This window comes from Pantoea leporis, assembly GCF_028048155.1.
GTDB classification, from domain to species: domain Bacteria; phylum Pseudomonadota; class Gammaproteobacteria; order Enterobacterales; family Enterobacteriaceae; genus Pantoea; species Pantoea leporis.
The window spans coordinates 1-56799 of record NZ_JALMEU010000010.1; the positions used below are offsets into that span (position 1 = coordinate 1).

Here is a 56799-nt window from a genome sequence, read left to right on the forward strand (position 1 = left end):
ATCTGCATATAGCGAATTAAAACTAGTAGATGGCTGAATTTGCATGAAAATCAGTAATAAATTGCACTAAAAACTTCGCGGCAATCACATTTTGTAATCCAGGAACAGAGACAATTCCCGCAACCAGTTAATAGATGCTTTACTCAATCCTTTGGCGCTAATTATTCGCAAGGAAAAGAGGTAAGCATGACTGACTCACAACACCAGAAAGTGGCTATATCTGAAACGGCAGCCGACAGTAAAAAGCGTATCTGGGCGATTGTCGGCGCATCATCCGGCAACTTAGTTGAATGGTTCGATTTCTACGTCTACTCCTTCTTCTCACTCTATTTTGCCCATGTATTCTTTCCAAGCGGTGATACCACCACCCAGTTGCTGCAAACAGCAGGCGTCTTCGCAGCTGGTTTTCTGATGCGCCCGATCGGCGGATGGTTATTTGGCTATATTGCCGATCGTCACGGTCGCAAAGCCTCAATGCTGATCTCAGTGTGCATGATGTGTCTGGGATCATTAGTGATCGCCTGTCTACCGGGCTACGGAGAAATTGGCCTTGCCGCGCCTGTCATTCTTCTGCTGGCACGTATGTTTCAGGGATTATCGGTTGGTGGGGAATACGGTACCAGCGCCACTTATATGAGCGAAGTAGCACTGGAAGGACGAAAAGGATTTTATGCCTCTTTCCAATATGTGACGCTCATCGGCGGCCAACTGTTAGCGGTGCTTACCGTTGTAGTCTTACAGCAAATTCTCAGCGATGAAGAACTTCGCAGCTGGGGCTGGCGTATTCCGTTCTTCCTCGGGGCGGCGCTTGCTGTGGTGGCATTGTGGTTGCGTCGTTCTCTCAACGAAACTTCAGAGAAAAAACACCGAGAACATCGTGACGCCGGCAGCATTACGGGATTACTGCGCAATCACACCCGTGCATTTCTGATGGTGCTGGGCTTTACCGCAGGCGGTTCGCTAAGCTTCTATACCTTCACCACCTACATGCAAAAATATCTGGTAAATACTGCCGGGATGGATGCGCGCAGTGCCAGTGGATTAATGACCGGTTGCTTATTGGTATTCATGTTGATTCAGCCGATAGTTGGCGCGCTGTCAGACAAGATTGGTCGTCGTGCCTCAATGATGATTTTTGGTGCCGGGGCAGCTATCTGTACGGTTCCGATTCTGCTGCTGCTGCAAAATGTGCAAAGCAGTTGGCTGGCATTTGCCTTGATCATGCTGGCGCTAATCATCACCAGTTTCTACACCGCTATCAGTGGCATTTTGAAAGCAGAGATGTTCCCGCCGGAAGTCCGCGCGCTGGGCGTTGGGCTTTCCTATGCGGTGGCGAATGCTATTTTTGGTGGTTCGGCAGAGTACGTAGCCTTACTGCTGAAAAGAGAAGGTATTGAAACCAGCTTCTTCTGGTATGTTTCGGCAATGGGCGCTTTAGCATTCCTGGTATCGCTGATGCTGCATCGCAAAGGGAAGGGGATTGCGCTGTAGTTACTGACTGAGATTCCACAGTGCGATACCGCTGGCGGCGCCGGCGACATCCCAGCTAAGATCTTTCCAACTCCAGCCGCTCCCCGCTGAGCGGCTGTCATATAACTCTTTCCCCACACCAAAACTTAACGAAAACAGAAAGCCGAAACGCAAATTCTGCCCGCGGCTGTGATTTTGATGCTGAGAAATCTCGCTTCCTGCAGCAGCCAGAACAGCAGAAGAGAAGTAGTGTTGCGCTTTGTCTTTGCCGGTCCAGTTATCCTGAGCGACATGCGCACATCCACTACACAGCAAAACCACGCAGAGAATAGGCGCACGCATCGGCTAAAGCAGACGGCTAATCAAGCGATCGATGCGAATACGGCGCAGGCGACGAATCAGCTTGCGCACCTTTGCCGGATAATCGGAGATACTTTCCAGCTCGCGATAATGCTGCACCACGGAAGTATGCTCACGAATCAGCGCCAGCTCTTTTTCACGCTGCTCGGCCAATTGATTGAGAGGATCGTGAATCAGCACCGCATTTTCCAGATCCAGTCGCCACGCCCGAGGATTGAGGTTATTACCGGTGATCATCATCCATTCGTCATCCACCCAAATGCCTTTCAGGTGATAACTGTTTTCGCCATCTTTCCACAAGCGTACCGTCAGCTGACCATTATTCACGTAATACTGCAACCGGCTCAGGAAGCGACGCAGGTTAATCTCATAAAGATAAGGCAGCGCCCCGATAATCTTAAACGGCTGTTCTGGCGGGATGTAGAAGTCATTGGCCGTTTTGTCGCCAATGATGATTTCAACTTCTTTACCCTGACGCAGTAAATGAATCAGGTTACGCACCAGAATGGCCGGCAGGTTAAAATAGGGCGTACACAGCGTCAGCTTGCGCTCAGCGCAGGGCATCAAATGGAAAATGGTTTTGTTCAGCAGGCTACGTTTGCCCAAGCCAACCAGCGGCGTGACGGCAAGGCAATCATTATCTGCATTGCCGGTAAACTGATAGTTAAAGCTGCGCAGCTCCTGACGGAACTGACGTGTTTCGTTTTTGATTTCCGGGCTGGAAGGGCGCTCAGTTTTATCGAGGCGGTTAACCGCATCGGAATCCTTGAGATTTTCGCAGATCCACGCATACATGGTATCGGTAAGCTGTGGATTGCGGATCAGCTGATAACGGTCATAACGGTATTTATCATGCTGATGCAAATAGACATCGTTCAGGCTCGCGCCGCTGTAGAGCAGCGTATCATCAATGATAAACCCTTTCAGATGCAGCACACCGAGCGCTTCGCGGGTGTTAACCGGAATGCCATAAACCGGAATAGCGATATCCGGGTGCTGAGTCGCCATTTCGCAATACCAGTCAGCGTTGGTCACGCCGCGAGCAGCGCCAATACGACCACGCTGCGCACGATGCCAGTCAACCAGAATACAGACATCCAGCTCCGGACGTGCCTGACGCGCTGCGTACAGCGCCTGCATTATTCCGCGACCGCCGTCATCATTCTCCAGATACAGCGCGGTGATACAGATACGCTTTTCTGCTGCGGCAATTTTCGTCAGCAGGGTTTCGCGAAACTCGGCAGGCGAGTAAAGCGTCGTCAGATCCGACACGGATTGTGACAGTTTAGGCAGCTGTGCGAGGTGTTGTTGGTGTTTATTACGTTTAAATTTAGACAACATCACAGTGCACTTCTTCTCTGTTCATTGCATGGCCTTTTGCCATCAAATCATGATCCTAACGGTAAATAATACCATCAACCGGCCTGTAGAGGAGGAATTTTACCTTTCTGTACAGGTTAGCTGATGACATCACCGAGCGGCAAATTCAGGCTGACAATGCCATCATCCAGTTGAATATTCACGCGAAAATTGAGCTTTCGCGCCAGCGTGATCATGCCGCTATTGTTTGGCATGGTGATACCGTTCAATTGTTGCAGGCCATGATCGCGCGTATAGCGAATCATCTTCTCCAGTAAGCGCCTGCCCATGCCCAAGCCTTTCAGGTCAGACCGCACCAGCACGGAGAATTCAGCATCGATATTATCGGCATCGGAGATCGCACGTGTTACGCCAATGATCTCGTCGACGCCGTTGTGCTGCCGTATAGCGACAATCGCCATTTCGCGGTCGTAATCAATTTGCGTCATATTCGCCAAATCTTCATGGGTGAATTCATTGATTTCACTGAAGTAACGATAGTAGAGATCTTCTTTCGTTACCTGGGCGATAAAGGCGCGCAGCTGCGGTTCATCTTCCGGCAGGATCGGGCGGAACAGGCAATATTGCCCATTTTTCAGCTGCACCTGCTCTTCAAGATGATGCGGGTAAGGACGAATAGCCAGCCGTGTTTCGTTATCACCATTAAAAGGCGCCAGCTGCAGCGTGACATCCAGCAGCGTGAATTCGTCGGCTGATGCCAGCAGCGGATGAATATCCAGGCGCTGAATCTCCGGACAATCGACCACCAGGTTTGAAACCTGCACTAACAGCTGGCTAAGCCCGGTGATATCCAGTGGTCGCAACGCGCTACGGCTGCGGACTTTGCCGCTTTTCATCGCCTGAATCACCAGATAGCGCGCCAGCGTCATATTCAGCGGCGGCAAAGCCACGGCGGCTTGCTTGTCGGGCTGCCACTCCACGCCGCCTTCGCCCAGCAGGATGATGGGGCCAAACAGCGGATCCTGTTCGACCACCACACGCAACTCCTGTGCTCCGGCGCGATTCGCCATACTCTGCACCAGCAAACCATCAACATGCGCATGTGGATGGGTTTCACGCACGCGATCAAAAATGGCTTCAGCCGCTTGTTCCACCTCTGCGGCGCTGCGCAGATACAGCATTACGCCTTGTACCTCTGACTTATGCGGAATATCCGGCGAACGCAGCTTGAGCGCGACCGGATAGCCAATCTGATCGGCGATGCTGGCAGCCGCGGCGCTGTCGCTGGCAATCCAGGTGGGCAGCGTCGCCAGGCCATAAGCCTGCAACACTGGCTGCACTTCGTGTGTGTCCAGCGTGGTGATGCCTTTATCCAGCGCTTGCTGAATCAGCTGATGCGCCTGCGCGCTGTTCTGCGTCAAACCAATCGGCAGCGCGGGCGTCTCACGCAGTTGCTTCTGGTTGCGGCGATATTCCACCTGATGCATGAAAGCGGTAACGGTACCTTCCGGTGTGCGCCAGGTGGGAATGCCAGCCTGAGTAAACGCGCGTCGTGCGCTCTGCGAAGAGTATTCGCCGCACCAGTTCGTCAGCAAAGTGACCTGCTTGCCACGCGGATGTTTGGCAACCGCAGCGATAATCTGCTCGGCGGTCTCGCTCGAAGGTGAAACGGCGCTTGGCGCATGAATGATCATCAGTGCATCAAGTTCATGGCTATCCAGCAGCCGTTCAATGCAGGCGACATAGCGCGCTGGTGTCGCGTCATCTTTCAAATCCAGCGGATTGCCGCGGCCAACGCCTTCTGGCAGCAGTGTGGCCAGCGCCTGCAAGGTTTCGTCACTTAACGTCGCCAGCTTACCGTTGCGCGCATACAGTTCATCCAGGGCCAGCGCCGCCGGGGCCGCGCCGTTGCTGATGATCATCAGTCGATCGCCGCGTAATGGACGCATATGGCTCAGCGACTCAACCGCCGTAAACAGTTCATGTGTATCTTGTACGCGCAGTAAACCGGCGCGCTGAATCGCCGCATCCCAGGCAGCGTCCAGTCCGCTGTGAGTACCGATCATCGCCTGCGCCTGATGGCTGCGACCACTTTTTATCACCAGAATCGGTTTATTACGCGAGGCGCTGCGCGAAGCGGAAACAAAGCGACGCGCATCGCTGAGGTGTTCGAGGTAGAGCAGAATGGCGCTGGTTTTACCGTCGCGCGCGAGGAAATCCAGCAGATCATCAACGTCGATATCCAGGCTATCACCCAAGGCGATAAACCATGAGAAACCGAGGTTACGCTGCTGCGCCCAGTCGAGAATGGTGTTAGAAACCGCGGCGGATTGCGAAATAAAAGCAATGCGACCTTTAGCAATCGGCACCGGCGAGAAGCTGGCATTCAACCCTTGCCACGGCGCCAGCAAACCTAAGCTGTTGGGCCCAAGCAGGCGAATTTGCCATTGACTGGCGCAGGCTTTCAGCTCTTCCAACTGGCTGGATGGCGCCGAGAGAATAATACAGGCCTTACAACCTTTTTCGCCCAGTTGTTGCAGCAGTTCGAGATTACGTTTGGCGTGGGTACAGATGATGGCGAGATCGGGCGCGAAGGGCAGGCTGGCGATATCCGGCCAGGCCAGCACGCCGCTCACCGCTTTATACTTCGGCGTCACCGGCAATACCGGACCGCTAAATCCACCGGCCAGCAGGTTACGCATCATAAAGTAGCCGGCGCGCCCCGGTGTAATTGACGCACCGATTACCGCGATTGATTTAGGTCGTAACAGCGCTTCCAGTCCGCGTTGGCTCATCATCCGCTCCTGCTATCAAGATTGGCATGATTGTAAACGCTTTTTAGCGCGCGTGCCGATTCACCGATCGCAGGCTGAGAGCCAGCTTCAGATTCCGCTACTCAATGCTTCTTCCAGAGCATGAATCGGATGATGCGGTTTCCCCGCCAGATAAGCATGACGGAAGCGGGCGAAATAGTGCTGCAATTCTGCGGCGGCGGCGAGATCCCCGGCCTGTTCCAGCAGCGCGGCAGCAACTTCGGCGGTGCAGTGCTGGCCTTCGCCGTGGGCCTCGCGCAGCGTGTAGCGCGAGGGCGCAGACACGTTGAGCGACATCACCGGCAACGCATCCAGCCACGGACTTTTGCGGAACATCTTGCGCGCTTCCGTCCAGGTGCCGTCGAGCATAATAAATAGCGGCGGTTTGCCGGTAAGCGGCGGGCTGGTAAGCACTTCGCGATCGGCATCTGCGTAAGACGCAGGGAAAACCACCAGTGGCTGATAATGCGCGTTCTTCACCGCCGCCAGCAGCGCGGCATCCGGATCGGTGCGTGACCAGCCAAACGCCTCGGTGTCCGGCAGCACATCGGCAATTAACCTTCCGGTATTGCTCGGCTTCATCGGCTCGGTATCGAACATCACCAGACAGAAGCGACTGCGCGCTTGCTGAGGCTGGATGGTGGGACACAGACAGTTTTTCTGCGGCAGCAGGCAGCGTTGGCAACGAATGACACGATTACCGCGCGCAAGAAACGGGCGCGTGGCGCGCGCTAAACGTTGCGCACGTAAGCGCAGAACGGCATTTTCAAACATAAATTCGCAGGCAGGAGAAAAAACGCCAGTGTAATGGAATTAGCCGGGAAAGGTAATAAGGAAGGCCAGCTCGCGGCTGGCCATCAGCGGTTTACAGCGATTCGTCGAGCCACTCGTTGAAGGGCGCTTTCGGCATTGCGCCATTCAGCATGTCGACCATCTCGCCGTTCTTGAACAGCATAATCGTAGGAATGCTGCGAATGCGGAAACGCGCGCTAAGCGCGGGTTCGGCTTCGGTATTCACTTTCACGAAGCGCACCTTGCCGCGCCGCTCGTCGGCGACATCTTTAAACACCGGTGCGAAGTTAACGCACGGGCCGCACCACGGCGCCCAGAAGTCGATCACCACCGGCAGATCGTCTTGCAGATACTTATCCAGCGTGGCCGCGGTCGCGTTGGCGACTTCACCGTTGAATAGCTCGCCGCCGCAACGACCACATTTTGCTCCATCAGCCATGCGCGACTCGGGCACGCGGTTGGTTGCCTGACAGGAGGCACAAACTGTATTCATATTTACCTCAACCCGGACCTGTAAATCTGATGATTGCCGGACATTATGAAAAGGTTGAGTGCTATGCTCAATCTGGATTGCCCAATAGGTTCAATAGTTGATAGCTAAGCACCGACACATCAGGTAATCTTCGCGCTCTCAATGCTGGAGGAACAGATGAACGACGAATTTAAAGGCAAAAGCGGCAAGGTAAAAGTGATGTACGTACGTGATGAGGAGAGTGGTCAAAAGCCGAATCCCCGTACCGGCAAAGGCGGCCGTCCTGCTGCGCGCCAGGAAGATAATCGTCGTTCTGGTCCTCGCAGCGGTGCACGTAATAATGAAGAAGGTGGCCGTGGCGGCGCACGCAGCTCGGCACCGCGCGGTGCGAGCAATACCGAACGTGGCCGCAGCTTTGGACGTCGTGACGATCGTGGTGACGACAACCGCAGTTTCGGTGATTCGCCGTGGCGCACCGTTTCTCGTCCGCCGGTCGCGGATGAGAGTCAACTGGATGATGCCGCGAATAAGCCGGTCATCGATCCCGAGCAGATTCGCCGTCAGCGTCAGGAAGAGACGCGCGTCTACGGTGAAAATGCCTGTCAGGCGCTGTTCCTGAGCCGTCCGGAAAGCATCGTGCGTGCCTGGTTTATTCAGAGCGTAACACCGCGTTTCCGTGAAACCCTGCGCTGGCTGGCGGCCAACCGCAAAGCCTATCATGTGGTTGAAGATGCTGAGCTGACCAAAGCTTCAGGTACTGAACACCACGGTGGCGTGTGCTTCATCATCAAAAAACGTATGGGCATGCCGGTTACCGAGTGGCTGACCAGGGCCCCCACCAAAGATTGCGTGCTGGCGCTGGAAGATGTCAGCAACCCGCACAACCTTGGCGGCATTATGCGTAGCTGCGCGCACTTCGGTGTGAAAGGTTTGCTGGTGAATGATGCTTCGCTGCTGGAGTCAGGTGCGGCAGTGCGTACCGCCGAAGGTGGCGCTGAACACGTACAGGCAATCAGCGGCGAAAGCTTTGCCGATGGCCTGGAAGCGTTCCGTAAAGCGGGTTACACCATCGTTACCACCTCAAGCCACGAAGGCACACCGCTGGCGAAAGCTGAGCTGCCTGCCAAAATGGTGCTGGTGTTGGGGCAGGAGAGCGAAGGTCTGTCAGACAGCGCTTTCCAGCAGGGCGATCTCAGCCTGTCGATTGGTGGCACCGGCAACGTTGAAAGCCTCAACGTGTCAGTGGCGACCGGTATTCTGCTCGCCGAATGGTGGCGTCAGAACGCATAAAAAAACGGGCCGCAAGGCCCGTTTTTGTTTGTCTCGCTTAGTGAGCACCACCGCCGCCACTGCCCGCACCAAATGGTGGACGCGCAAACCACACCAGCACCAGCAAGATCAAGAACACGCCCGCCGATGCCCAGAAGATCTCATTCGCCGAAATAATCAGACCCTGATTGGTAATTTGCTGCGCGATATACGCCGAGGCCTGCTGCTGGGTCATGCCCATGCTTTGCAACTGGTCATACATCTGCTGTGAATTGACGTTGTACGGATTCACCGACTCCGACAGATAGCTATGATGCATCGATTCACGGTTACTCCACATGGTGGTAGTAATCGAAGTACCGATGGAACCTGCCAGCGTACGCACGAAGTTCGACAGGCTTGATGCCGCCGCCATACGTTCTGGCGGTAAGCCTGACAGCGTAATGGTGGTGAGCGGCATAAAGAAGCACGCCACCGCAAAGCCCTGAATAAACTGCGGCCACGCTGATGCACCAAAATCCATTCCCGGCTCAAACGTGTAGGCGCGCCAGTAGAAACAGACGGCATACATGATGAAGCTGAAGGTCACCAGCTTACGCATATCCAGCTTGTGGGCGAAGCGGCCAATGATCGGCGACAGGATCACCGGCAGAATCCCCACCGGTGCCGACGCCAATCCGGCCCAGGTGGCGGTGTAGCCATATACCTCCTGTAACAGCTGCGGCAGCAACACTATCGAGCCGAAGTAAAGCATATAGGCCAGGCTAATCGACAAACAGCCGATGGTGAAGTTGCGCATCTTGAACAACGACAAATCGACTATCGGATGGTCGTCGGTGAGCTCCCACACCAGCAACACCAGCAGCGCCACCACGGCGACCACCATCAGCACAATGATCTCGGTTGAGCTAAACCAGTCGAGCTCTTTTCCGCGATCCAGCATCACCTGCAGCGAGCCAATGCCCACCACCAGCAGTACCAACCCCACCATATCGATCCGGCGGATTTCGGTTTTGGTTTCACGTCCACGCAGCGTTTGCAGCGTCAGTAACACCACCACCAAACCAATCGGTACGTTGATGAAGAAGATCCAGCCCCAGTGATAGTTATCGCTGATCCAGCCGCCGAGAATCGGACCGCAGATCGGTGCCACAATCACCGTCATCGCCCACAGCGAAAGCGCCACGCTGCGTTTCGCCGGCGGATAGTTGTTCAGCAGCAAACTTTGCGACAGCGGAATCAGCGGACCGGCAACCACGCCCTGAATGACGCGGAAGAAGATCAGCATCTCCAGGCTTTCGGACATGCCGCAAGCCCAGGACGCCAGCACAAACAGGATGGTCGACCAGGTAAACAGCTTCACTTCACCGATGCGCTTCGCCAGCCAACCGGTTATCGGAATCGAGATGGCGTTCGCCACCCCGAAAGAGGTAATCACCCAGGTGCCCTGCGAGTTCGAGGCACCGAGGTTACCGGCGATGGTCGGAATCGCCACGTTAGCGATGGTGGAGTCGAGTACCTGCATGAACGTCGCCAGCGACAGGGCGATGGTCATCAGGACTAACGGCGCACCTTCAAGCGGTTTTTGTGCCATAACAGCCTCCCGCGGCGTTAGTCAGCGTTGGCACGAACGATGTCAGTAATCAGCTGGTTAACCGGCGCGAGGTCGATTGCCAACGCATTACTTTCATACGCGGCTTGCGAACGCACGGTGCTGGCCAGCGTGGCACCCTCTTTATTTTGGGTATCCACTTTCACCAGCGTGGAGAGGCCGATACGCAGCGGATGTTCCGCTACTTGTTTCGGATCCAGCTCGATACGCACCGGCAGACGCTGGACCACTTTAATCCAGTTACCGGTGGCGTTCTGCGCAGGCAGCAGCGAGAAGGCGCTGCCGGTACCCATATCCAGACCCACCACTTTGCCGTGATACTCGACGTCATCGCCGTAGATATCACTGATCACCGTGGCCGATTGGCCGATACGGACACCTGCAAGCTGGGTCTCTTTGAAGTTTGCATCGATCCACAGATTAGTGGACGGCACCACCGCCAACAGCGGGGTGGTGGTGGAGATTTGCGAGCCAACCTGCACGCTGCGACGTGAAATGAAGCCATCAATCGGGCTACGGATTTCAGTACGCTGCAGCGCCAGCCAGGCATCGCGCAGCTCAGCCGCACTCTGCTGTACCGCGGGCTGATTTTCCAGCGAGGTATTCAGAATCATCGCCTGGTTAGCGTTGTATTGCTGCACTGCCACATCCAGCTGCGCTTTGGCTGTCGCCACGGCATCACGCGAGTGTTGCAGCTCTTCGCGGCCAATCAGATTAGACGCGCCCAGCGGCTCGCGGCGTTTCAGGTCAGCTTCGGCCTGTTCCAGCGCGGTTTGCTGCAGCTTGATGGTGGCTTGATACTGTTTGCCATTGATCATCAGCTGGTGGGTTTGACGCACGCTGGTGGCCAACGCGGTCTGCGCTTTTTCAAACGCCTGCTCGGCATCGGTTTTATCCAGCGACACCAGGACGTCGCCTTTCTTCACCACGTCGGTATTATCAAACCACACTTTATTTACGCTGCCGGAAACCTGCGCCATCACCTGCACCTGGTTGCCCGCCACGTACGCATCATCGGTTTCCTGGAAGTGACGCAGCACCAAATACCAGTAAGCCAGATACGAAACACCAATAATTACAAACACGATAGCCAGCAGGATCAGCACACCTTTGCGCTTCTTCTTTTTATTCGCTGGCTGTTGCGGGCTTTGAGCTTCCGCTGTCGCACTCATGTCGTTCTCCACGTTTTCCATTTAGTCGGGATGTGCCGATCCTTCAACACGGTTGCCCGAGTCAAAAAAGCCAGCACTTAAGCGCTGGCCGGACAAAAGGGGATTAAAATAGCGATTTCGGAAGGTGATTGTGTCGCACTTCTTGCTATTAGCGCGACAGGGAAGCGATAACCTGATCTTCGTCCATTTTATCGAGACGGTTAAGTAACTTACGGGTAATCGATTCCAGCTGATCCTGCTCGTTAGTAGAGAGCGAAGACCACAGGTATTGCAGGCTCTGATGCTGCGGTGGCAGCAGCTGGCGCAGGAATTCATTGCCTTTTTCGGTCAAATGCAGATGCAGGCAGCGACGGTCGTTCTCGCTTTCACGACGTTCGATCCAGCCGCGCTTCTCCAGCTCATCAGCGATACGCGTGGCATTGGTGCGTGAAGAGCCGAGGGCAGAACTCAGTTCTGAAGGCTGAATGCTCTGATTTTCCTGTGCATCAAGGGTAATCAGCGCCATGAATAAGGTCTCGTTAATTCCCTGCGCCTTCAACATTTTGTTGCGATTATCCAGCAGTTTACCCTGCATGTGCATGCACAAGCGGGTCAAAATGATCTCCTGCAGCGGAAAATCTTTATGGCGGTTAGCACGGATGTTAAGCATCTGTTCAATGGGAGTAAACGAACTTTCCATTTTAAAAAAACCTCTTAGTTGCAACTGGTATAGTAATGATGGTGACAGATTAAGCGTAGTCACAATTTCCGCAGGTGATTGTTAGCACGATCACATAGTCAACATCTGACATTCCAGGTTGTTCCTTAACCCTGGGCATTTTGCCCTGACATCCCACCTGAACATACAGGCAGCCGATGCCATCAATTCATCTCGGGAAACCTTTTTACAGATAAATAATTTCGCGAGAAAAAATAACTCTGGTGAATAACTGCGCTGCTAACCATAACAAACCCAATCATTAATGAATAGTATTGCTCAGCGGTTTAGAACCATCTTTACGATTTCTAAACACTTTTCGCGCGCCGCTTATCCACGTAAATCAAGGTGTTGATTAACATGCTCTTAACAACGCCCGCGCGAATGCGACACCAGCCTAAGTGATGGAATTTGATCGCTAAACGGGAAGCAGTCATTGCGTGCGGATAAGAGAGATAATCATTTGTAGGTAATAGTAACCGAAAAAATTATTTCAATGGTGTGTTAATTAACAGGACGTACCAGTGCGCTATAGCGCACGCTTCGCTTATCGGGGGAAAGGAAAAGGGGGAGGCAGCCGTTTTGCCGTAGCGGCGCAATTTATTGCGCTGAGTTCTTAAAGTGGATTGATTGCATGAAAAACGGCGCGATAAATCGCGCCGCTACAATACCAACGCTAATGTAAATGCGTTACTTCGCTGCCGCCAGTGCGTCCTGAATCCACTTATCGAATTCCGCCTGGTGACCTTTGATCCAGCCATCAACGTGGCCATTGATATCGGCTTCAGAAGCATGGCCCGCATGCATCGCCGCATTCTCGGCGTTGATGTCGCCAATCGGCAGCTTCATCTCAGCAAACAGCTTTGCCGCGGCCGGATTTTTCTCGGTCCAGGCTTTGTTGGCGACGATATGCATGGTGTTCACCGGGAAACCGTAGTTAGCCCCGTTCGCCAGCTTGGTATCGACTTTGCTCTGCTCGCCCGGCAGTGAAGAGAACGGTACCTGCAGCCATACCACATTTTTACCCGGCTTCAGCACGTCGCTGACCCAATACGGCGTCCAGGTGTAATAAAACACCGGTTTGCCCTGTTTAAAACGCGTGATGGTATCGGCGATCATCGCCGAGTAGTTGCCCTGATTGTGCTCCACGGTGTTGCTCAGCTTGTAGGCATCAATCTGGTGATTAATCACCGCTTCACAGCCCCAGCCTGGCGTACAGCCGGTCAAATCCGCTTTGCCATCACCATTGGTATCAAACAGTTTGGCGATCTTGGGATCTTTCAGCTGTTCAATATTGGTGATGTGATACTGCTCGGCGGTTTTCTTATCGATCAGGTAACCCTGAGCCGCGCCACCGACGTAAGTGCCCTGGCGATAAAACTTCGCATCGCCGCCCGCGGCTTTATACATATCGTCGTGCAGCGGTTTCCAGTTGGTGGCAATAAAGGTGGCATCACCGGCTGCGATGGTGGTGTACGCCACGTTGTAATCAATCTCGCTTGGCTTCTCAACGGTATAGCCGAGTTTCTCCAGCGCGCGGCTTACCAGCAGCGTCTGGAAGGTCTCTTCAGAGATGGTACTCTGCGTCGGTTTAACGGTGATGCCTTTACCGGGCAGGTCGGCGGCGGACACGTGCGTCGCGGCGAACGTCGTCAGGACGGCGGCGATGAGAGCTGTCTTGCGCATAGTCATTCCTTATTTTACGTGTTACGTCGAAGACGGGCGGCCGCAGCGGACCGCCCATTGAAATCAGGCTTTTTTACTGAAAGGGCGCATCAGCAGACCGAGCGGGCCAGTGCTGTACCAGTGACGGCTGCCACGGCTGCGGCTGTCGCGGCCCATCGACTGCGTCAAGCGATCGAGGATGATGGCGAGGATCACGATGCCCACGCCGCCGACGGTGGCGAGGCCCATATCCAGGCGACCAATGCCGCGCAGCACCATCTGACCGAGACCGCCAACCGCGATCATCGAGGCGATCACCACCATCGACAGCGCCAGCATCAGCGTCTGGTTTACGCCAGCCATGATGGTCGGCATCGCCAGCGGCAGCTGCACTTTGAACAGCATCTGACGCGGGCTGGCACCGAAGGATTCACTCGCTTCAATCAGGTCGGCTGGTACCTGCTTAATACCAAGAATGGTGAGGCGCACAATCGGCGGCAGCGCAAAGATAATGGTCACCACTACGCCCGGCACGTTGCCGATACCAAACAGCATGACGATCGGCACCAGATAGACGAAGGCTGGCGTGGTCTGCATCGCATCTAGCAGCGGACGAATAATGCGCGCGGCACGTTCACTGCGCGCCAGCCAGATGCCGAGCGGCAAGCCGATGATGATGCAGAACAGCAGGGCGGTTAGCACCAGCGCCAGCGTCACCATCGCCTGCGACCAGGCACCAATCGCGCCAATGGCAATCAGCGAGACCAGCGTAGCAATCCCCATCGCCGGGCTGGCAATCTGCCAGGCGATCAGTGCGAACACCACAATCGCTACCGGCGCGGGCATGCCGAGCAGTAACTGCTGGAACGCGCTGAGGATGTAATCCACCGGCACGCGAATGCCCTGAAACACCGGGCGGAAATGGCTGACCACCCAATCAATGCCTTCAGTCACCCAGCTATCAAGCGGAATCCAGGTTTTATGGAACGGGTCCATGAGGTTGAAATGTTCCGGCGCGGGAGCGGGTGCGCTGCTCAGCCAGTCGCTGCTGCTGGCAGCATTGCTGGCGGCATCGTGGCCACCGCTGCTGGCGGCGGAGGGATCGCCCCATGCATCGGCGCTGCCGGAGCTGCTATCTGCAGGCGCGGCACCGCCGCTCGCCCAGGGATCGCTGCTGCTGGCGGCGGGGCTGGTATCAGTGGTGGCAGGTTGCTGGGTGGTTTGGCTGGCGCTTTCCCACGGATTCGCTGTTTGTTCGCTCATGATTAGGCTCCTTCACGGTCTAAAGCACGCAACAGCATGCTTTTCGAAATGATACCGACGTACTGATTCTCTTCGCTGACTACCGGCACGGCGCAGGGCGCTTGTGCCACATGCGACAGCAGATCGTTCAGGGAGGTATCGGCAGGAACCGCTAAGGGCGTGTCGAGCAGCGCGCTATCCAGCCCTTCACCGGCCGCCAGCGCGGCTTTCAATGAATCGGTGGACACCACGCCAACAAACTTCTGTTTCTCCAGCACGTAGCCATATTCGCGATCTTCATCCTGCAGCAGCTTGATGGCGGATCGCGGACCAAAACCGGCGGCTTTGCGGATCAGAGAACCCGCACTGCGACGCGCAATATCTTTGGCGCTAAACACGTGACTAATATCGACGCCGCGGAAGAAGGTGCGCACATAATCGTTGGCAGGATTATTGAGAATTTCATCCGGCGTGCCGACCTGTACCACTTCGCCGCCCTGCATAATGGCAATGCGGTCGCCAATACGCATCGCTTCATCGAGGTCGTGAGAAATAAATACAATGGTACGCTGATGTTTGGCCTGCAGTTTTACCAGTTCATCCTGCATTTCGGTACGAATCAACGGATCAAGTGCTGAGAAAGCTTCATCCATTAATAAAATATCAGGATTAATCGCCAATGCGCGGGCTAATCCAACGCGTTGACGCATACCGCCAGAAAGTTCATCGGGATAAGAGTGGGCGTAATTATCCAGGCCAACCTGACGCAATGCTTCCAGCGCTTTTTCCTGACGTTCGGCTAAAGGAATGCCGGCTAATTCCATGCCAAAGGCGGCATTATTTAGCACAGTCATGTGTGGCATCAGCGCGAAGGATTGAAATACCATACTGATCTTATTTCTGCGGACTTCACGCAGTTCTGATTCCGATATTTTGGCAATATCGACACCGTCTATGATTACCTGGCCGCGAGTGGGCTCGATCAGACGATTGAGAAGGCGAACCATGGTGGACTTACCTGAACCTGAAAGCCCCATGATGACGAAGATCTCGCCTTCTTCAATGGCCAGACTGGCATTTTTGACGCCAACAGAGAGGCCGGTTTTTGCCAGAATACTCTCTTTGCTTTCGCCTTTATCGATCAGCTTAAATGCCTTTTCGGGATTATCCCCAAATACCTTATATAAATTCTTTACTTCGAGTTTAATTGCCATGCAGTAATTAATTTCCCGGTTAAATGTTTAACTATTTCTTGTTGTGGTCCTGATTAAAATTAAGCGCCCTATACCCTAACATAGTGAAATTATCTGACAACCCTGAATGGCGATATTCGGCGGCGCGCGCAGCAGTCAATGGCTAAAATCGCCAGTGCTCACAAGGGATGCGCGCGGATTAATTTTTTGCATTTGAGAAGTGAATTTATGTGCGTTTCAGACTGTTTCTGGTGCAGAGCGGCCGAAAATCAATCCAAAAAGAAGAAATATAAGTGAAATAAATGGGTGAGAAGAGCGGAAATAAGATTGGTTTAAAAATTAATTATCACTGAATCAATACGCTAAATAATTCGCGTCACAGCAAGGCGACAAGCCCACTCGACCCAGCAGCATAGTGAACTATGTGACTGGGAAGAGTGGGCGCAGTCAACGCTGCTGTGCCAAAAGTAGGTGCCTCCAGGCAACGCGAAGTATGACGCGTATTAAAAATTCCAGTCTTCGTCTTCGGTTTCTACGGCTTTCCCCATTACATAAGAGGAGCCTGAACCTGAGAAGAAGTCGTGGTTTTCATCGGCGTTGGGCGACAGCGCGGACAAAATCGCCGGGTTCACGGTGGTCAGTTCGGCCGGGAACAGCGCTTCGTAGCCGAGGTTCATTAGCGCTTTATTGGCGTTGTAGTGCAGGAAGGTTTTCACCTCTTCCGCCCAACCGACTTCACCGTACAAGGCTTCGGTATACACCACTTCGTTTTCGTACAGCGCCAGCAGCAAATCAATCGCGAACTGCTGCAGCTCTTCGCGGCGGCCAGCATCGACGTTTTCCAGCGACTTTTGGTACTTATAGCCGATGTAGTAGCCGTGTACCGCTTCGTCGCGAATGATCAGGCGAATCAGATCTGCGGTGTTGGTCAGCTTGCCACGGCTCGACCAATACATCGGCAGCCAGAAACCGGAGTAGAACAGGAACGATTCAAGGAACACGCTGGCGATTTTCTTCTTGAGCGGATCCTCGGCGCGATAGTGCTCCAGCACAATCTTCGCCTTGTTCTGCAAGGCTTCATTCTCTTCACTCCAGCGGTACGCCGCATCGACATCTGCGGTGTTACACAGCGTGGAGAAAATCGAACTGTACGAACGCGCATGCACTGCTTCCATAAAGGAGACGTTCGACAGCACAGCTTCCTCGTGTGGCGTAATCGCATCTTCCATCAGGCCAGGCGCACCAATCACGTTCTGGATGGTGTCGAGCAGCGTCAATCCGGTAAACACCCGAATAGTCAGCTGTTGCTGCTGGTGGTCCAGCGACTGCCATGCGGGCAGATCGTTGGAGAGCGGCACTTTTTCCGGCAGCCAGAAGTTACTGGTCAGTCGGTTCCACACTTCGAGGTCTTTTTCGTCCTGGATGCGGTTCCAGTTAATCGCTTGAATTGGTTTGAGTTGCATAGTTTTCATCACAGTGAGCAGGAGACGCAGCCCTGCACCTCGGTGCCTTGAAGCGCCATCTGGCGCAGACGAATGTAATAGAGCGTTTTGATGCCTTTTTTCCACGCGTAGATCTGCGCTTTGTTGATATCGCGCGTGGTGACGTCGTCGCGGAAGAACAGCGTCAGCGACAGGCCTTGATCGACGTGCTGCGTGGCTTCGGCGTAGGTATCAATAATCGCTTCCGGCCCAATGGAGTACGCATCCTGATAGAGGTCGAGATTGTCGTTGGTCATAAACGGCGCCGGATAGTAAACGCGGCCGGTTTTGCCCTCTTTACGGATCTCAATGCGCGACACAATCGGGTGAATGCTGGAGGTCGCATGGTTGATGTACGAGATCGAACCGGTGGGCGGAATCGCCTGCAGGTTCTGGTTGTACAGCCCATGTTGCATCACTGCTGCACGCAGCACTTGCCAGTCGGCCTGCGTTGGCAGAGTCAGTCCGGCATCGGCGAACAGTTTTGCCACGCGCGCGGTGCGCGGCAGCCAGCGCTGTTCGACATATTTATCGAAGTAACTGCCGCTGGCGTATTTCGACTCGGCGAAACCGTCGAAACTCTTCTGATGCTCCTGCGCCAGCAGATTCGAGGTGCGCACGGCGTGATAGGTGACGCAATAGAAGTAAAGATTGGTGAAATCCAGCGCCTCTTCTGAACCGTACGCCATGCCTTCGCGCGCCAGATAACCATGCAGGTTCATCTGACCGAGGCCAATCGCGTGCGAGCGGCGATTGCCTTCCGCCACCGAAGGCACCGAATTGATCTCACTCATCTCGGAAACGGCGGTCAGTGCACGCACGGCGGTTTCCACGGTTTGCGCCAGATTGCGCGAATCCATGGCATGCGCAATGTTGAGCGAGCCGAGGTTGCAGGAGATATCTTTGCCGACGCGACGATAGCTAAGATCGTCATTGAATTCGCTGGCGCTGTTAACCTGCAAAATCTCGGAACAGAGATTACTCATGTTGATGCGCCCGGCAATCGGGTTGCTGCGGTTCACGCTGTCTTCAAACATGATGTACGGGTAGCCCGATTCAAACTGAATCTCCGCCAGCGTCTGGAAGAAATCGCGCGGCTTGATGTAGGTTTTGGTGATGCGATCGTCCGCCAGCATCTCGTCGTAGTGCTCGCTGATGCTGATATCACCAAAGGCTTTGCCGTAGATGCGCTCGACATCGTACGGCGAGAACAGCGCCATATCGCGATTCTCTTTCGCCAGCTGGAAGGTGATATCCGGGATCACCACGCCGAGCGACAGCGTTTTGATGCGGATCTTCTCGTCGGCGTTTTCACGTTTGGTATCGAGGAAGCGGAAAATATCCGGGTGATGCGCATTCAGCCACACCGCACCTGCGCCCTGACGTGCACCCAGCTGGTTGGCGTAAGAGAACGCATCTTCCAGCATCTTCATCACCGGAATCACGCCCGATGACTGGTTCTCAATGCGCTTAATCGGCGCGCCCGATTCACGCAGGTTGGAAAGCAGGAACGCTACGCCACCGCCGCGTTTCGACAGTTGCAGCGCCGAGTTCACCGCGCGACCAATCGATTCCATGTTGTCTTCGATGCGCAGCAGGAAGCAGGAAACCAGCTCGCCGCGCTGCTGCTTACCGCAGTTAAGGAAAGTTGGCGTAGCTGGCTGGAAGCGACCGCTCAGCATCTCCGCCAACAGCTCGCGCGCTAAGGTTTCATTGCCGCGTGCCAGCGTCAGCGCCACCATGCAGGCGCGCTGTTCGAAGGTTTCCAGATAGCGTTTGCCGTCGAAGGTTTTCAACGTGTAGCTGGTGTAAAACTTCCACGCCCCGAGGAAGGTGTGAAAGGCGAACCCTGCCGCATCAGCTTCATCGTGCAGCTGACACAGGAAATCGAAAGCGTACTGATTCAGCACCTCGGCTTCGTAGTAGCCTTCGGCCACCAGATAGCGCAGGCGCTCGCCTGCCGAGGCAAACTGCACGGTATTGGGTTGTACATGCTGCAGGAAGAACTGGCGCGTCGCTTCGTGATCTTTACTGAACTGGATGCGGCCATCGGCGTCATACAGGTTCAGCATCGCGTTAAGCGCGTGGTAATCAGTCAGCGAGCTGTTTAGGGTGTCTGTCGTTGCCAAAATTGGGTCACTCCCGCTTTTACATTAGCGATATCGTCGGGGGTTCCCATCAGCTCAAAGCGGTAGAGATAGGGAACCTGACATTTCTGCGCAATGATGTCGCCCGCCAGGCAATAGCCTTCACCGAAGTTGCGGTTACCGGCAGCGATCACCCCGCGAATCCCGCGTCGGTTGGCATCATCATTGAGGAATTGAATCACTTGTCTCGGCACCGCACCGCGCGAACTGCCGCCGCCGTAGCTCGGCACCACTAAAATGTAGGGCTGTTCGATATGCAGGCGCTGCTTGCCGTCAACCGGAATGCGGCGGGCAGGCAGCCCAAGACGCGTGATGAATCGGTGCGTGTTTTCCGACTGGCTAGAGAAATAGACCAGTGGAAACATGGCTTATCCCCCGACGGCCGCGAGCTGGCTCAGGCTGGCAATTTTGTCGGGACGGAAGCCACTCCAGTGATCGTCTTGCGTCATCACCACTGGCACCTGGCGATAGCCTAGAGATTTGAGGTTGTCGATGGCTTCAGGTTGGGTATCAAGGTTGATCAGCTGATAGTCGATACCTTTGCGGTCCATGGCATTTTTTGTCGCATTGCACTGGACACAGTTGTCTTTGGTGTAAATAATAATGCGCATGATTCGTATTTCCCTTTGATTGCGGTCAGATTGCGAGATACGAAGCAAATTCCTGTTTGCATCGAACTTCGTCCTTGACGACATTTGGTAGTTAGTTGATGGGTTGAATACTAGATGTAGTGGGTAAAAGGGTCAAGCCCACCAGATATAGGGTTTTGTGATTATGATCTTCGGATATTCGCTAAGGCCAGAGATCATGCGCCTTCCAGGCCGGAAAAATTTTTTGTAAAGGGAATGGAGTGGGAGGGTTGGTTGGATTTTGTGCAATTTGACCCTCATCCCAGCCTTCTCCCGCAAGCGGGAGAAGGCGCCGATCCAGCATAGGTGTTACAGTTGAACGCCACCTAAACATTCCCTCTCCCGCCTGCGGGAGAGGGTTAGGGTGAGGGAAAGCGCGCACTATCTCGCGCCCACAAAAAAGCCCCGCATCAGCGAGGCTCATTGCATCAACGAACACAGGCTTATCGGCGTGAAGATACCAGTAGCGCGCCAAGCACTAAGCCTATCGCCGCACCGACGCCCACGCCGTGCCACGGCTTCTCGTGGACATAGGCGTCGACCTGCGTACCCGCATCACGCGCCGCTTGCGATACGCGACTCTGTCCGCCGCTCAGTTTGGCACGCGTCTGCTTCAACAGCGCCTGCGCCTGGCTACGGGCATTATCAACTTCGTCTTTAGCTTCACTGCCATAAGATTTAAGTAACGCCTCTAGCGAATCGGCCAGTTCGTTTACATCCTGATTGATATCAATGTCATCGTTTTTTGCGCTTCGATTAAACATTTTTTAGCTCCCTTTGATTTAAAACGTAATACTTAGTGTAGACGAAGCGTGATTAAACGCAGGGATGTGCCAGGCTTTAGGGAAAATTCCGAATGCCCATGCCATCCTGCTGCTGTAAGGTTGCGGGGCTGTGAGAAGAGAGGAGCAAGCATGTATTTACGACCAGATGAGGTAGCGCGCGTACTTGAGAAAGTGGGCTTCGAAATGGATACCCAAACGCCAAAAATTTACGGTTATCGTCGCGGCGAAAACTATGTGTACGTCAATCGCGAAGCGCGTATGGGACGGACCGCCTTAATCATTCACCCGACGCTGAAAGAGAAAAGCCAGAGCTTTGCTGAACCAGCTTCAGAGATGAAAACCTGCGATCACTACACGCAATTCCCACTCTATTTAATGGGTGATTCGCAGGAGCATTACGGCATTCCGCACGGCTTCAGCTCGCGCGTTGCGCTTGAGCGTTATCTGCAAGGCGTATTTGGCGCCTGAACTTGCGCCCCGTTTCACGCGGGGCGGCAAACCCTGACTCAATCCTCTCCTTCTGCCCCGTTGCAAATCCGCACGCTGACGCGTATAACCTTGTGTCCATATAGATGTTCAGACGTCCATACGGATAAATATCATGCAAACTCAGGATACGCCTCCACAGGAAAACTTTAAGCGCACCATGAAAGTACGGCATCTGGTGATGCTGTCGCTGGGCGGTGTGATCGGAACCGGGCTGTTCTTCAATACCGGCTACATCATCTCAACCACCGGTGCAGCCGGCACCTTGCTGGCCTATCTGATTGGTGCGCTGGTGGTGTGGTTGGTGATGGTCTGTCTCGGCGAACTGGCCGTAGCGATGCCGGAAACCGGCGCGTTCCACGTCTATGCCGCGCGCTATCTCAGTCCGGCCACCGGTTATACCGTCGCCTGGCTTTACTGGCTCACCTGGACGGTGGCGCTGGGTTCCAGCCTGACCGCCGCCGGGTTCTGTATGCAGTATTGGTTCCCAAGCGTGCCGGTGTGGACGTGGTGTCTGGTGTTCTGCATCGCTATTTATCTGCTGAATATCGTCTCAACGCGCTTTTTTGCCGAAGGTGAATTCTGGTTCTCCATCATTAAAGTGATCACCATCATCGCCTTTATCATTCTCGGTGCGGGTGCGATCTTTGGTTTTATCCCGATGAAAGACGGCAGCGCTGCGCCGGGATTACACAATCTCACCGCTTCCGGCTGGCTGCCGCACGGCACGCTGCCGATTCTGATGACCATGGTGGCGGTCAACTTCGCTTTCTCGGGCACGGAATTGATCGGTATCGCTGCCGGTGAAACCGAGCAGCCACAAAAAGCGCTGCCGCTGGCGATCCGCACCACCGTCGCACGGTTGATCATCTTCTTTATCGGCACGGTATTTGTGCTGGCGGCGCTGATCCCGATGGATCAGGCCGGGATCGTTAAAAGCCCGTTTGTGCTGGTGTTTGAAAAGATCGGCATCCCGTACGCGGCGGATATTTTCAACTTCGTGATCCTCACCGCCATTCTCTCCGCCGCCAACTCTGGCCTGTATGCTTCTGGCCGTATGTTGTGGTCGCTGGCTAATGAGAAGACGCTGCCGCGCTGTTTTGCGCGCGTCAACCGTCGTGGCATTCCGGTGCTGGCGCTGACCGTGAGCATGATTGGCGGCTTGCTGGCGCTGTTCTCCAGTGTGATTGCGCCGGACACAGTGTTTGTGGCGCTGTCGGCGATTTCCGGTTTTGCCGTGGTGGCGGTGTGGCTCAGCATCTGCGCCTCACACTATGTGTTCCGTCGTCGCCATCTGCAGGCGGGCGGCAGCTTACAACAGCTGGCGTATCGCGCGCCGCTCTATCCGCTGACGCCGATTCTGGGCTTCCTGTTATGCCTGCTGGCGTGCGTCGGACTGGCATTCGATCCATCGCAGCGTATTGCGCTGTGGTGCGGCATTCCGTTTGTGCTGTTCTGCTATGCCGCATACCATGTCACGCAACGACGCAAGTCATCCCTTAAGGCTGAGGAGGCCAACGATGTCGCGTAATCCTATCGCGCAGGCTCTAACCCAAACTGACACGTTGATTCTGGATGGCGCGCTGGCGACCGAGCTGGAGGCGCGCGGCTGCAATCTGGCCGATGCGCTGTGGTCGGCCAAAGTGCTGATGGAAAATCCTGAGCTGATTTATCAGGTGCATCACGACTACTTTGCTGCCGGCGCGCATGTGGCGATCACCGCCAGCTACCAGGCCACGCCGCAGGGTTTTGCCGCGCGCGGCTTAGATGAAGCGCAGGCGCTGGCACTGATCACCCAGAGCGTACAGCTGGCGCAGCGCGCGCGTGATGACTATCGCGCATCTTCCGCCAGCACCGCGCCCTTGCTGGTGGCCGGTTCGGTCGGGCCGTATGGCGCTTTTCTGGCCAATGGTGCGGAGTATCGCGGTGATTACGCGCTGCCGGAAGAGGAGATGAAAGCGTTCCACCGTCCGCGCGTGAAGGCGTTGCTGGAAGCGGGTGTCGATCTGCTGGCCTGTGAAACGTTGCCGTCCTTTACCGAAGCGCAGGCGCTGGTGAGTTTACTGGCTGAATTCCCTGCCAGCAGCGCGTGGTTCTCCTTTACCCTGCGCGATGCCGAACACATCAGCGACGGCACGCCGTTGAGTAAAGTGGCTGAGCTGGTGCATGCGGCACCGCAGGTGGTGGCGGTTGGCATCAACTGCGTGGCGCTGGAGAGCGTAACGCCCGCTCTGCGCCGCTTCCAGGCGCTGTGTGATAAGCCGCTGCTGGTCTATCCGAACTCCGGCGAGCAGTACGATGCCAGCAGCAAAACCTGGCACTCCGCGCCGTCGGGCTGCACGCTGCATGACAAATTCGCTGAATGGCAGCAGGCGGGCGCACGTCTGATTGGCGGCTGCTGCCGTACCACGCCGCAGGATATCGCGGCGATTGCTGCCTGTTGTCAACCGCAATAAAGCGCAGAAAATCATCAGTGATAGCGCGATTAAGCACAGAAGGGCAGTTTACACTGTCCTATCTGATGCTGAAGCGGACCTGCTATGAACCTGCGACCTCTTTTTCCTGCCTGTGCGCTGCTGCTGAGTGGCTGCGCCACCATTGTCGGCACTGAAACGCAACCGGTGAAAATCGACTCCCTGCCGCAAGGCGCGCGTTTCACCGTGCAGGATGAGACCGGCCGCGCAGTGGCGCAGGGCTATACGCCGCAAACCGTCGAGCTGGCGAAATCGACCGGGAATTACTTTGGTAAGAAGCACTATCAGGTGATGCTGGAGAGTCCGGGCTACGTGCCGTTAACCTTGCCGATCGAGGCCAATGCCAATCTGTGGTATTTGCTCGGCAATATTCCGCTGTTGGGCTTCCCCGGCTGGCTGCTGGTCGATCCCTTCTACGGCGGCATGTACGATCTCAAACCAGAACATCCGCAGCCGAAGCTGAACGTCGTCGGCGCGCGGGGTTAATAAGCCCGCACCGATCGTAGCGGCGCAATTTATTGCGCAATCTTACCGCGAAAAAAAACAGCGCAATTAATTGCGCCGCTACAAATCATTCAACAGTTTGAGTTACTGCGCGGTAGGCTTCACCATCGCATTGGCGCTTTTATGCTGCGCCAGATGCTGCTGCTGGAAAATGCACATGCGGATGGTGTTGCGGTATTCGCCGTTGATAAAAAATTCGTGCTTCAGTACGCCTTCCACCTCAAATCCCAGCTTGGTGTAGATATGCACCGCCTTCTTATTCTCTTCATCGACAATTAGATAGAGTTTGTAGAGATTCAGCACCGAAAAGCCGTAATCCATCGCCAACTTTGCCGCTTTGGTGGCTAAGCCTTTGCCTTGATGGGAAGGATCGATAATGATTTGAAACTCAGCGCGGCGATGCACGTGATTAATCTCGACCAACTCCACCAACCCGGCTTTGTGTCCATCATGCTCCACCACAAAGCGGCGCTCGGTCTGGTCATGGATATGTTTGTCATACAGGTCTGAAAGCTCGACAAACGCTTCGTACGGTTCTTCAAACCAGTAACGCATCACGCTGGCGTTGTTATCTAATTGGTGCACAAAGCGTAAATCTTCCCGCTCCAGCGGACGTAACTTAACCGTCATACGGTGTTCCTTGTTGTTGAATGTTGCTCCACGATGCGGCCCTGCGCCATACGCGCCGCACGATCGCACATGTGATCGATCACATCCGGATCGTGGCTGACCAGCACCATGGTTAAACCATCTTTTTGCTTTAGATCGTTGAGCAGGTTGAGGATCTCAGCCTGCACCGACATGTCCAGCGCCGAGGTCGGCTCATCCAGCAGCAGGATCTTGGGTTCCAGCAGCAGGGCGCGCACAATCGCTACGCGCTGACGCTGACCGCCTGAAAGCTGATGCGGATAGCGATCCGCCAGCGCCGGATCGAGCCCGACATGACGGAACCCGGCATTAATGCGGTCGTCGATGTTATCACGTTTGAGCATTTTCAGCGGTTCCGCCAGCGTGCGGCGCAGGCGATGACGCGGATGCAGCGAAGCGTAGGGATCCTGAAACACCATCTGCACATCGCGGCGCAGCTGGCCGGTAAACGCTTTGCCGGGCTGCACGGCGGTGCCCGCCAGCGACATGCTGCCGCTCCAGTGCGGATTCAATCCCGCCAGCACCCACAGCAGCGACGACTTGCCGCAGCCGGACGGGCCAACCAGACCAAAACACTCACCGGCCGCGACCTGCAGCGACACATCGTGCACCACGGTGCGCAGCTCGTAACCTTGCTTGTGCGAAACGCTGAGGTTCGCTAACTCAATCATAATTCTTCTCCAGCGCGGCACGATCCAGCACCGGCAAACGCTCGCCGTGCGTGGCTTTACTCGGACGACAGGCCCACAAGGTGCTGGTGTAAGGATGGCTGGCGTTGGAGAGTTCGGACGCCGGCAAGGTATCCAGCACGCGGCCCTGATACATCACCATCACACGTTCGCAGTGTTCGGAAACCTGTTGCAGATCGTGGCTGATCAGCAGCAAACCCATGTTGCGCTGCTCAACCAGACGACGAATCAGCGCCAGTACCTGATCGCGCATCGCGTGATCGAGCGCCGACGTAGGTTCATCGGCGATCAGCAGTTCAGGATCGGTGATCAGGGCGATCGCCAGCATCACGCGTTGCCCCATGCCGCCAGAAAGTTGATGCGGATAGCGTTTCATCAGCTGACGCGGGTCGGGCAAGCCCACCGCATCCAGCATCTCGCACACTTTCTCTTTACGTTCAGCGCGGCTCAATTTGTGGTGCAGCACCAGCGGTTCTTCCACCTGCCAGCCAATGGTGCGCGTGGGATTAAGCGCATATTTCGGATCCTGCATCACCATCGCTACTTTGCTGCCGCGCAGTTGAATCCAGTCACGCTCGCGCAGGCTCAACGCATCGGTGCCGACAATCTGCAAACGGTCGGCCTGCAAGTGCAGCGAAGGTGACAGCAAGCCCATCAGCGTGCGCGCGGTGAGTGATTTACCGGAACCGGATTCACCCACCAGCGCTACGCGCTCGCGGCCAATTTGAAAGCCGATGTTATCGACCAGCAGCGCATCATCGCTGCGAATCGTCAGGCCTTGTACATCAATTAACAGATCATTTGGCATGACGAGTATCCAGTCGGTCACGCAGGCCATCGCCTGTCAGGTTAAACGCCAGGCTGGCGAACAGAATCGCGCCGCCGGGTGCGGCGGCTACCCACCATTGGTCGAAGATCACTTTACTGCCTTCTGCCACCATCGAACCCCATTCGGCGGTAGGCGGTTGCACGCCCATGCCAAGGAAGCCGAGGCCCGCCGCTGAAAGAATGATTCCGCCGAGGCTCAGCGCGGCACGTACCACCGCCGTTGGCATACACAGCGGCAGAATGTGGCCAAACATCAGGCGTAAACCGGTGATGCCCTGCATGCGCGCGGCGGCGAGATAATCACTGCGGCGCAGCGCCAGCGTTTCCGCGCGCGCCTGACGGGCAAACGGCGGCCAGCTGGTGAGCGCCAGCGCCAGTGCGCCATTCATCAAGCCGGGGCCGAGCATGGCGACCAGCGCCAGCGCGATCACCAGATTCGGCAGCGACAGGAAGATATCGGTTATGCGCATCAACACGCGCTCGGTCCAGCCGCCCACGTAACCGGCGGTGATGCCGACCAGCAGGCCAACCGGAATAGTCAGCACCAGAATCAGTGACACCAACAGCAGCGTTGGGCGCGCGCCATAAATCACGCGTGACAGCAGATCGCGGCCAAAGCCATCGGTGCCAAACCAGTGCAGCGCCGATGGCGCCTGCAAACGCTGGGAGATGATCTGCGCATTGGGATCGAAAGGCGCCAGCAATGGCGCGAACAATGCCATCGCCACCACAATCAGCACCAGCGTCAGGCCGATGGAAAGCGAGGTCACGCGCGCGCGGCGGCGGCGCGGACGCAGCGTTTCCAGTTCAGAGAGTTGTTGAGTCATCGGGTTCTCGGATCGGTTAACCAGGTCAGGGCATCGGCCAGCGCGTTGAGCAGAATAAAGCAGCTGCCAATTAGCAAGGTCGAGCCGAGAATCGCCGGTACATCGGAGGAAAACAGCGCGTTAGTCATGTAGCGACCAACGCCCGGCCAGGCAAATACCGTTTCAGTCAGTACCGAACCTTCCAGCAGCGTGGCGTAGGAGAGGGCGATAACGGTAATCAGCGTGCCCAGCACGTTGGGGAAAATATGACGCAGTAAAATGCGGCCACGGCTGGCACCTTTCGCACGCGCCAGCACCACATACTCTTTACTGCTCTCTTCCAGCAGCGCCGCGCGCAGCAGGCGCGTGATACCCGCCATCGCCAGCAGGCCGAGAATCACCACCGGCAGCCACAAGTGGGCAATCGCATTGCGGAACATCTCGGGATCGCCGGACATCCAGCTATCAATCAGCACAAAGCCGGTTTTTGGCTCCAGCGTGTAGATCCAGATGTCATCAAGCTGGCCCGGTCCGGCGGACCAGTGCAGCACGGCATAAAACAGCAGCAAACCCAGCAAGCCGAGCCAAAACACCGGCACCGAGTAGCCGAGCAGCGAAACAAAACGCGCCACGTTATCGATGATGCTGCCCGGCTTCCACGCCGCCAGCAGCGCTAAGGCAATGCCGAACACCGCGGCAAAAATCATCGCGCAGGTGGCCAGCTCAATGGTGGCCGGGAAGGTGCGCATCAGGTCGGCGCTGACCTGTTGATTGGTCAGATGCGATAAGCCGAGATCGCCGCGCGCCAAATGGCTGATATAGCGCCAGAACTGCACCAGCACTGGCTGATCGAGGCCGAGATCGTGGCGCACCTGCGCGTAGGTGGCTTCGCTGGCGTGATCGCCTGCGATCTGTTGCACCGGATCGACTGGCGAAAGGTGCGACAGCATAAAAGTGAATGCTAACAAACCAACCAGCGTCACCAGCAGCGAGAGCAGGCTGGTGACGATGTGGCTAACGCGTTGCCAAAGTGGCCGGGCGAACCCGGCCTGTGAAGCTGACACTGCCATTACTTAGAAACCTGCGAGTAATACACCATGTCCGGGTTGATGCCCTGCACATAGCCTTGCAGATTGTCGCGCAGCGCAATCAGGTTTTTCGCCTGCAAGCCAATCACGTACGGCGAGTTCTTCAGCACTTCACGCTGCATCGCCTGATAGAGTTCGACGCGCTTGTTGTTATCGCTCTCGGCGGTGGCAGCCAGCGTTTGCTTGTTCAGCTCCGGGATGTGCCAGTCAGAACGGTAAGCCACAGTTTTGCTGCCATCTTCCGGGTTGTAAGCGAAGGACGCGGCGTTAGTGTTGGGATCGAAATAGTCTGCGCCCCAGGCGTTCAGGGTGGCTTCATATTTGTGCGCCTTCACGCGGGTCGAGACTTCAGAGCTCAGGCCCGGTTGCACTTCCACCTTCACGCCGCCTTTGGCAAAGCTGCCCTGCAGCGCCTGCGCGATATCGAGGTAAGGCGGCTGGTTGCTGGTGGAAAGCGTGAAGCTAACGTTGGTCAAACCGGCTTTCTTCAGAATCGCTTTGGCTTTTTCAGGATCGTAAGTGTATGGCGTGTCATTGATTGCGCCGAGGAAGCCTTTCGGCAGGAAGGTTTGATGCACGTCGAACTGGCCTTTCAGCAGGTCGTTAGCGATACCTTTATAGTCGAACAGATATCGAGCTGCTTCCCACAGCGCCGGGTTCTTCAGCACCGGGTTTTCACCGATGTTGAACTGGATGTAATAGAGAGAAGCCATCGGAATCGCTTCGGTCTTCACGCCCGCTTTGCCTTTCAGCGAGGCGATCTGATCCGCACCGAGGTTACGCGCGATATCCACATCGCCCTGTTCCAGCAGCAGACGACGCGCAGCCGGTTCCGGAACGTTTTTAATCAGGATATTTTTCAGCTTCGGAGCGCCCGCTGGCGAAGTTGGATTCGCGCTCAGCAGAACCGCTTCGTGCAGCACCACTTTACGAATCTGATACGGGCCGCTACCGGCAGAGTGAGTACCGAGCCATGCGTGGCCGAAGTCACCGTTCTTCGCGTTGGCCTGCGCGGTTTTCTCATCAACAATCGAAGAGACCGGCGCGGAGAGCAGGCTGAGCACATACGCCGGGCTGACGTTGGCGCTCCAGCTGATCTGTACGTGGTTGTCATCAACCTTTTTCAGGAAGGTATCGACGTTGTCTTTATTCCAGCCAAGTTGGGTAAGAATAAAGGAGGGATCGAGGTTGAGTTTCACCACGCGACCCAGTGAGAAGATCACATCCTCCGGACGCAGCGGATTGCCGCTGGCGAACTGAGCACCTTTGCGTAGTTCAAACGTCAGGCTGCGATTATCGCTGCCCGCTTGCCAGGACGTGGCCAGCGTTGGCTGCAAATCGGTTGGATTAGTGGGATCGGACTGAACCAGGCGCTGATAAATGTTAGTGAACGCTTGCACCGTGGTGAGCTCGAAGCCCTGCGCGGGATCGAAGCTGTCGGCATCATCGGTAGACTGGGCAATCACCAGCGTATCTTTCGGCGTCGCTGCCTGAACCGAGAAGGCGGCTACCAGCGATAACGCCAGCAGTGATGGAATAATTTTTTTCATGTTGTTTCCTTGCCTAAAAAAAGTAACGCGAGTTTACGAGAGCGCAGCAGTGAAGAATAGTCAATTTCAGGCTATGCATATGCATTAATGATCTAAGACGCATGGTTCAGTTATAAGGGAAAACCGCACAATCCGTAGCGGCGCAATTCATTGCGCAAAGTGTGGACGGGCTTTGGGTGCAGGATCGTTAACGCAAAATCGCGCGATTAATCACGCTGCTACGGAATGTGCATGTGAGGTAATATCAACTCAACTGCAACGGAATATAAATGATTGGTGACTAGCCGATTATTAACTTTACTTCGTTACTTGCCAGAATATAATGGCCGCAATTTCAAAGCAGGAGAGTTCAGTTGGACAGTCACCCTTTTAGTTGGTATCACAAGGCAAGCTGACGCGCGAACTTTTTTGTCGCTGCTTGCCAACACGGCGGGCAGCAATCCTCTCTTTTCTGATGATTGTTCCCTTTAAACGACATTGTAACGGGCCAAAGCCCGTGGGGATATCATCATGCACATGATTTTTAACACACTTTTCCCTCCGCCTCGATACGCGCGCTGAACTTCAGCGTGCTGATTGGCGCTGCACATTAGACGGCTTTTCGCTGTTCGATTGCGTGGTGTTTACCTTCGTCTTTATTTATTACTCGTTATTTTGCGAGCGACTCTTTTCGTCTTTAATTTCCGGGAGGTGATATGGAAATTCCCGACAGGTTATTTTTAATTTAACAAACGCATTGCCGTTAATTTAATTTGTGTGCCTCGCACGCAGGGATTTTTATTGCCGTAATAAAGAGGAATGTCACTATGACTGACATGAAACTCAACCAGGACAAAAAAGCCTGGAACACCACGCGCCAGCCGCGTCAAAAAACACCGCGTTACCTGATTGAAGATGAAGCCGGTTTTACTGCCGACGAAACGCTGGTGCGTCTGCGCAGCGATGCGCTTGGCCTGAGTGAACGTGAAGCCGAGGCGCGCCTGAATGTATATGGCCGTAATCAGGTCGAACACGACAAAGCGCCACCAGCGTTGTTGCAGTTGCTGCAGGCATTCAACAATCCGTTTATCTATGTCCTGATGGCGCTGGCGCTGGTGAGCTTTTTCACTGATTTCTGGCTGCCGCTGCGCAACGGCGAGGAGACCGATCTGACCGGTGTCATCATCATTGTGACGATGGTAACGCTCAGCGGTTTGCTGCGCTTCTGGCAGGAGTTCCGTACCAATAAAGCGGCGCAGGCGCTGAAATCAATGGTGCGCACCACCGCCACGGTGCTGCGTCGTGAGTCAGCGCAACAAGCGCCGCTCAAACAGGAAGTCGATATCGCCACGCTGGTGCCGGGTGACATCATCTATCTGTCGGCGGGGGATTTGGTGCCAGCCGATGTGCGGCTGCTGGATTCACGCGATCTGTTTATCAGCCAGGCGATTTTGACCGGCGAATCGTTACCGGTTGAGAAGTATGACGTCACCGGCCACGTCACCAGCAAAAGCAGCGGTGCCAGCGAACAGGGCACATCGCTGCTGGAACTGGGCAGCGTCTGCCTGATGGGCACCAACGTGTCCAGCGGCAGCGCCAAAGCGGTGGTAGTGGCAACCGGCAGCGAAACTTACTTCGGTAGCCTGGCGAAATCGATTGTGGGTAATCGCTCACAAACCGCCTTTGACCGCGGCGTCAACAGCGTGAGCTGGCTGCTGATCCGCTTCATGTTGGTGATGGTGCCGGTGGTGTTGCTGATTAATGGCCTAACCAAAGGCGACTGGCTGGATGCTTCACTGTTTGCGCTGGCGGTAGCGGTAGGTTTAACGCCGGAAATGTTGCCGATGATCGTCAGCTCCAACCTGGCGAAAGGCGCCATCGCCATGTCGCGGCGTAAAGTGATCGTCAAACGTCTGAATGCGATTCAAAACCTCGGCGCGATGGATATTCTCTGCACCGACAAAACCGGCACGCTGACGCAGGACAACATCATTCTGGAGCATCATCTGGATTGTGCTGGCGTGGAGAACTCACGCGTGCTGATGCTGAGCTGGCTCAACAGCCACTATCAAAGCGGCACGCTGAATCTGATGGATCGCGCCATTTTGCAGTACGGCAAAAACCGCGTCAGCGAAGCGGTAAGCGATACCTATATCAAAGTGGATGAGCTGCCGTTTGATTTCATTCGCCGTCGCGTCTCGGTGGTGGTGCGCGATCGTCGTCTCAATCAACAGATGCTGATCTGCAAAGGCGCGGTGGAAGAGATGCTGAGCATCGCGACTGCCGAGCGTGAAGGCAAACTGGTGCAGCCGCTGAACGAAACGCGTCGTGCAGAACTGCTGGCGCTGGCACATCAATACAATGAGCAGGGTTTTCGCGTGCTGCTGGTGGCGAGCCGCGTGCTGGCGGAGCCAGGTTTACAGCAGCCGCTGAGCGTGGCGGATGAGCAAGGCTTAACGGTAGAAGGACTGCTCACCTTCCTCGATCCACCGAAAGAGAGCGCCGCCAAAGCCATCGGCGCGCTGCGCGACAATGGCGTTAGCGTCAAAGTGCTGACCGGTGATAATCCGGTAGTGACCGCGCGCATTTGCCAGCAGGTTGGCATCGACAGCGGCGCGATCGTCACTGGCGACCAAATTGCCCTGATGAGCGACGAGCAGTTGGCAGACGCCGCCGCGCAGAGTGCGGTATTCGCTAAACTCACGCCGCTGCAGAAATCACGCATCCTGCGCGCGCTACAGCAACAGGGCCACACCGTTGGCTTCCTCGGCGACGGAATTAATGATGCGCCGGCGCTGCGTGATGCTGATGTCGGGATTTCCGTCGATAGCGCGGCGGACATCGCTAAAGAGTCCTCCGATATCATCCTGCTGGAAAAAGATTTGATGGTGCTGGAAGAGGGCGTAATGAAGGGACGCGAAACCTTCGGCAACATCATTAAGTACCTGAACATGACCGCCAGCTCGAACTTCGGCAACGTGTTCTCGGTGTTGGTGGCGAGCGCCTTTATTCCGTTCCTGCCGATGCTGGCGATTCATCTGCTGATTCAGAACCTGATGTACGATCTGTCCCAGCTGGCACTGCCGTGGGACAAAATGGACCGCGAGTTCCTGCGTAAGCCGCGTAAATGGGACGCGCGTAATATCAAACGCTTCATGTTGTGGATTGGGCCAACGTCGTCGATTTTCGATATCACCACTTTTGCGCTGATGTGGTTCGTGTTCGCGGCGAATACGCCAGAAATGCAGTCGCTGTTCCAGTCCGGCTGGTTTATTGAAGGCTTGCTGTCGCAAACGCTGGTGGTGCACATGCTGCGCACGCAAAAGATTCCGTTTATCCAGAGCCGTGCGGCGCTGCCGGTGCTGCTGACCACTGCGTGTGTGATGATCGCCGGCATTCTGCTGCCGTTCTCACCGCTGGGCGCGATGGTGGGATTGGTGCCGTTGCCATGGGCTTACTTCCCATGGCTGGTGGCAACGCTGCTCGGGTATTGCGTGGTCGCGCAGGGCATGAAAATGCTCTACATCAAGCGCTTTGGCCAGTGGTTTTAAACACATGGAGGTGAAATGCGTAACCGCAATCTCAATAAGGTGGTGTTTCACCTGATAATGATGATGGTTGTCATGGTGGTGTTAACGCTGGTGTTTCGTTAATGAAAAAAGGGCAGGATTTCCTGCCCTTTTCTTTACTCTTCGTCGGGCTGGTAATACTGCACGCCGATCTCAATGCGCTCGCGGCCGCTAGCTACACGATGGCGATTGCTGTCGCGCAGCGAATAGATGCAGCCGCAATACTCCTGCTGATAGAAACGTTCGCGCTTGCTGATCTCAATCATGCGTGACGAGCCGCCACCTTTCCGCCAGTTAAATTCCCAGTAGAGCATATCGGGATAGTGCGCCGCCGCGCGCACGCCGCAGTCGTTGATCTGCTGCATATTCTTCCAGCGCGAAATACCGAGTGAACTGGTGATCACCGGGAAACCGTTTTCATGTGCATACAGCGCGGTGCGTTCAAAGCGCATGTCGAAACACATGGTGCAGCGCACGCCACGTTCCGGTTCCCACTCCATGCCACGCGCCCGCTCAAACCAATTGTCTTTATCATAATCGGCATCAACAAAGGGCACGCCAAACTGCTCGGCAAAGCGGATATTCTCCTCTTTACGCAGCTCATACTCTTTCAGCGGATGAATGTTTGGGTTGTAGAAGAAGATGGTGTAATCGATGCCGGAAGCCAGCATCGCTTCCATCACTTCGCCCGAGCAGGGCGCACAGCAGGAGTGCAACAGGACTTTATTATGACCGTTGGGTAAGGGCAGCGGCTGGCGGGTAAAGGTGTCAGACATGAGCATTATTGGTTAATGGAGTGTTGGGTAAAGTCTAAGGGGATAGCGTTAAAGATGCAAAGTTGAGGGAAAACAGGCAATAAAAAAAGGCCGCAAACGCGGCCTCTGGATTGAGCGAAGAAAGTTATTCAGTCACTTTCTTCTTCAGATCGCTGGCACCTTCTTTGGTTTTATTCCAGCCTTTCTGCGTGCCTTCTTTGGTGGCATCCCAACCTTTCTCAGAACCTTCTTTGGTTTTATTCCAGGCTTTCTGCGTACCTTCGCTGGCTTTGCTGGTCAGGTTATCGCTTTTACCTTCTGCCGCATGCTTCGCTTTCAGCTGCTGCTCTTTACCTTCGTTCTGCGCCTGATGCAGTTTTTCTTTAGCGGTGTTCGCACCGGCCTGCGCGTTAGCGACAGTTTCATCAGTTGCATGTGTGGTCGCGGCAAAAGCCGAAGATGCCATCAGAACGGCTGACAGTGCAATAATGGTCTTTTTCATAATTCCCTCTTTCATGAAATATGTCGTCTCAGGTAATCATCCTGGCACAGGCCGGGATGGAAAGATTTAAGAATAAACCAGGAATGAAAAAGGTCTAGTTTCGCTGGCAAAATCACCAGTAGATAGCATTTTAGGTTGTTGCAGGAAGGGATAAGAGCCACCTGAGCTGTGGCTCTGCAATATTAATCTGCTATCTGCCTGGCGCAGCATAGCAGTGGCGCAACGTGCAACGGTTGCGTACCGAGGTTGGCAATCAGGGATTGAACGTTACGCTGGTAACGTTGTGGAATCCGGGTGGCAATAAACACGCGATAGCCGAGGCGTTTATCGCCAGCCTGCCTGAGCTGTGGAGCCGCCTCTACTCTTCGTCGCGCTCTTTAGCGGCGCGCTGACGATCATAGAACTCATCTTCGGCGGCGATAATCTCATCCATCAATGAGTTCATATCCACTTCATGCACCTCTTCTACGAAGAGACCGGTGAGCGGCGTTTCTGGCGTCAGCTTTCCATCTTCATATAATTGCCAGATCTCTTTCGCATAGCGCGTTTGCAAAATCTGCGGAGCATATTGCCCGTAATAGGCGGTGATGTTGTTCACATCGCGCTCAAACATCGATTCAGCGTGGTTGTTTGCCGCGGCATCAACCGCTTGTGGCAAGTCGATAATCACCGGTCCGTTGGCATCCTGCAGCACGTTGAATTCCGACAGATCGCCATGAACAATGCCGGCGCACAGCATGCGCACGATATTGCGGATCATGGTATCGAAATCCTTCAGGGCGTTCTCTTCGGTCAGGAACACATCGCTCAGGCGTGGCGCAACCAGACCTTCTGCGTCTGTGACCAGCTCCATCAACAAAACGCCGTCGATGCAAATGTAGGGCTGCGGGACGCGTACGCCAGCATTCGCCAGGCGGAATAACGCATCAACTTCCGCGCTTTGCCAGGTCTCTTCTTGCTGCTTGCGCCCGAATTTCGACCCTTTTTGCATCGCACGTGAATTACGGCTGTTGCGGACTTTGCGCCCTTCCTGATAATGCACAGCCTGCTTGAAACTTCGTTGTGTGGCGTCCTTGTACACTTTCGCACACTGGATTTTGCCGCCCGTTAACACGGTATAAACGTCAGCTTCTTTGCCGCTTCTTAGTCTTTGTAGTACTTCATCTACCAGGCCATCATCGACAAGAGGCTGGAGTCGGTTTGGGATTTTCATGCGAGTCGCCTTGAAAGAGTCCAGATACAAAAAAGCCCGTAAGGCTTGCGCCATACGGGCTCTTAGGACTTCATCGAATGACTCTGGTGATCATCGATGGAGAATTTTGGTGGAGCTGGCGGGAGTTGAACCCGCGTCCGAAATTACTACACCGTCGGCACTACATGCTTAGTCAGTCTTTACATTCGCCGGCCAGCTGCGGACAGACACGCCACTGACAAACTAGCCTGATTAGATTTAGTGCTTCAACCCCAGGCAAGGCATCCACACGATCTCTTTTGGGTTTGACCTCTCTTGATCCCCGTCTTAAGAGCGGAAGCTAGGGAGAGAGGGCTTCAAAGCAGGTTATTAAGCTGCTAAAGCGTAGTTTTCGTCGTTTGCGACTATTTTTTTGCGGCTTTTTACGAGGCAAACCGCCCCTCGGCATGCTCCTAAGGCTTCACAATCCCGTCGAGTCCAGAATCAGCCCCAAGAAATTTCAATACTACAGACAAGTGACGCTAAAATCCAGCGCTTAACGCTTTGAATTCTTCATAATGCGCGCTTTGTCCATCTTCCATTCGCGCTCTTTTACGTCGTCACGCTTGTCGTGCTCTTTCTTACCGCGCGCCACACCGATTTTCAGTTTGGCCCAGGCATTTTTCCAGTACATCGACAGCGCAACCACGGTAAAACCTTCGCGGTTGACGCGACCGTACAGCGAATCGAGTTCACGTTGTTTCAGCAGCAGCTTGCGGCTTCGCGTGGGATCACACACCACATGCGTCGAAGCAACCGCTAGCGGCTGGAAAGTAGAGCCGAACAGGTAAGCTTCACCATCGCGCAAAAGAATGTAGCTATCGCTGATGTTAGCCTTACCGGCACGGAGTGATTTGACTTCCCATCCTTGCAACGACATACCCGCCTCGAACTCTTCTTCAATGAAGTATTCATGACGTGCGCGTTTATTGAGGGCAATAGTGGCTGAACCGGGTTTGTTAACTTTTTTCTTTGTCATAGTGCGGCGTAGTCTACATCACTCAGTTTATGGGCGCATCCCCTGTCCTGCAGGGCGGTAAAAAACACTCCATTTTAGCACAGCAAGCAAAGCCGTGAATTTTTGTTTGGTGACTGAAAATGGTATTATTCAATGGTTTTGTGATGAACAGGAACCATTATGGCCCAGATTAGTCGTTCAGCGCTGGTCCCTTATAGCGCTGAACAGATGTACCGTCTTGTGAATGACGTGGATGCTTATCCTCAGTTTCTGCCGGGCTGCACCGGCAGTCGCGTGCTGGATAACAGCGGAGATCAAATGACCGCGGCCGTTGATGTCTCGAAAGCGGGCATCAGTAAAACTTTCACTACGCGCAACACGCTGATCAGCAACCAAAGCATATTGATGCAGTTGGTTGATGGCCCGTTTCGTAAATTGACCGGCGGCTGGCATTTCACTTCATTAGGTGATGATGCCTGCAAGGTTGAGTTGAACCTCGATTTTGAGTTCACCAATATGCTGGTAGAAATGGCGTTCGGCCGCATCTTTAAAGAGCTGGCAAATAGCATGGTGCAGGCGTTCAGTCAGCGCGCAAAAGAGGTTTATCGTGCCTGATATCAGCGTGGAAGTGGTTTACGCACTGCCAGATAAGCAGTATTTGCGTGCCGTAACGCTTGAAGAAGGCGCAACCGTGGAGCAAGCGATCAAGGCTTCGGGGTTGCTGTCACTGCGTAAAGATATTGACCTGAACTCGAATAAGGTCGGCATTTATAGCCGCCCGGTAAAATTGGGTGATGCCGTCCAGGATGGTGATCGCATTGAGATCTATCGTCCGCTGATTGCCGACCCGAAAGAGTTACGGCGTCAACGCGCAGAGCGGTCAGCTGAGAAGAAATAGTCGGAATGTAAAAACGAAAAAAGGCGCTTAAGCGCCTTTTTTATTGCCGTTCACTTAGCCTTCTTTGCCAGAGAGCTTCGGCTTATTGTCGATATTGGTCAGCTTTCCGTTGCTGTCAAAGGTCAGCGTCAGCGTTTGCTGTTTCACACCTTCATGACCTGGTTCCTGGCGGAACACGTAATACCAAACGTTGCTGCCAAACGGATCGCGCATCATCGGCGTACCGAGCGTGTAGGCAACCTGCTGCTGCGTCATGCCGTTGTGAATTTTCGACACATCGTTGGCGACCAGGTAATTCCCCTGATTGATATCCGGACGATACACAACGCGCTCAAGGGTGGAACATCCAGCGGTCATCATCAACATTACTACTGCCGCGGCAGTCAGCGTTTTACAGCGCATCTATACATTCCTTTTCTGGGGCCAAACGCCTTTCAGCAGGCTATTTTTTTGCCATCAAATTCTGAACTCTGCCTGCGGCAGGCTTTATTACTCAGACGACATAACTGCCGATGATAATAAACCTTTTCGCTATTTGAAACCTCTACAGAGCAAGCATATGACCACCAGCCGGGAAAAAAGTGCGGTATCAGGCGGCTAAAAGTTCTTTAGCGTTGGCCAGCGTGTTGCGCGTCACCTCGCTGCCGCCCAGCAAACGCGCCAACTCTTGCAGACGCGCGCGTTTATCCAGCGGCTGCATATGCGTTTCTGTCATCGCACCATCGGTCTCTTTGCTGACGTAAAAGTGCTGATGACCGCAGCCGGCAACCTGCGGCAGGTGCGTGACACACATAACCTGTGTTGACTCGCCCAGCTGACGCAGCATTTGACCGACAACAGCGGCGGTTGGGCCGCTGATGCCAACATCTACTTCATCGAAGATCATTGCCGGTGTTTCCATTTTCTGTGCGGTAATCACCTGAATCGCCAGAGCGATACGCGACAGCTCACCGCCGGAAGCCACTTTGCCCAGCGGCTGGAGCGGCTGGCCTGGGTTCGTCGTAACGCGGAAATCAATGCGCGTTGCGCCATCTGCGGTGAGTTGATCGGCATTGAACTCCAGCACAATGGCAAACTGGCCGTGCGGCATTGCCAGCGTGCGCATGCTTTGCGTAATCAGCTGGCTCAATTCTTGAGCGGAATGCTCGCGCAGTTGATGCAGATTTTCAGCGCTGACTAACGCGGCTTTGTGGTGGGCGACAACTTCAGACTGCAAAGTTTCCTGATCGCTCTCTTGTTGCGAAAGCAATTCCGCTTCATCCAGTAGCTGCTGATAAAGCACCGGCAAGGTTTCAGGTGCGACATGGTGCTTACGTGCCAATGCAATCTGCCGTGACAGACGTTGCTCCAGCTCATGCAGGCGATTGGGATCGAGATCCAGACGTTCGCAGTAGTGACGCAGTTCATCGCTGGCTTCACTGAGTTGAATCGCGGCTTCCTCCAGCAGATTGAACACGCCGCTGACTTTATTATCCAGCGTCACCAGTTCGCCCAGCATGTGACGAGCGCTATAAAGAAGGCTCTGCAGGTTGATGTCATCCCCATCGGCGAGAATTTGCAGCGCTTGCTGGCTGGTGGACAGCAACTGGCCGCTGTTCGCCAGGCGTTTGTACTCTTCATCAATCTGTTCAAATTCGCCCAGCTGCGGGGCAAATTCATTGAGTTCTTTCAACTGATACTGCAGTAGCTCGCGACGGGATTCACGCTCTTGCGAAAGCTGCTGATGTTGTGCCAGCGCACGGCAACTCTGATGCCAGCGCTGATAGTGCTGGCGCATTTCAGACAGCAAATCATCGTGGGCTGCATACGCATCCAGCAGATGTTTTTGGTGATCGGATTTGAGCAGCAACTGGTGAGCATGCTGGCCGTGAATCTGAATCAGCAACTGGCCCAGTTCACGCAACTGCGACAGCGGCACCGATGTGCCGTTGATAAAGCCACGCGAACGACCATCCGCGCTAATCACACGCCGCAGCAGACACTCATTGCCTTCATCCAGCTGATTCTCCACCAGCCAGCGTTGTGCGGAAGGCGAAGCTTTGAGCTGGAAACGGGCGCAGATATCAGCACGACTGGCACCCTGACGCACCATATCTGCCTCAGCGCGGCCGCCCAGACACAGGCCCAACGCATCGATGGCGATAGATTTACCTGCGCCGGTTTCACCCGTGATCGCCGTCATACCACGATGAAAATCGATCTCCAGTTCACGAACGATAGCAAAGTTACTGATGGTCAGTTGTGCCAGCATAGAATCACCTGTATGTAAAAACAGATATGGTTTTACGTACAGTATATCCTGGTTTTTTATACAGTAAAGTAGTCAGCGCTGATTTTCAGAACAATTTTTTAGACCAGCCCAACTTTGAACTTAAGGTATTAAAATAGTTGTAATTTTTAGGATGGATAAGATTGAGATGATTGGCGCTACGGCGGATCAGGACATCTTCACCTTCCTGAATTGGCAAGGCAATCTGGCTGTCGCAACTGATCTCGAGATCGCTGCGCAGGGAAGAAAAACGCAGGCGGATGGTGCTGCTGCTGTTGATGACCAGCGGACGCGCAGAAAGCGTATGCGGGAACATGGGCACCAGCGTAATCGCATCCAGCGACGGCGTCAGAATAGGGCCGCCCGCCGAAAGCGAATAGGCGGTGGAGCCGGTCGGTGTGGAGATAATCAAACCATCGGAACGCTGTGAAAAGGCAAACACCTCATCAATATAGACTTCGAATTCAATCATATGCGCAACTTTACCGGGATGCAGCACCACTTCATTAATGGCGCTACCAATGCGCGGCGAGCACGCTTCTTTGCATACCTGCGCCTCCAGCAAGAAGCGGCTCTCGACGAAGTAATCGCCCTGCAGCACATCTTCCAGCTGTTGTTGTGCATTGTCCGGATCGAGATCGGTGAGAAAACCGAGGTTGCCACGGTTGATGCCAATCACTTTGATGTCATAGCGCGCCAGCACGCGGGCAGCACCAAGCATGTTGCCATCGCCACCAACTACCACAGCTAAATCAGCGCGTTGACCAATATCCGCAAGGCTGCCGGTTTGGGCATTTTTCAAATCCAGTTCGCGCGCAATCTGCTGCTCGACAATCACCTCATAACCCTTTGCCGTTAGCCAGCGCCAGAGCATTTCATGGGTGGTTAACGCAGTAGGATGGCGCGGATGGCCGACAATCCCGATGCAGTTAAAGTGTTTGTTCATTTAGCGCGAGTTCCTTATAAGCCAAAACGGCCAGGCAATGTGATGGGTTTACTTGAAACCGTCAAACTGATCCCCATAATAAGCCAACCAGCGAGATGAATGTGCAAAACGCGGAGAAATTCATGAGTAGTAAAGAACAGAACACCCCAAACGAGCAAGTCTCAGACGAAATTCAACAGGATCAGCAGTACGTGGACGCAGAGACAACCGCTGAGGTGGATCCGCGTGATGAGCGTATCGCGCAACTGGAAGCCGAGTTAGCCGTGTCGCAAACCGGCGTGCGTGATGCACAGCTGCGTGCGCAGGCGGAGATCGAAAATATTCGTCGCCGTACTGAAATGGACGTGGAAAAAGCGCATAAATTTGCGCTGGAGAAATTTGCCAACGAGCTGCTGCCCGTGATCGATAGCCTGGAGCGCGCGCTGGAAGTGGCAGACAAAGAGAACGCTGAACTGGCTTCGATGATCGAAGGTATCGAGCTGACGCTGAAGTCGCTGCTGGGCGCGGTGCGTAAGTTTGGCGTGGAAGTGGTGGGCGAAACCAATGTGCCATTCAATCCAGAGATCCATCAGGCGATGTCGATGATGGAATCAGAAGATATGGCGCCAAATCACGTGCTGATGGTGATGCAGCGCGGTTACACCCTCAATGGTCGCCTGCTGCGTCCGGCGATGGTGGCAGTGACCAAAGCCAAAGGCTAATCTGTCGCTGTAATAACAACGGCCGCTTAATGCGGCCGTTTGTTTATTAAGGCAACACCGGCATCCAGTCAATGGGTGACTGGCCCGATTGGCTCAGCAGCGCATTCGCCTGCGAGAAGTGTTTACTGCCAAAAAAGCCACGATGCGCGGAGAGCGGAGAAGGGTGCGGCGCTTTCAATACATGATGACGCTGCGTATCAATGATGCTGCCTTTCTTCTGCGCATGCGAACCCCACAGCAAGAAAATTACCCCTTCGCGATGCTGATTGATGGCGCTGATGACGTTATCGGTAAAGGTTTCCCAGCCAAAGCGCGCGTGCGAATGCGCCTTACTGGCTTCCACCGTTAACACGGTGTTCAACAGCATCACGCCTTGTGTTGCCCAGCTTTCAAGAAAACCGTGTGTAGGACGCACAAAGCCGGGTACATCCTGCTCCAGCTCTTTGTACATATTTAGTAATGACGGCGGGATCGCCACGCCGGGCAGCACAGAGAATGCCAGACCATGCGCCTGATTCGGGCCGTGATAGGGATCCTGCCCCAAAATCACCACTTTGATATCGCCCAGTTCGGTCAGCCGAAAGGCATTAAACACATCCTTCTGCGGCGGATACACCGTTACGCCGGCAGCGCGTTCATTGGCCACCGCTTTCAGCGTTTCCACGAAGTAAGGTTTCTCTTTCTCTTCAGCCAGCACGTCGTGCCAGGTCAGCTTCTCAGCCATCGTTGACTCCCTGCAAAATAGTGCGCTTAGCTTAACGTGTCGGACTCAACAGCAGAAGGGTAAAAATAATTTGAATATTTACGTAAAATTTTAATTAGCAAAGTTTTTATGAATCAATTTGTTAGGTTTTAAGCGTGTAATCGTGACTGGACGAAATTGATACAGGTCAAAACGGCGCATTTCCTGCAGTGATATACCACAGCATTCCAAAACCTTATGAACCTCGCTGCCCAGTTGCGACAGCGTAAAGCCCTGGAGACCAACTATGATTACCGGTATTCAAATTACTCAGGCAAATAATCCACAGCTGTTGAACTCATTCTGGCTGCTGGACGATGATAAAGCCGAAGCGCGCTGCCTGTGCGCCAAAGGGGATTTCGCAGAAGATCAGGTTGTTGCTATCAGCGATCTCGGCGAAATCGCTTACCGTGAAATTCCACTTGAGCAGAAACCGCAGGTGCGCATCGAAGGTGGTCAGCACCTGAACGTTAACGTGCTGCGCCGCGAAACGCTGGAAGATGCCGTCAATCATCCGGAAAAATATCCGCAGTTGACCATTCGCGTATCTGGCTATGCCGTGCGCTTTAACGCGCTGACGCCAGAGCAGCAGCGTGACGTGATTACACGTACATTCACCGAAAGCCTGTAATTGCAGCGCTGACGAAAAGACACACAGCAATACAAGCCGCGCCAATGTTGATTGGCGCGGCTTTTTTTATCTGGCGAGTTTAAAAGAACGGTTCTTCAGGGCGGATGATAGCGAGAGCGCGTTTTCGCTACGCTTAAAACAAAAAAATCGCCTCAAAAGAGGCGATTAATTACAGCGAGTGCTGTTTTATTCCGCACCAGACTTTGGTGCATCGCTACCGCTTGGCTTGCGGCGTTTACCCACATTTTTGGTGTCGCGATGACGTTGCTTGACGCGCGGTTTCTCTTGTTCTTTCTCTTTACGCTCTTGACGCTTCGCAAGTGCTTTTTTCGACGGTTTTCCCGTCACTTTAGCACTTGGCGCACGGCTTTCTGGACGCAGCTCATCAATCACACGCGCTTTTAACGGCTCGTTGATGTAACGGGTGATTTTGCCCAGCAGCACGTGATCGTGCGCTTCAACCAGCGATATCGCGGTACCTTTACGGCCCGCACGCGCGGTGCGGCCGATGCGGTGCAGATAGGTATCTGCGGTGCGCGGCAAATCGTAGTTAATTACGTGCGAGATATCGTCGATGTCGATACCGCGCGCAGCAACGTCGGTGGCAATCATCACCTTCACGCGGCCATCATTCATACGCTTGATGGCTTCGTTACGGTTGACCTGCACCATTTCGCCTTCGAGGTAGCTGGTGCGGATGCCCGCTTCATGAAGCCAGGTAACCAGCTCATGCAGGCGCTCACGTTTGCGCACAAACACAATGACGCGCGTGGCATCTGGCTGTTTCAACAGGTGAATCAGCAGCTTGTTCTTATGCTCTAAATTATCGGCGCGGTAATACCATTGCTGGATTTTTTTGCGTTCGCTTTTGCTTGGGTCGGCCTCAATAAACACAGGCTCGTTGAGCAAACGCTCGGCGAAGTCTTTGATGTGCTCACCTTCCAGCGTCGCCGAGAACAGCAGCGTCTGTTTGCGCCAGCGGGTTTCTGCGGCGATGGTCTCGATGTCCTGCGCAAAGCCCATATCGAGCATGCGGTCAGCTTCATCGAGAATCAGCGTTTCTACGGCGCGGCAGTCAAAGTTCTCTTCTTTGATGTACTGCAGCAAACGGCCGGTGGTCGCGACGACAATGTCCTGGTTTTCACTGAACACTTCGGCATGGTTCATATACGCCACGCCCCCGGTGATGGTGGCGATATCCAGATGCGTGTGTTTAGCCAGCTCGCGCGCGTGATCGGCAACCTGCATCGCCAGTTCGCGCGTTGGGGTGATGATCAGAATGCGTGGTGGGCCTGATTTCTTGCGCGGGAAATCGAGCAAATGCTGTAAAGCGGGCAGCAAAAACGCTGCAGTTTTCCCCGTCCCGGTTGGAGCCGAACCCAGAACGTCACGGCCTTCCAGCGCGGCAGGAATGGTCTCGGCCTGAATAACAGTAGGGCGAGTGAAGCCTTTTTCCTGCAAAGCTTGTAGCAGGCTTTCGTCGAGTTCGAGTTCGGAGAATGTGGTTACGGTCATGGTCTACCTCAGTTTGGGGCGCTGATTATAGACAGAACGAATATAATCTTCATCTGTTTGTGTAGGTATTACCGGCGCAGGTGAATTCCCATCGCCACCACGTTACACTTCCGGCAGTAAAAAATTCAATGGTAGTGAAGTATGTCTCAGGACCAGCCGCACGCGCGGCCGACGTTAAGAAAAGACGGTTTTACCTTTAAGCAATTTTTCGTGGCGCACGATCGCTGTGCGATGAAAGTCGGCACCGATGGCGTGTTAATCGGGGCCTGGGCGCCAGTAGCCGGCGCGCGTCGCATCCTCGATATTGGCTGCGGCAGTGGCTTGATTGCGCTGATGCTGGCGCAACGTACGCCCAATTCGGTAGAGATTGATGCCGTCGAACTGGAAGCCAGCGCAGCGCAGCAGGCGCAGGAAAATATGCAGGCTTCGCCGTGGGCGGATCGCATCCACGTCCACCATCAGGATATTGTCACCTGGAGCGAACAGTGTGAAAAACGCTTTTCGCTCATCGTCAGTAATCCGCCTTTTTTTGCGCCCGGTATGGCAACCGGCAGTGTCGCGCGCGATACCGCACGCAGCACCGCCACGCTCGACCATCTGACGCTGCTGCGTTGTGCCGCCCAGTTGATTGAAGAAGAAGGGCTATTTTGCGTGGTGCTGCCGGCTGAAGCTGGCGAAGCATTGATTTCACTGGCGCTGGCGGATGGCTGGCATTTGCGTTATCGCTACGATGTCGCCGCCTATGCGCAGCGCCCGCCGAATCGCGTGGTGTTAGGTTTTTCTCCCTCCGCCGGCGAAACCTTGCTGGAACGTCTCGCCATTCGTGATGAAGATAAAAGCTATTCAGCCGACTGGCTCAGCCTGGTGAAAGACTTTTACCTGTTCCGCTAGCTTCGGGCTGCAGGATGGTCGGTAACGCTTCATCCAGCAGATCGGGATTGTCGAGGGTAAAGTGTAGCCCTCGGCTCTCCTTGCGCTCCAGCGCACAGCGCACCATAAGTTCGGCGACCTGCACCAGATTGCGCAGCTCAAGAAGATTGTTAGAGAGGCGGAAGTGCGCGTAGTACTCGTCAATCTCCTGTTGCAGCAAATTAATGCGCCGCAGCGCGCGCTCCAGACGTTTGGTAGTACGCACAATTCCCATGTAATCCCACATGAATAATCGCAGTTCATGCCAGTTATGCTGGATTACTACGCGCTCATCGGCATCATCAACGCGGCTTTCATCCCACGCGGGCAGATGTTCTACCGCCGCGATGTCCGGCAAGCGGGCGATCATATCTTCAGCAGCAGACCAACCGTAAACCAGGCACTCGAGCAGGGAGTTGGACGCCATGCGGTTTGCGCCATGTAAGCCGGTGTAACTCACTTCGCCAATCGCATACAGTCCGTCAACATCTGTACGGCCTTGCTGATCGACCATCACGCCGCCGCAAGTGTAATGCGCGGCTGGCACAATCGGAATCGGCTGTTTAGTGAGATCGAGGCCAAAGGTCAGCAATTTTTCGTAAATCATCGGGAAGTGCGCGCGCACAAAGCTTTCCGGCTGGTGGCTAATGTCGAGATACATGCAATCGACGCCCAGCCGTTTCATCTCATGGTCAATGGCGCGCGCCACAATATCGCGCGGTGCCAGCTCGGCACGCTCATCAAAGTCAGGCATAAAGCGAGTGCCGTCAGGACGCAACAGCCAGGCACCTTCACCGCGCAGCGCTTCAGTCAGCAGGAAGTTTTGCGCCTGCGGATGGAATAAACAGGTGGGATGGAATTGATTAAATTCGAGGTTCGCTACGCGGCAACCGGCGCGCCACGCCATGGCAATGCCATCGCCAGACGCCACGTCCGGATTGGTGGTGTACTGATAGACTTTCGCTGCACCGCCGGTGGCTAACACCACGGCGCGCGCGCGGCAGGTTTCCACCTGTTCACGTTTACGGTTCCAGATCCACGCGCCAACTACGCGGCGCTTGCCGGGCAGGCCAAGCTTATCGGAAAGGATCAAATCCACCGCATTGGTGCGTTCAATAATTCGGATGTTAGGATGGCTCAGCGCCTGGCTTACCAGCGTGGTTTCCACCGCGCGGCCAGTGGCATCGGCGCTGTGCAGAATGCGGCGATGGCTGTGCCCACCTTCGCGCGTGAGGTGGTAACGCGCTTCACCCTCAGCCTGCGGCTCTTTATCGAAGGCAACGCCGTTATCAATCAGCCACTGCACGCAGTGACGCGCGTTGCTGGCGATAAAGCTCACCGTATCGCGGTCGCACAAGCCGGCGCCCGCAACCAGCGTGTCTTCAACGTGTGATTCGATGCTGTCCGTTTCATCAAACACCGCCGCAATCCCGCCCTGCGCATACAGCGTTGAGCCCTCATTCACCTGCGCTTTACTCAGCACGGTAACCTGATAATGCGGCGCTAAGCGCAGCGCTAACGATAAACCTGCCGCACCGCTGCCGACGATGAGGACATCACACTGATATTCCGGGAGAGAAGTCATGATGTTTAATTTACTAAACAAAAGGTGGCTTGAGCATAAGCCGTGATGGGGGTACTGTGAAGTATTTTGAACCAACTGCGCGGAAAAATTATTCAGCGGGTAGAGATAGTAGCGTGAATTCAGTGAGTTAACTCTGAAATTGAGCACAATGTGTTTTTTATATCAAACACTCTGAAAATTCAGGGAATAAAGGTGAAAATGACGGCGTCATAAGGTACTCTGCCAGCGATTATCGGTGCCGCAAAAGACACCACCAGCGTGGCAAGTCGCTACACTGAAAGACAATCAACAACAATGATGTCGTGGTTCCGATACGGAAAATTCTGGTCGTAGTGAACTTCGGGCCAAAGGGCCACTCTAAGCGCATGCTTGCTCAGAACAATGAGATGTGCTGGCAGTTCACTTACGCATAAAAAAGTTTTGGGGAGATATTACCTCGGATGAGCGAGCAGTTAACGGATCAGGTTCTCGTTGAGCGGGTTCAGAAGGGAGATCAAAAGTCCTTTAATTTACTGGTGATTCGATACCAGCATAAAGTGGCGAGCCTGGTTTCACGCTATGTTCCGTCAGGCGATGTGCCTGATGTGGTTCAGGAATCGTTTATTAAAGCGTATCGCGCACTGGAATCGTTCCGTGGCGACAGCGCCTTTTATACATGGCTGTACCGCATCGCGGTAAACACAGCGAAAAATTATCTGGTTGCTCAGGGGCGACGTCCGCCATCCAGTGATGTGGATGCTATCGATGCGGAAAATTTCGAAAGTGCGGGTGCACTGAAAGAAATTTCGAACCCTGAGAACTTAATGTTGTCTGAAGAACTGAAACAAATCGTCTTTCGTACCATTGAGGCGCTTCCCGAAGATCTTCGTATGGCCATTACCCTCAGGGAATTGGATGGTCTGAGTTACGAAGAGATTGCCGTCATCATGGATTGTCCGGTCGGTACCGTACGTTCGCGTATCTTCCGTGCACGAGAGGCTATTGATAATAAAGTTCAACCGCTTATCCAACGTCAGTGATAACGGCTACTGGAAGGGTACCAAGGCATGCAGAAAGAAAAACTTTCCGCTTTAATGGATGGTGAAACTTTAGATAACGAGCTGTTGGCATCGTTGTCGAAGGATGCGGATCTTCAGCACAGCTGGGAAAGCTACCATCTCATTCGCGACACCTTACGCGGTGATATCGGAGAAGTGCTGCATTTTGATATCTCCGCACGTGTGGCGGCGGCCATCGAAAACGAGCCGGCACGCAAAGTCACTTCGCTGATCCCTGAAGCGCAGCCTGAACCGTCACGCTACGAGAAGATGCCGTTCTGGCGTCGTGGTGGCAGCTGGGCGGCACAGCTGACGCAAGTTGGTGTTGCTGCGTGCGTCTCACTGGCGGTGATTGTCGGTGTTCAGCACTACAACAGTTCACCAACCGGCAGCGCGACTGAAGCGTCTGATTCACCGGCATTCAATACCTTGCCGATGATGGGTAAAGCGTCGCCGGTCAGCTTAGGCGTGCCTTCTGAAGCCTTCGACACCAACAGCTCTAATCAGCAGGTGCAGGAACAGCGTCGCCGCGTGAATGCCATGCTGCAGGATTATGAACTGCAACGTCGTCTGCATGCCGATCAGGTTCAGTTTGAGAAAAACGATCCGCAACAGGCTCAGGCTAATGTTCCCGGAAATCAGTCGTTAGGAACTCAGCAGCAGTAATGAAGCAGCTTTGGTGTGCCGTTAGCCTGCTGGCAGGCAGCCTGTTTTGCTCATCTATCGCCTCGGCGCAGACCTCTGCGTCCGGGGCGTTGTTGCAACAGATGGAGCAGGCAAGCCAGAACCTCAACTACGAATTTGCCTACATCAATGTCTCGCGTCTTGGCATTGAATCTCTGCGTTATCGCCACGCGGTTATCGACAATCGTATCTTCGCCCAACTGTTGCAGATGGACGGGCCGCGCCGTGAAGTGATTCAGCGCGGAAACGACATCAGCTATTTCGAGCCGGGATTAGATCCCTTCTCGCTGCCGGGCAATCACATCATCGATGCTTTACCTGGTTTGATGTTTGCCGACTTCTCCCGTTTGGGTGAGGCCTACGATTTCATTCCGGTGGGCCGCTCGCGCATGGCCGATCAGATGTGCGAAGTGGTGCGCATCGTGTCACGCGATGGCACACGCTACAGCTATGTCGTGTGGCTGGATGTGGACACTAAATTGCCGCTGCGTATCGATCTGCTTGATCGGGACGGTGAAACGCTGGAACAGTTCCGCGTCATCAGCTTTGCCGTCGATGAAGGCGTACGCAATCTGATGCAAGGGCTGGAGAAGGCCAACTTGCCGCCATCGCTGTCGTTACCGGCCGGTGACAAAGTGGAACTCAGCTGGCAGCCAAGCTGGCTTCCGGCGGGCATGAAACTGATCTCACAAAGTCGCCGCGATATCCCGTCGATGAACAAAACTGTCGAATCGCGCCTGTACAGCGATGGCCTGTTTAGCTTTGCCATTAATGTTACGCCAGCAGATAAAAGCAGCAGCGTGCAGGCATTGCGCACTGGACGTCGCACGGTGCAGACAGAAGTGCGCAATAATAACGAAATCACGGTGGTGGGCGAGTTACCGCCAGCCACTGCCAAACGTATTGCGGACAGCATAGATTCGGGTTCACCAAAATGATGAAAGAATGGGCCACCGTGGTGGCGTGGAAAGAAGGCATTGCCACTCTGCACACGGAAGCGAAAACGTCTTGTAACAGCTGCTCGGCGCGTAAAGGCTGCGGCAGCCATGCGCTTAATCAGCTGGGGCCGAAAAATGCCCACGTGATGACTATCGCCAGCGCGGAGCCGTTGCAACCCGGCCAGCGCATTGAGTTAGGGATCCGCGAAAGCAGCCTGCTGGGCTCTGCCTTGCTGGTTTACATGACGCCGCTGTTTGGCCTGTTTTTAGTGGCTGGCATCTTCCAGATGCTGTTCGCCAGCGATCTGGCTGCGGCCTGTGGCGCGCTGTTGGGCGGCATTGGCGGCTTTATCGTGGCGAAAGGGGTATCCAAACTCTTCGGCGATCGCGAGGCTTTCCAGCCGGTGATTCTCAGCGTTGCGTTACCGCCTGATGCGTTGCGCGTGGAAAGCGAAGCTTGATCCCCGTCCAGGCCGCGTTTGATGCGGCCTTTCCCAATCAGCTTAACCGCTGAAATCTGTTGCGATTCCCCACAGTTCCATTCTTTAACGCGCGGCGTTAACAGTGTAATATGCGTCGTCATTAATGAGGCCGACAGGGTTCCGGGTTAAGCTCACTTTCCTGAATGTGTTCGTGCTCAAGTTTCCCACTGATTTTCTACGTGAAGATATTCATATAAATGAAGCACATACGAAATTTCTCCATCATCGCTCACATTGACCACGGCAAATCAACGCTCTCTGACCGTTTGATTCAAATTTGTGGTGGCCTGAGCGATCGTGAGATGGCGGCGCAGGTTCTGGATTCCATGGATCTGGAACGCGAGCGCGGCATTACCATTAAAGCGCAGAGCGTGACGCTCGATTACAAAGCGCAGGACGGTGAAACTTACCAGCTCAATTTTATCGATACTCCCGGTCACGTTGACTTCTCCTATGAAGTTTCCCGCTCGCTGGCGGCGTGTGAAGGAGCATTGCTGGTGGTCGATGCAGGGCAGGGCGTTGAAGCTCAGACGCTGGCAAACTGCTACACCGCAATGGAAATGGATCTGGAAGTGGTACCGGTGCTGAACAAAATCGACCTGCCTGCCGCCGATCCAGAACGTGTAGCGGAAGAGATTGAAGATATCGTCGGCATTGACGCCACCGATGCGGTGCGTTGCTCGGCGAAAACCGGCGTCGGCGTGCCCGACGTGCTGGAACGTCTGGTGCGTGACATCCCGCCGCCAGAAGGCGATCCGGAAGGTCCGCTGCAGGCGCTGATCATCGATTCCTGGTTCGATAACTACCTTGGCGTGGTATCGCTGATTCGTATTAAGAACGGCACGCTGCGTAAAGGTGACAAAGTTAAAGTCATGAGCTCCGGTCAAAGCTACAACGCTGACCGTCTCGGCATCTTCACGCCGAAGCGTGTTGATCGCAACGAGCTGAACTGCGGTGAAGTAGGCTGGCTGGTGTGTGCGATTAAAGACATTCTCGGCGCACCCGTGGGTGATACGCTGACCTTACAACGCAATCCGGCGGAGAAAGTATTGCCTGGCTTCAAGAAAGTGAAGCCACAGGTTTACGCCGGTCTGTTCCCGATCAGCTCTGACGACTATGAAGCGTTCCGTGATGCGCTGGGCAAATTGAGCCTGAACGATGCGTCACTGTTCTACGAGCCAGAGAGCTCAACGGCGCTGGGCTTCGGTTTCCGCATCGGCTTCCTTGGTCTGCTGCATATGGAGATCATTCAGGAACGTCTGGAGCGTGAATACGATCTGGATCTGATCACCACTGCACCAACCGTAGTGTATGAAGTGGAAACCACCGACGGTGAAACTATCTATGTTGATAGCCCGTCGAAGCTGCCACCGCTGAATAATATTGCCGAGCTGCGTGAGCCGATTGCTGAGTGTCACATGCTGCTGCCGCAGGAGTTCCTCGGCAACGTCATTACGCTGTGTATTGAAAAACGTGGCGTGCAAACCAACATGGTTTACCACGGCAAGCAGGTTGCGCTGACGTATGAGATTCCGATGGCGGAAGTGGTTCTTGACTTCTTCGACCGTCTGAAATCAACCTCGCGCGGTTATGCTTCGCTGGATTACAACTTCAAACGTTTCCAGACCTCTGACATGGTGCGTGTCGACGTGATGATTAACTCAGAACGTGTTGATGCGCTGGCGCTGATTACTCACCGTGATAACTCACAATATCGTGGCCGCGACCTGGTGGAGAAGATGAAAGATCTGATCCCACGTCAGCAGTTCGATATTGCGATTCAGGCGGCAATCGGCAACCACATTATCGCTCGCTCAACGGTAAAACAGCTGCGTAAAAACGTCCTGGCGAAATGCTATGGCGGTGACGTGAGCCGTAAGAAGAAACTGTTGCAGAAGCAGAAAGACGGTAAGAAGCGAATGAAGCAGGTCGGCAACGTTGAGCTGCCGCAGGAAGCATTCCTTGCCATTCTGCATGTCGGTAAAGACAGCAAATAAGGATTTTTAATGGCTAACATGTTCGCCCTGGTTTTAGTGATCGCAACGCTGATCACTGGCGTTATCTGGTGTATCGATCGCTTTAAATGGGCACCGGCGCGTCGTGCGAAGCAGGCTGCCGCGCAAGCGCAGGCCGGCAACGCACTCGACAGTAAAACGCTGGCGAAAGTAGCCGCGCAGCCGGGTTGGGTTGAAACCACCGCATCGGTGTTCCCGGTGCTGGCGGTGGTGTTGATCGTGCGTTCGTTTATTTTTGAGCCGTTCCAGATTCCCTCGGGCTCAATGATGCCAACGCTGCTTATTGGTGACTTCATCCTCGTGGAGAAGTTTGCTTACGGTATTAAAGATCCGATTACCCAAACCACACTGATACCAACTGGCCATCCGCAGCGCGGTGATGTCGCGGTATTCAAATACCCGAAAGATCCCAGCGTGGACTACATCAAGCGCGTGATTGGCTTGCCGGGCGATAAAGTGGTGTTTGATCCTTACAGCAAAACCCTGACCATCAATCCTGGTTGCAGCAGCGGCAGTTGCGACACGGCGCTGCCAGTGACTTACACTAACGTTGAGCCAAGCAACTTCATTCAAACCTTCAGCGGCTTTGATGGCAATGAAACTGGCAACGGCTTCTTCCAGGCGCCGCAGGGCGAAACCATGAAGGGCGGCCTGCGTCTCGGCACCCGCAAAGAGACATTGGGCAACGTAACGCACGATATCTTGCTGGTAAACGAAGCGCAAAGTCAGGCAAGCATGTATTATCAGCAGCCGGGCCAGCCGCAATCGACCTGGATTGTGCCGCAAGGGCAATATTTCATGATGGGTGATAACCGCGATAACAGCGCTGACAGCCGCTACTGGGGCTTTGTGCCCGAGAAGAATCTGGTCGGCAAAGCGGTAGCCATCTGGATGAGCTTCGAGAAACAAGAAGGACAGTGGCCGACCGGCGTGCGCTTTAGCCGCATTGGTGGGATTCACTAATTAGCTTCAAAAAAGGTTGGCCTCTCTTTCGGGAGGCCAGTGCACACCAAACAGAACAGGTTGGAACCTCAGCCCTGTTTCGTATGCAGTGATAGGCGCACAGAACAACTGGAATAGCATGAACCCCATCGTCATTAACAAGCTGCAGCGCAAACTGGGCTACACTTTTACTCATCCGGATTTATTGCAGCAGGCACTGACGCATCGTAGCGCCAGTAGCAAACACAATGAACGTCTTGAATTTCTTGGCGATTCTATTCTCAGCTACGTGATTGCCAATGCGCTCTATCACCGCTTCCCGCGTGTGGATGAAGGCGACATGAGCCGTATGCGTGCCACGCTGGTGCGCGGCAATACGCTGGCAGAGATGGCGCGAGAGTTCGACCTTGGCGAATGTTTACGCCTCGGTCCGGGCGAGCTGAAAAGCGGCGGTTTCCGTCGTGAATCGATCCTCGCGGATACCGTTGAAGCCTTAATTGGCGGCATCTTCCTCGATAGCAGCATTCAAACCGTCGAAAAGTTAATTCTCGACTGGTATCACTCACGACTGGAACAGATCAGTCCGGGCGATAAGCAAAAAGATCCGAAAACGCGCCTGCAGGAGTATTTGCAGGGACGTCATCTGCCGCTGCCGTCGTATTTGGTGGTACAGGTGCGTGGCGAAGCCCACGATCAGGAATTCACCATTCACTGTCAGGTGAGTGGCATGGCAGAACCGGTGGTGGGCATTGGCTCCAGCCGCCGTAAAGCCGAGCAAGCAGCCGCCGAACAGGCGTTAATTAAGCTTGGCCTCGAATAAATAGTCACATTGCAGCGTCGAAAGCGGCGCTGCCCAAGTCAGGACTCGAATGAGCGAACTCGAAACATACAGCGGCTTTGTCGCGATTGTAGGCCGACCAAACGTCGGTAAATCCACTTTGCTGAACCAGTTGCTGGGGCAGAAAGTGTCGATCACGTCACGCAAGCCGCAAACCACGCGTCACCGTATTATGGGCATCCACACCGAAGGCGCTTATCAGGCGATCTACGTGGATACGCCAGGGCTGCACATGGAAGAGAAACGGGCGATCAACCGCCTGATGAACCGTGCCGCCAGCAGCTCCATTGGTGACGTTGAGCTGGTGATCTTTGTGGTTGAAGGCACGCGCTGGACACCAGACGACGAGATGGTGCTCAACAAGCTGCGTGATAACAAAGTTCCGGTGGTATTGGCGATCAATAAAGTCGACAACATCCAGGATAAGAGCATTCTGTTACCGCATCTGCAGTTCCTTAGCCAGCAGATGAACTTCCTTGAAATCGTCCCTATCTCAGCGGAAAGCGGCAAAAATGTCGACGCGATTGCGGCGATTGCGCGCAAATGCCTGCCAAAATCTGAGCATCATTTCCCGGAAGATTATGTCACCGACCGCTCGCAGCGCTTTATGGCGTCTGAGATCATCCGTGAAAAGTTAATGCGCTTCCTGGGTGCTGAACTGCCTTACTCCGTTACCGTCGAAATTGAGCAGTTTGTTTCGAACGATCGCGGCGGCTACGACATCAATGGCCTGATCCTTGTTGAGCGTGAAGGCCAGAAGAAAATGGTCATCGGCAATAAAGGCGCCAAGATCAAAACCATCGGCATTGAATCGCGTAAAGACATGGAAGAGATGTTTGAAGCGAAAGTGCATCTCGAACTGTGGGTTAAAGTGAAATCGGGCTGGGCGGACGATGAACGTGCGCTGCGCAGCTTAGGTTACTCTGACGAAGGTTAAGTAATGGAAGGCTGGCAACGCGCCTTTGTGCTGCATAGTCGCCCTTACAGCGAAACCAGCCTACTCCTCGATCTGTTCAGCGAAAGCGAAGGGCGCGTCCGCGTCCTTGCCAAAGGCGCCCGCTCGCGCCGCTCCCAACTAAAAGGTGCACTGCAACCCTTTACGCCACTGCTGGTGCGCTGGGGTGGACGCGGTGATGTCAAAACGCTGCGCAATGCCGAAGCCGTTTCGCTGGCATTGCCGCTCAGCGGCATTACGCTCTATTGCGGGCTCTACGTCAACGAGCTGCTGTCGCGCGTGCTGGAGCAGCAAATTCCCTTCTCTGATATGTTCTTTGATTACCTGAATTGCATCCAAACGCTGGCGGCAGGCAACGGCTCGCCTGAACCGGCGCTGCGCCGCTTTGAGCTGGCGCTGCTCGGGCATCTCGGTTACGGCGTGGATTTTCTGCACTGTGCCGGCAGCGGCGAAGAGGTGGCCGATGGCATGACCTACAGCTACCGCGAAGAGAAGGGTTTTATCGCCAGTTTGGTGGTCAATCAACGCAGCTTTACCGGCCGCCAGCTGCGTGCGTTGTGGGAGCGCGAATTTCCCGATGCTGATACCCTGCGCGCCGCTAAACGCTTTACGCGCATGGCGCTGAAGCCCTATCTTGGCGGCAAACCGCTGAAGAGTCAGGAACTGTTTCGCCAGTTTGTGCCAAAAAAGAAACCCGATGTGGCAAACGACTAGCGCTGGTCGTACCGCCTGATATATTCAGCGCGGTACACTGCAAACACACTGAACACATTTAAGGATTGTCATGGCTGAGTTGCTGTTAGGCGTCAACATTGACCACATTGCCACCGTACGTAACGCACGTGGTACAAACTATCCCGATCCGGTGCAGGCCGCGTTTGTTGCTGAGCAGGCCGGCGCTGACGGCATTACCGTGCATCTGCGTGAGGATCGCCGTCACATCACCGATCGCGATGTACGCATTTTGCGTGACACCATCCAGACGCGCATGAATCTGGAGATGGCGGTAACGGACGAGATGATCGACATTGCCTGCGAAATCAAGCCGCACTTCGTTTGTCTGGTGCCGGAAAAGCGTCAGGAAGTGACCACCGAAGGCGGGCTGGATGTGGCGGGTCAGCAGGATAAAATCAATGCTGCGGTGCGCCTGTTAAGCGACGCCGGCATTCTGGTGTCACTGTTTATCGATGCCGATCACCGCCAGATTGAAGCGGCGGTTGCCAGCGGCGCGCCTTATATCGAAATTCACACCGGTGCCTATGCCGAAGCGCCCGAAGGTCTCGCGCGCCAGGCTGAGCTGTCGCGCATCCGCAAAGCCGCGACTTTCGCCGCCAGTCTGGGCCTGAAAGTCAATGCCGGCCACGGTTTGACTTACCACAATGTGCAGCCGATTGCGGAATTGCCGGAAATGCACGAGCTGAATATTGGCCATGCGATTATTGGCCGCGCGCTATTCAGCGGTTTGGCCGATGCGGTCAGCGAAATGAAGCTGCTGATGCGGGAAGCGCGTCGCTAATGGCGATTCT

56 protein-coding genes and 1 other RNA gene (1 of these 57 only partly in view) are annotated in these 56799 nt (G+C 54.5%); 24 read left to right on the top strand and 33 right to left on the bottom strand.

The features are described 5' to 3' along the window. Positions 1-186 precede the first annotated feature (186 nt). Positions 187-1491, top strand: a complete 1305-nt coding sequence (locus MWH02_RS19470) for an MFS family transporter (protein ID WP_110868295.1) — start codon at positions 187-189, stop codon at positions 1489-1491. On the opposite strand, the gene MWH02_RS19475 is transcribed toward MWH02_RS19470, so the two are convergent. The 5 genes from MWH02_RS19475 to trxC all read right to left on the bottom strand — a co-directional run bounded on the left by MWH02_RS19475 (position 1492) and on the right by trxC (position 7248). Further along, a complete protein-coding gene (locus MWH02_RS19475; protein ID WP_101763428.1) occupies positions 1492-1812 on the bottom strand; it encodes a YfiM family lipoprotein in 321 nt (106 codons plus the stop codon). It lies immediately after the preceding gene. A gap of 3 nt (positions 1813-1815) precedes the next feature. Then, complete coding sequence (gene pssA, locus MWH02_RS19480; protein ID WP_101763429.1) at positions 1816-3171, bottom strand: CDP-diacylglycerol--serine O-phosphatidyltransferase; 1356 nt, start codon at positions 3169-3171, stop codon at positions 1816-1818. Between the two features lie 116 nt (positions 3172-3287). Next, the gene (locus tag MWH02_RS19490; RefSeq protein WP_192234470.1) at positions 3288-5945 is read right to left on the bottom strand and encodes a bifunctional acetate--CoA ligase family protein/GNAT family N-acetyltransferase; all 2658 of its coding nucleotides are present in this window, start codon (positions 5943-5945) and stop codon (positions 3288-3290) included. A gap of 87 nt (positions 5946-6032) precedes the next feature. After that, positions 6033-6737, bottom strand: coding sequence for a tRNA-uridine aminocarboxypropyltransferase (locus tag MWH02_RS19495; protein WP_271461278.1), 705 nt, complete (start codon positions 6735-6737; stop codon positions 6033-6035). 91 nt (positions 6738-6828) lie between these two features. Beyond that, complete coding sequence (trxC, locus tag MWH02_RS19500) at positions 6829-7248, bottom strand: thioredoxin TrxC (RefSeq protein ID WP_101763432.1); 420 nt, start codon at positions 7246-7248, stop codon at positions 6829-6831. Positions 7249-7404: 156 nt separating this feature from the next. Between trxC and MWH02_RS19505 the strand changes: the two genes are divergently transcribed. Continuing rightward, the gene (locus tag MWH02_RS19505; protein WP_271461279.1) at positions 7405-8517 is read left to right on the top strand and encodes a tRNA/rRNA methyltransferase; all 1113 of its coding nucleotides are present in this window, start codon (positions 7405-7407) and stop codon (positions 8515-8517) included. Positions 8518-8554: 37 nt separating this feature from the next. On the opposite strand, the gene emrB is transcribed toward MWH02_RS19505, so the two are convergent. The 11 genes from emrB to MWH02_RS19560 form a co-directional block, all read right to left on the bottom strand. Then, entirely contained in the window at positions 8555-10090 is a 1536-nt protein-coding gene (gene emrB / locus MWH02_RS19510; RefSeq protein WP_101763434.1) for a multidrug efflux MFS transporter permease subunit EmrB, read from the bottom strand. 17 nt (positions 10091-10107) lie between these two features. Then, a complete protein-coding gene (gene emrA / locus MWH02_RS19515) occupies positions 10108-11280 on the bottom strand; it encodes a multidrug efflux MFS transporter periplasmic adaptor subunit EmrA (protein ID WP_110868299.1) in 1173 nt (390 codons plus the stop codon). Between the two features lie 148 nt (positions 11281-11428). Continuing rightward, on the bottom strand, positions 11429-11959 hold the full coding sequence (gene mprA / locus MWH02_RS19520; RefSeq protein WP_008101638.1) for a transcriptional repressor MprA: 531 nt from the start codon (positions 11957-11959) through the stop codon (positions 11429-11431). 708 nt (positions 11960-12667) lie between these two features. Then, positions 12668-13663 carry a glycine betaine/L-proline ABC transporter substrate-binding protein ProX gene (gene proX, locus MWH02_RS19525; RefSeq protein WP_271461280.1) on the bottom strand — a complete coding sequence of 332 codons (996 nt, stop codon included), beginning with the start codon at positions 13661-13663 and terminating at the stop codon, positions 12668-12670. Between the two features lie 63 nt (positions 13664-13726). Then, the gene (gene proW / locus MWH02_RS19530; RefSeq protein WP_101763436.1) at positions 13727-14905 is read right to left on the bottom strand and encodes a glycine betaine/L-proline ABC transporter permease ProW; all 1179 of its coding nucleotides are present in this window, start codon (positions 14903-14905) and stop codon (positions 13727-13729) included. Between the two features lie 2 nt (positions 14906-14907). After that, positions 14908-16098, bottom strand: coding sequence for a glycine betaine/L-proline ABC transporter ATP-binding protein ProV (gene proV / locus MWH02_RS19535; RefSeq protein ID WP_101763437.1), 1191 nt, complete (start codon positions 16096-16098; stop codon positions 14908-14910). 482 nt (positions 16099-16580) lie between these two features. After that, positions 16581-17540: a class 1b ribonucleoside-diphosphate reductase subunit beta gene (gene nrdF, locus MWH02_RS19540; protein WP_271461281.1), complete on the bottom strand. Its 960-nt coding sequence runs from the start codon at positions 17538-17540 to the stop codon at positions 16581-16583. An 8-nt stretch (positions 17541-17548) separates the two neighbouring features. Further along, positions 17549-19687: a class 1b ribonucleoside-diphosphate reductase subunit alpha gene (gene nrdE, locus MWH02_RS19545; protein WP_271461282.1), complete on the bottom strand. Its 2139-nt coding sequence runs from the start codon at positions 19685-19687 to the stop codon at positions 17549-17551. Further along, positions 19666-20070 carry a class Ib ribonucleoside-diphosphate reductase assembly flavoprotein NrdI gene (gene nrdI, locus MWH02_RS19550; RefSeq protein ID WP_061718050.1) on the bottom strand — a complete coding sequence of 135 codons (405 nt, stop codon included), beginning with the start codon at positions 20068-20070 and terminating at the stop codon, positions 19666-19668. Before nrdI ends, nrdE begins: the two co-directional genes overlap by 22 nt. 3 nt (positions 20071-20073) lie before the next feature. Beyond that, positions 20074-20316, bottom strand: a complete 243-nt coding sequence (gene nrdH, locus MWH02_RS19555) for a glutaredoxin-like protein NrdH (protein WP_101763439.1) — start codon at positions 20314-20316, stop codon at positions 20074-20076. Positions 20317-20777: 461 nt separating this feature from the next. After that, positions 20778-21098 (bottom strand): DUF883 family protein, encoded by a 321-nt coding sequence (locus tag MWH02_RS19560; RefSeq protein WP_271461283.1) that lies wholly within the window; start codon positions 21096-21098, stop codon positions 20778-20780. A gap of 150 nt (positions 21099-21248) precedes the next feature. On the opposite strand from MWH02_RS19560, the gene MWH02_RS19565 reads away from it, so the two are divergent. From MWH02_RS19565 to MWH02_RS19580, 4 genes are all read left to right on the top strand, one after another. After that, positions 21249-21587: a DUF2002 family protein gene (locus MWH02_RS19565; RefSeq protein ID WP_008101622.1), complete on the top strand. Its 339-nt coding sequence runs from the start codon at positions 21249-21251 to the stop codon at positions 21585-21587. Positions 21588-21720: 133 nt separating this feature from the next. Then, entirely contained in the window at positions 21721-23136 is a 1416-nt protein-coding gene (mmuP, locus tag MWH02_RS19570; protein ID WP_101763440.1) for an S-methylmethionine permease, read from the top strand. Beyond that, on the top strand, positions 23126-24061 hold the full coding sequence (gene mmuM, locus MWH02_RS19575; protein ID WP_210081442.1) for a homocysteine S-methyltransferase: 936 nt from the start codon (positions 23126-23128) through the stop codon (positions 24059-24061). Before mmuP ends, mmuM begins: the two co-directional genes overlap by 11 nt. Positions 24062-24145: 84 nt before the next feature. Continuing rightward, on the top strand, positions 24146-24565 hold the full coding sequence (locus MWH02_RS19580) for a hypothetical protein (protein WP_008101619.1): 420 nt from the start codon (positions 24146-24148) through the stop codon (positions 24563-24565). Positions 24566-24667: 102 nt separating this feature from the next. Here MWH02_RS19580 and speG read toward each other — a convergent pair whose 3' ends face one another. Genes speG through MWH02_RS19610 form a run of 6 tightly spaced genes read right to left on the bottom strand, consistent with a single transcriptional unit; the run spans position 24668 to position 30192 of the window. Beyond that, entirely contained in the window at positions 24668-25213 is a 546-nt protein-coding gene (gene speG / locus MWH02_RS19585; RefSeq protein WP_008101618.1) for a spermidine N1-acetyltransferase, read from the bottom strand. After that, a complete protein-coding gene (locus MWH02_RS19590) occupies positions 25210-25902 on the bottom strand; it encodes an ABC transporter ATP-binding protein (RefSeq protein ID WP_137386313.1) in 693 nt (230 codons plus the stop codon). Before MWH02_RS19590 ends, speG begins: the two co-directional genes overlap by 4 nt. Further along, a complete protein-coding gene (locus tag MWH02_RS19595) occupies positions 25895-26728 on the bottom strand; it encodes an ABC transporter ATP-binding protein (RefSeq protein WP_061718038.1) in 834 nt (277 codons plus the stop codon). Before MWH02_RS19595 ends, MWH02_RS19590 begins: the two co-directional genes overlap by 8 nt. Then, positions 26718-27575, bottom strand: a complete 858-nt coding sequence (locus tag MWH02_RS19600) for an ABC transporter permease (protein ID WP_101763443.1) — start codon at positions 27573-27575, stop codon at positions 26718-26720. Before MWH02_RS19600 ends, MWH02_RS19595 begins: the two co-directional genes overlap by 11 nt. After that, positions 27572-28624 (bottom strand): ABC transporter permease, encoded by a 1053-nt coding sequence (locus MWH02_RS19605; protein ID WP_271461284.1) that lies wholly within the window; start codon positions 28622-28624, stop codon positions 27572-27574. Before MWH02_RS19605 ends, MWH02_RS19600 begins: the two co-directional genes overlap by 4 nt. Further along, positions 28624-30192 carry an ABC transporter substrate-binding protein gene (locus tag MWH02_RS19610; protein ID WP_137386310.1) on the bottom strand — a complete coding sequence of 523 codons (1569 nt, stop codon included), beginning with the start codon at positions 30190-30192 and terminating at the stop codon, positions 28624-28626. Before MWH02_RS19610 ends, MWH02_RS19605 begins: the two co-directional genes overlap by 1 nt. 806 nt (positions 30193-30998) lie before the next feature. On the opposite strand from MWH02_RS19610, the gene mgtA reads away from it, so the two are divergent. Next, positions 30999-33722 (top strand): magnesium-translocating P-type ATPase, encoded by a 2724-nt coding sequence (gene mgtA, locus MWH02_RS19615; protein WP_271461285.1) that lies wholly within the window; start codon positions 30999-31001, stop codon positions 33720-33722. A gap of 134 nt (positions 33723-33856) precedes the next feature. On the opposite strand, the gene MWH02_RS19620 is transcribed toward mgtA, so the two are convergent. Together MWH02_RS19620 and MWH02_RS19625 are read right to left on the bottom strand one after the other, a co-directional pair. After that, positions 33857-34516, bottom strand: coding sequence for an epoxyqueuosine reductase QueH (locus MWH02_RS19620; RefSeq protein ID WP_008101584.1), 660 nt, complete (start codon positions 34514-34516; stop codon positions 33857-33859). A 124-nt stretch (positions 34517-34640) separates the two neighbouring features. Further along, positions 34641-34997 (bottom strand): KPN_00521 family repetitive protein, encoded by a 357-nt coding sequence (locus tag MWH02_RS19625; RefSeq protein ID WP_101763556.1) that lies wholly within the window; start codon positions 34995-34997, stop codon positions 34641-34643. A gap of 224 nt (positions 34998-35221) precedes the next feature. Here MWH02_RS19625 and MWH02_RS19630 point away from each other — a divergent pair, with 224 nt between their 5' ends. After that, positions 35222-35389, top strand: a complete 168-nt coding sequence (locus MWH02_RS19630; protein ID WP_206098222.1) for a hypothetical protein — start codon at positions 35222-35224, stop codon at positions 35387-35389. Here the strand turns inward: MWH02_RS19630 and MWH02_RS19635 are convergent. The 3 genes from MWH02_RS19635 to smpB form a co-directional block, all read right to left on the bottom strand. Further along, positions 35356-36210, bottom strand: coding sequence for a PA4780 family RIO1-like protein kinase (locus MWH02_RS19635; protein ID WP_101763447.1), 855 nt, complete (start codon positions 36208-36210; stop codon positions 35356-35358). The two genes, MWH02_RS19630 and MWH02_RS19635, sit on opposite strands and share 34 nt — an antisense overlap. Positions 36211-36317: 107 nt before the next feature. Beyond that, positions 36318-36680: a transfer-messenger RNA gene (gene ssrA / locus MWH02_RS19640) on the bottom strand. Between the two features lie 44 nt (positions 36681-36724). Beyond that, positions 36725-37207, bottom strand: a complete 483-nt coding sequence (smpB, locus tag MWH02_RS19645; RefSeq protein ID WP_007886141.1) for an SsrA-binding protein SmpB — start codon at positions 37205-37207, stop codon at positions 36725-36727. A 159-nt stretch (positions 37208-37366) separates the two neighbouring features. Here smpB and MWH02_RS19650 point away from each other — a divergent pair, with 159 nt between their 5' ends. Both MWH02_RS19650 and MWH02_RS19655 read left to right on the top strand, forming a co-directional pair. After that, positions 37367-37801, top strand: a complete 435-nt coding sequence (locus MWH02_RS19650; protein ID WP_008101549.1) for a type II toxin-antitoxin system RatA family toxin — start codon at positions 37367-37369, stop codon at positions 37799-37801. Next, complete coding sequence (locus tag MWH02_RS19655; protein ID WP_137386307.1) at positions 37794-38084, top strand: RnfH family protein; 291 nt, start codon at positions 37794-37796, stop codon at positions 38082-38084. Before MWH02_RS19650 ends, MWH02_RS19655 begins: the two co-directional genes overlap by 8 nt. A gap of 54 nt (positions 38085-38138) precedes the next feature. Here MWH02_RS19655 and bamE read toward each other — a convergent pair whose 3' ends face one another. From bamE to nadK, 3 genes are all read right to left on the bottom strand, one after another. Further along, positions 38139-38486: an outer membrane protein assembly factor BamE gene (bamE, locus tag MWH02_RS19660; RefSeq protein WP_271461286.1), complete on the bottom strand. Its 348-nt coding sequence runs from the start codon at positions 38484-38486 to the stop codon at positions 38139-38141. Positions 38487-38673: 187 nt separating this feature from the next. Then, entirely contained in the window at positions 38674-40335 is a 1662-nt protein-coding gene (recN, locus tag MWH02_RS19665; RefSeq protein WP_271461287.1) for a DNA repair protein RecN, read from the bottom strand. Positions 40336-40420: 85 nt separating this feature from the next. Then, a complete protein-coding gene (gene nadK, locus MWH02_RS19670) occupies positions 40421-41299 on the bottom strand; it encodes an NAD(+) kinase (protein WP_271461288.1) in 879 nt (292 codons plus the stop codon). A 122-nt stretch (positions 41300-41421) separates the two neighbouring features. On the opposite strand from nadK, the gene grpE reads away from it, so the two are divergent. Next, on the top strand, positions 41422-42000 hold the full coding sequence (gene grpE / locus MWH02_RS19675) for a nucleotide exchange factor GrpE (protein ID WP_217548989.1): 579 nt from the start codon (positions 41422-41424) through the stop codon (positions 41998-42000). Between the two features lie 46 nt (positions 42001-42046). Here the strand turns inward: grpE and ung are convergent, their stop codons facing one another. Next, positions 42047-42724, bottom strand: a complete 678-nt coding sequence (gene ung, locus MWH02_RS19680) for a uracil-DNA glycosylase (protein ID WP_192232974.1) — start codon at positions 42722-42724, stop codon at positions 42047-42049. Between the two features lie 265 nt (positions 42725-42989). Between ung and grcA the strand changes: the two genes are divergently transcribed. Further along, complete coding sequence (grcA, locus tag MWH02_RS19685) at positions 42990-43373, top strand: autonomous glycyl radical cofactor GrcA (RefSeq protein ID WP_008101535.1); 384 nt, start codon at positions 42990-42992, stop codon at positions 43371-43373. A gap of 186 nt (positions 43374-43559) precedes the next feature. Here grcA and srmB read toward each other — a convergent pair whose 3' ends face one another. Next, complete coding sequence (gene srmB / locus MWH02_RS19690) at positions 43560-44888, bottom strand: ATP-dependent RNA helicase SrmB (protein ID WP_137386305.1); 1329 nt, start codon at positions 44886-44888, stop codon at positions 43560-43562. A gap of 141 nt (positions 44889-45029) precedes the next feature. Here srmB and trmN point away from each other — a divergent pair, with 141 nt between their 5' ends. Beyond that, positions 45030-45779, top strand: a complete 750-nt coding sequence (gene trmN, locus MWH02_RS19695) for a tRNA(1)(Val) (adenine(37)-N(6))-methyltransferase TrmN (protein ID WP_101763454.1) — start codon at positions 45030-45032, stop codon at positions 45777-45779. Here the strand turns inward: trmN and nadB are convergent. Beyond that, entirely contained in the window at positions 45745-47382 is a 1638-nt protein-coding gene (gene nadB, locus MWH02_RS19700) for an L-aspartate oxidase (protein WP_101763455.1), read from the bottom strand. The genes trmN and nadB overlap by 35 nt on opposite strands. 440 nt (positions 47383-47822) lie before the next feature. On the opposite strand from nadB, the gene rpoE reads away from it, so the two are divergent. From rpoE to acpS, 11 genes are all read left to right on the top strand, one after another. Continuing rightward, the gene (gene rpoE / locus MWH02_RS19705) at positions 47823-48401 is read left to right on the top strand and encodes an RNA polymerase sigma factor RpoE (RefSeq protein ID WP_007886161.1); all 579 of its coding nucleotides are present in this window, start codon (positions 47823-47825) and stop codon (positions 48399-48401) included. A 27-nt stretch (positions 48402-48428) separates the two neighbouring features. Next, positions 48429-49085, top strand: coding sequence for an anti-sigma-E factor RseA (gene rseA / locus MWH02_RS19710; protein ID WP_101763456.1), 657 nt, complete (start codon positions 48429-48431; stop codon positions 49083-49085). Next, positions 49085-50041 (top strand): sigma-E factor regulatory protein RseB, encoded by a 957-nt coding sequence (gene rseB / locus MWH02_RS19715; RefSeq protein WP_210081454.1) that lies wholly within the window; start codon positions 49085-49087, stop codon positions 50039-50041. Before rseA ends, rseB begins: the two co-directional genes overlap by 1 nt. Further along, positions 50038-50502: a SoxR-reducing system protein RseC gene (gene rseC, locus MWH02_RS19720; protein ID WP_061718009.1), complete on the top strand. Its 465-nt coding sequence runs from the start codon at positions 50038-50040 to the stop codon at positions 50500-50502. The genes rseB and rseC overlap by 4 nt, the downstream gene beginning before the upstream one ends. 218 nt (positions 50503-50720) lie before the next feature. Continuing rightward, positions 50721-52520: a translation elongation factor 4 gene (gene lepA / locus MWH02_RS19725; RefSeq protein WP_101763458.1), complete on the top strand. Its 1800-nt coding sequence runs from the start codon at positions 50721-50723 to the stop codon at positions 52518-52520. A 9-nt stretch (positions 52521-52529) separates the two neighbouring features. Further along, positions 52530-53501, top strand: a complete 972-nt coding sequence (gene lepB, locus MWH02_RS19730) for a signal peptidase I (RefSeq protein WP_101763459.1) — start codon at positions 52530-52532, stop codon at positions 53499-53501. 118 nt (positions 53502-53619) lie between these two features. Continuing rightward, a complete protein-coding gene (rnc, locus tag MWH02_RS19735; RefSeq protein ID WP_036620136.1) occupies positions 53620-54300 on the top strand; it encodes a ribonuclease III in 681 nt (226 codons plus the stop codon). A 49-nt stretch (positions 54301-54349) separates the two neighbouring features. After that, positions 54350-55255, top strand: coding sequence for a GTPase Era (gene era, locus MWH02_RS19740; protein ID WP_008101512.1), 906 nt, complete (start codon positions 54350-54352; stop codon positions 55253-55255). Positions 55256-55258: 3 nt separating this feature from the next. Next, complete coding sequence (gene recO, locus MWH02_RS19745) at positions 55259-55987, top strand: DNA repair protein RecO (protein ID WP_008101510.1); 729 nt, start codon at positions 55259-55261, stop codon at positions 55985-55987. Positions 55988-56057: 70 nt separating this feature from the next. Then, positions 56058-56789, top strand: a complete 732-nt coding sequence (gene pdxJ / locus MWH02_RS19750) for a pyridoxine 5'-phosphate synthase (protein WP_210081456.1) — start codon at positions 56058-56060, stop codon at positions 56787-56789. Further along, positions 56789-56799, top strand: the beginning of a protein-coding gene (gene acpS, locus MWH02_RS19755) for a holo-ACP synthase (RefSeq protein WP_101763460.1). Its footprint extends 370 nt past the window's final position; only the first 11 of its 381 coding nucleotides appear in the window; it begins with the start codon at positions 56789-56791; its stop codon lies off the right edge, out of view. Before pdxJ ends, acpS begins: the two co-directional genes overlap by 1 nt.

Coding starts and splice junctions, on each gene's coding strand:
- MWH02_RS19470 (WP_110868295.1), top strand. CDS start 187: ATGACTGACTCACAACACCAGAAAGTGGCTATATCTGAAACGGCAGCC.
- MWH02_RS19475 (WP_101763428.1), bottom strand. CDS start 1,812: ATGCGTGCGCCTATTCTCTGCGTGGTTTTGCTGTGTAGTGGATGTGCG.
- pssA (WP_101763429.1), bottom strand. CDS start 3,171: ATGTTGTCTAAATTTAAACGTAATAAACACCAACAACACCTCGCACAG.
- MWH02_RS19490 (WP_192234470.1), bottom strand. CDS start 5,945: ATGAGCCAACGCGGACTGGAAGCGCTGTTACGACCTAAATCAATCGCG.
- MWH02_RS19495 (WP_271461278.1), bottom strand. CDS start 6,737: ATGTTTGAAAATGCCGTTCTGCGCTTACGTGCGCAACGTTTAGCGCGC.
- trxC (WP_101763432.1), bottom strand. CDS start 7,248: ATGAATACAGTTTGTGCCTCCTGTCAGGCAACCAACCGCGTGCCCGAG.
- MWH02_RS19505 (WP_271461279.1), top strand. CDS start 7,405: ATGAACGACGAATTTAAAGGCAAAAGCGGCAAGGTAAAAGTGATGTAC.
- emrB (WP_101763434.1), bottom strand. CDS start 10,090: ATGGCACAAAAACCGCTTGAAGGTGCGCCGTTAGTCCTGATGACCATC.
- emrA (WP_110868299.1), bottom strand. CDS start 11,280: ATGAGTGCGACAGCGGAAGCTCAAAGCCCGCAACAGCCAGCGAATAAA.
- mprA (WP_008101638.1), bottom strand. CDS start 11,959: ATGGAAAGTTCGTTTACTCCCATTGAACAGATGCTTAACATCCGTGCT.
- proX (WP_271461280.1), bottom strand. CDS start 13,663: ATGCGCAAGACAGCTCTCATCGCCGCCGTCCTGACGACGTTCGCCGCG.
- proW (WP_101763436.1), bottom strand. CDS start 14,905: ATGAGCGAACAAACAGCGAATCCGTGGGAAAGCGCCAGCCAAACCACC.
- proV (WP_101763437.1), bottom strand. CDS start 16,098: ATGGCAATTAAACTCGAAGTAAAGAATTTATATAAGGTATTTGGGGAT.
- nrdF (WP_271461281.1), bottom strand. CDS start 17,540: ATGCAACTCAAACCAATTCAAGCGATTAACTGGAACCGCATCCAGGAC.
- nrdI (WP_061718050.1), bottom strand. CDS start 20,070: ATGTTTCCACTGGTCTATTTCTCTAGCCAGTCGGAAAACACGCACCGA.
- nrdH (WP_101763439.1), bottom strand. CDS start 20,316: ATGCGCATTATTATTTACACCAAAGACAACTGTGTCCAGTGCAATGCG.
- MWH02_RS19560 (WP_271461283.1), bottom strand. CDS start 21,098: ATGTTTAATCGAAGCGCAAAAAACGATGACATTGATATCAATCAGGAT.
- MWH02_RS19565 (WP_008101622.1), top strand. CDS start 21,249: ATGTATTTACGACCAGATGAGGTAGCGCGCGTACTTGAGAAAGTGGGC.
- mmuP (WP_101763440.1), top strand. CDS start 21,721: ATGCAAACTCAGGATACGCCTCCACAGGAAAACTTTAAGCGCACCATG.
- mmuM (WP_210081442.1), top strand. CDS start 23,126: ATGTCGCGTAATCCTATCGCGCAGGCTCTAACCCAAACTGACACGTTG.
- MWH02_RS19580 (WP_008101619.1), top strand. CDS start 24,146: ATGAACCTGCGACCTCTTTTTCCTGCCTGTGCGCTGCTGCTGAGTGGC.
- speG (WP_008101618.1), bottom strand. CDS start 25,213: ATGACGGTTAAGTTACGTCCGCTGGAGCGGGAAGATTTACGCTTTGTG.
- MWH02_RS19590 (WP_137386313.1), bottom strand. CDS start 25,902: ATGATTGAGTTAGCGAACCTCAGCGTTTCGCACAAGCAAGGTTACGAG.
- MWH02_RS19595 (WP_061718038.1), bottom strand. CDS start 26,728: ATGCCAAATGATCTGTTAATTGATGTACAAGGCCTGACGATTCGCAGC.
- MWH02_RS19600 (WP_101763443.1), bottom strand. CDS start 27,575: ATGACTCAACAACTCTCTGAACTGGAAACGCTGCGTCCGCGCCGCCGC.
- MWH02_RS19605 (WP_271461284.1), bottom strand. CDS start 28,624: ATGGCAGTGTCAGCTTCACAGGCCGGGTTCGCCCGGCCACTTTGGCAA.
- MWH02_RS19610 (WP_137386310.1), bottom strand. CDS start 30,192: ATGAAAAAAATTATTCCATCACTGCTGGCGTTATCGCTGGTAGCCGCC.
- mgtA (WP_271461285.1), top strand. CDS start 30,999: ATGACTGACATGAAACTCAACCAGGACAAAAAAGCCTGGAACACCACG.
- MWH02_RS19620 (WP_008101584.1), bottom strand. CDS start 34,516: ATGTCTGACACCTTTACCCGCCAGCCGCTGCCCTTACCCAACGGTCAT.
- MWH02_RS19625 (WP_101763556.1), bottom strand. CDS start 34,997: ATGAAAAAGACCATTATTGCACTGTCAGCCGTTCTGATGGCATCTTCG.
- MWH02_RS19635 (WP_101763447.1), bottom strand. CDS start 36,210: ATGAAAATCCCAAACCGACTCCAGCCTCTTGTCGATGATGGCCTGGTA.
- smpB (WP_007886141.1), bottom strand. CDS start 37,207: ATGACAAAGAAAAAAGTTAACAAACCCGGTTCAGCCACTATTGCCCTC.
- MWH02_RS19650 (WP_008101549.1), top strand. CDS start 37,367: ATGGCCCAGATTAGTCGTTCAGCGCTGGTCCCTTATAGCGCTGAACAG.
- bamE (WP_271461286.1), bottom strand. CDS start 38,486: ATGCGCTGTAAAACGCTGACTGCCGCGGCAGTAGTAATGTTGATGATG.
- recN (WP_271461287.1), bottom strand. CDS start 40,335: ATGCTGGCACAACTGACCATCAGTAACTTTGCTATCGTTCGTGAACTG.
- nadK (WP_271461288.1), bottom strand. CDS start 41,299: ATGAACAAACACTTTAACTGCATCGGGATTGTCGGCCATCCGCGCCAT.
- grpE (WP_217548989.1), top strand. CDS start 41,422: ATGAGTAGTAAAGAACAGAACACCCCAAACGAGCAAGTCTCAGACGAA.
- ung (WP_192232974.1), bottom strand. CDS start 42,724: ATGGCTGAGAAGCTGACCTGGCACGACGTGCTGGCTGAAGAGAAAGAG.
- grcA (WP_008101535.1), top strand. CDS start 42,990: ATGATTACCGGTATTCAAATTACTCAGGCAAATAATCCACAGCTGTTG.
- srmB (WP_137386305.1), bottom strand. CDS start 44,888: ATGACCGTAACCACATTCTCCGAACTCGAACTCGACGAAAGCCTGCTA.
- trmN (WP_101763454.1), top strand. CDS start 45,030: ATGTCTCAGGACCAGCCGCACGCGCGGCCGACGTTAAGAAAAGACGGT.
- nadB (WP_101763455.1), bottom strand. CDS start 47,382: ATGACTTCTCTCCCGGAATATCAGTGTGATGTCCTCATCGTCGGCAGC.
- rpoE (WP_007886161.1), top strand. CDS start 47,823: ATGAGCGAGCAGTTAACGGATCAGGTTCTCGTTGAGCGGGTTCAGAAG.
- rseA (WP_101763456.1), top strand. CDS start 48,429: ATGCAGAAAGAAAAACTTTCCGCTTTAATGGATGGTGAAACTTTAGAT.
- rseB (WP_210081454.1), top strand. CDS start 49,085: ATGAAGCAGCTTTGGTGTGCCGTTAGCCTGCTGGCAGGCAGCCTGTTT.
- rseC (WP_061718009.1), top strand. CDS start 50,038: ATGATGAAAGAATGGGCCACCGTGGTGGCGTGGAAAGAAGGCATTGCC.
- lepA (WP_101763458.1), top strand. CDS start 50,721: ATGAAGCACATACGAAATTTCTCCATCATCGCTCACATTGACCACGGC.
- lepB (WP_101763459.1), top strand. CDS start 52,530: ATGGCTAACATGTTCGCCCTGGTTTTAGTGATCGCAACGCTGATCACT.
- rnc (WP_036620136.1), top strand. CDS start 53,620: ATGAACCCCATCGTCATTAACAAGCTGCAGCGCAAACTGGGCTACACT.
- era (WP_008101512.1), top strand. CDS start 54,350: ATGAGCGAACTCGAAACATACAGCGGCTTTGTCGCGATTGTAGGCCGA.
- recO (WP_008101510.1), top strand. CDS start 55,259: ATGGAAGGCTGGCAACGCGCCTTTGTGCTGCATAGTCGCCCTTACAGC.
- pdxJ (WP_210081456.1), top strand. CDS start 56,058: ATGGCTGAGTTGCTGTTAGGCGTCAACATTGACCACATTGCCACCGTA.